This window comes from Streptomyces sp. NPDC088812 (genome assembly GCF_044750285.1).
GTDB lineage: Bacteria > Actinomycetota > Actinomycetes > Streptomycetales > Streptomycetaceae > Streptomyces.
In genome coordinates, this window is record NZ_JBIVJP010000003.1 from 1 (window position 1) to 57,671 (window position 57,671).

A 57,671-nucleotide genomic window follows, 5' to 3' on the forward strand; every position below is an offset into this window, starting at 1 on the left:
CACAGGCGTGGTGCGGCTGACAGTTTCATAGTGTTTCGGTGGTTATAGCGTGAGGGAAACGCCCGGTTACATTCCGAACCCGGAAGCTAAGCCTTACAGCGCCGATGGTACTGCAGGGGGGACCCTGTGGGAGAGTAGGACGCCGCCGAACAATTTTTGAGAAATCCCCCGTGCCGGATGGCACGGGGGATTTTTGCGTTCAGGGGCGACTAGATGGAACTACGGGCTCTCCTGCGAGAGCCCGTTTGTGCGTTATAGACGTCCGGTCGCTTTCAGGGCCAGATAAGCGTCCGCCAGGGCCGGCGCCAGTTCGTCAGGAGGGGCGTCGACGACCGTGACTCCATGGCGGCGGAGGTGTTCGGCGGAGCGGTGACGTTCTGTCTGAGCCTGGGCGGCCGCCGCCGCTTCGTAGACGGCATCGATGGTGCCGCGAGCCTGAGCCATACCGGCGATGCGAGGGTCGGCGACCGAAGCGAGGAGGACGGTGTGGCGTCGGGTGAGCTGCGGGAGGAGCGGTAGCAGACCCGCCTCGATGGGGGCGGCGTCCAGCGCCGTCAGGAGCACGATCAGCGACCGGCGGGGGGCCGTACGAAGGGCGGTGGCGATGAGGCCGCGGGCGTCCGTCTCGATCAGCTCCGGTTCCAGGGCGGCCGTCGCGGCAACCAGTGACGGGAGCAGGTCACGGGCCGTTCTGCCCTGGACGAGGGCGCGTACCCGGCGGTCGTAGGCAAGGAGGTCGACGTGGTCGCCGGCGCGGGAGGCCAGTGCGGCCAGAAGCAGGGCCGCGTCCAGGGAGGCGTCGAGGCGGGGGGCGTCTCCGACACGGCCCGCGGACGTGCGCCCGGTGTCCAGGACCAGGAGGAGACGGCGGTCGCGCTCGGGGCGCCACGTGCGGACGGCGACCGTGGACTGACGGGCGGTGGCACGCCAGTCGATGGAACGGGTGTCGTCGCCGGGGACGTATGCGCGGAGACTGTCGAATTCCGTGCCCTCGCCTCGGGTCAGGGCGCTGGTGCGGCCGTCGAGCTCGCGGAGGCGGGCCAGTTTCGAGGGGAGGTGTCTGCGGCTGGTGAACGGGGGGAGGACCCGTACGGTCCAGGGGACCTTGTGGGTGCCCTGGCGGGCGACGAGGCCGAGAGGACCGTAGGAGCGGATGGTGACGCGGTCGGCGTGGCGGTCGCCGCGGCGGGTGGGGCGCAGGCGGGTGGTGAGGCGGCGCCGTTCGCCGGCGGGGACCGTGAGCCGGTGGCGGGAGGCGGCGAACGCGGTGCCGGGCAGCCAGCTGCTGGGAGGCCAGGCGTCGCGGAGGCGGGCCCGCAGGAGGCGGCCGGACGGATTGGTGATCGTGAGGGTGACGTCGGCGGTGTCGCCGAGGCGTACGGAGGTGTCGCCGGAGCGGGTCAGGAGCAGGCGGCGTACGGGGGCGGCGAGGGCGTAGTCGCAGGCGCAGACCGCGGCCAGGGAGGCGTTGACGGCGAGGATGCCCGTCCAGCCGGGTTCCCAGATGCCGACGGGGAGGGAGCCGAGGGTCGCGAGAAGGGCGGCGCGTCCGGTGAGCGCCATCAGCGGGGCACGGGGACGTGGGCGAGGACGGCGTTGATGACCGAGTCGGCGGTGACGCCCTCCATCTCCGCTTCCGGGCGGAGCTGCACGCGGTGGCGGAGGGTCGGCAGGGCGAGGGCTTTGACGTCGTCGGGGATGACGTAGTCGCGGCCGGTCAGCCATGCCCAGGCGCGGGCGGTGGACAGCAGGGCGGTCGCGCCGCGGGGGGAGACACCGAGGGTGAGGGAGGGGGACTCGCGGGTGGCTCGGCAGATGTCGACGACGTAGGCGGTGATCTCCGGGGCGACGGTGGTACTGGCGACGGCTGTTCGGGCGGCTTCGAGATCGGCTGCGCCTGCCACCGGGCGTACGCCGGCGGTGTGCAGGTCGCGCGGGTCGAAGCCTTCGGCGTGGCGGGTGAGGACGTCGATCTCGTGCCGGCGGGAGGGGAGGGGGACGGTGAGTTTGAGGAGGAAACGGTCCAGCTGGGCTTCGGGCAGGGGATAGGTGCCCTCGTACTCGACCGGGTTCTGGGTCGCGGCGACCAGGAACGGGTCGGGGAGGGGGCGGGGGGTGCCGTCGACGGTGACCTGGCGTTCCTCCATGGCTTCGAGGAGGGAGGCCTGGGTCTTCGGCGGAGTGCGGTTGATCTCGTCGGCGAGGAGGAGGTGGGTGAAGACCGGGCCGGGCTGGAAGGAGAACTCGGCGGTGCGGGCGTCGTAGACGAGGGAGCCGGTGACGTCGCTGGGCATGAGGTCGGGGGTGAACTGGACGCGTTTGGTGTCGAGGTCGAGGGCCGCGGCCAGGGCGCGGACGAGCAGGGTCTTGGCGACGCCGGGGACCCCCTCGAGGAGGACGTGGCCGCGGCACAGGAGGGCGACGACTAGACCGGTCACGGCGGGGTCCTGGCCGACCACGGCCTTGGCGATCTCGGCACGCAGGGCTTCCAGGGACGCGCGGGCGTCGCCCGGATCCCCGGTCTTCCCGGCGTTGTCAGTGGTCGGGTCCATCATGGACGGCGTACCTCTCTTTCGAGGGCGTCGAGTCGGTCGGCGAGTGTGATCAGCGCTTGGTCGTCGCCGGGTGGCGGGCCGAAGAGGAGGGGGTACAGGGCCTGTCCGTCGCTGTTGAGGTGGGCGGACAGGGCGGGGAGGAGGGTCTCGGGCGTGTGGGCCTGGGCGACGGGGAGGCCGACGAGAGGGGCGAGGCGGGTGCGGGTCGTGGAGCGAAGAGCGGTGGCCGCGCGGTCGCGTGCGCGGGTCTTGCGGTAGAGGCGGGCGCGGCCTTCGGCCGTTTCGGAGGCGCGGATCGCGACGGGGAGTTCCTCGGGGACGAGGGGGCCGAGTCGGCGTGCCCTCCAGAGGGCGGCGAGGGCTGCCGCGACGAAGAGCTGCACGGTGCCCCAGAGCCAGCCTGCGGGGAGCAGTTCGACGAGGCTCTTCTCGTCGTCCGGGGCGGTGGTGGAGGAGTCGGAGAGCGAGGGGAGGTACCAGACCAGGTGAGGGCGGGAGCCGAGGAGCTGGAGGGCGAGCGAGGCGTTGCCCTGTTCGTCGAGGCGGTCGTTGAAGAGGATGTCGGGGGCGCCGAGCACGACGGTGTCGCCGTCGCCGGAGGGCGCCGGGAGGCGCAGGAGGGTGGCGAGGCGGTTGCTGGGGTAGCACTCGTCCGCGTCGCGGAGGGTGGTGGTGTAGCGGATGCCGCCGGTGTCGGCGGTGCCGGCGCGGCGGGCGGCGGGCAGGGCACAGCCTGGGGAGAGGGTGGACTCGCGGCTGGCGGCGGGGTCCGCGGCGACGCCGGGTGCGAGTGTCTTCACCGACCAGCCGCCCGGGGCGACGAGGACGGTGCGGCCGCCGGAGTCGGTGGTCGCCGCGTGCAGCCGGCGCTGCTGGTGTTTCGTCAGCAGATCGGGGTCGGCGACGAGGAGGGTGGTGTCCGGGCCGGTGGCGGCTCGGGCGTCCGCCACGGTGGTGACGACACGAGTGGCGACGCCGTGCTGGGAGAGCAGCTCGGCCACGGCGCGGCTGCCGTAGGGGTCGGCGGAGCGCGGGTCGAGGGCGCCGTGCCGGGCGTCGGAGCGGAGCGCGGCGAGGGTGACGGCCCCGGCCAGCAGGAGGACGAAGGCGAGGGTGATGCCTCGTGCACGGGTCCACAGGTGGCGGGCGGTGGGCGAGGCCGAGGTGGACGGGAGAGTGGCCTCGGTCGTCATGCGGGCGCTCCGGGGCGGGTGTGGTGGTCCGCGCCGGGGGTGCTGCTGTGGAGGGCCTGGGGTGTGGTGTCGTCCAGGTCGCGGTCGAGGCCGGCGATGCGGTGGTACGTCTGGCCGGTGGCCGTGCGGCCGCCGTACGTGACGTCGTCGAAGTCGCGGGCGGCGGCGTGCAGCCGCCCGGTGTGGGCAGGAAGGGAGCGGCCTGCCTCCGCGGCGGCCTCGTCGGCGGTGCGTCCGGGACGGACGTCGAGGAGCGCGCGTTCCTCCAGGGCGCGGACGATGGCGCGCATGCGTTCCTGGACGGCCTGGTTCCAGTGGCCCTGGGCGGCGTGTGCCTCGGCGGCCGCGCGGTGGTCGGCGGCGCTGCGGGGGCGGTCGTCGAACAGGGCGGCGGCGGAGGCGGGCCGGCGGCCCGGGGTGCCGAGGCGCCACCAGAGGGCGGCCACGGCGGCGACGACGGCCAGGACGATCACGACCAGGCCGACCGCTCCGCCCGGGGCGGCGGTGGAGGCGGCGGTGAGCAGGTCGCCGATCCAGTCCCACAGGCCGTTCAGGAACCGTTCGAACAGGCTGGGGTCGTTCTCGTGGTACAGCCGCTCGGACAGCTCGCGCCGGGCCGCTTCCCGCGCCGGATCGCGGGGGACGGTCACCGGCGGCTCGTCGCCCCGCAAGGACACGGGGAGGCCGTCACCCGCCCGCAGCAGTACGCGTACGGCCTGGTCGGCGGCGTGTGACAGGGACGGCGGGGCCGGGGCGGGCGTGCCGTGCGGCACCGTCGCGGGCACCGCGGCGCCCGGCGGTGCCGGCAGGGCTGTGAGGACTCCCCCCGGGCTCACCGCATCAGCTCCGCGGCGGGGTGACAGGGGAGGGTGTCCCGTAGCCCTGGATGCCGGCGGCTTCGGCCAGGTCGAGGTCGAGGGCCTCGCGGCGGATGCGCAGGTCGATGTAGAGGAGGGCGGTCACGCCCGCCGTGATCGGGAGCGTGATCATGGAGCCGATCACCGAGCCGATCCCGGTGACGACCAGGTACGACCAGCCGAGGTCGGTGTCGCCCTGGGTGAAGGCGGAGATTCCTCCCTCGCCGAGGGCGGCGCCGAGAAGGGCGAAGGGGACCACCACGATCGTCGCGATGAGGTTGGCGAGGATCATGGAGAGCAGCTGGATCCCGAAGACCCGCCACCAGGAGCCGCGCACCAGCTTCGCGGAGCGTGCGAGCGCTTTCTTGATGCTCTGCTTCTCCAGCATCAGCGCGGGCGAGGCGAGCGAGAAGCGGGTGAGCAGCCACGCCACGACGACGAGGGCCGCCAGGACGCCCAGTGCGGACAGCCCGTCACCGGCGTCACCGCCCACCAGGACGCCCGGCAGCGCGCCCACGACGACGATGGCGACCGCCGTCAGCATCAGGAAGAAGACCAGGCCGAACAGCCGCGGTACCTGGGGGCGGGCGTCGCGCCAGGCCTGGCCGGTCGTCACCGGTCTGCCGATGACCGCGCGGCTGGTGACGGTCGTCAGCAGCGCGGTGGCCGTGATGCTGCCGACGAGGGCGATCAGGAAGACGACACCCGCGTCGAGCACGACGTCGGCCATGACGCGCCACTTCTCGTCCATCGTGGCGTAGGGGTCGCTGAGGGCGGCCGTGCTCGCGCTGTCGTCGAGGAACAGGCCCTGGACGAGGACGACGACGACCTCTATGACGACGGCGACGGTCAGGGAGATGCCGAGGACGGTGCGCCAGTGGGCGCGCATGGTGGAGACGGCGCCGTCGAGGATCTCGCCCACGCCGAGGGGGCGCAGCGGGATCACACCGGGCTTGACGGCGGGCGGAGGGCCGCCCCAGCCGGCACCCCAGCCGTTGTAGCCGCCGTGTCCGCCGTGTCCGCCGTGTCCGCCGGGGGTGCCGTAACCGCCGGGAGGGCCGTAACCGCTGTGGCCTGCGTGTCCGCCGGGGCCTGCGGGACCCGGGCCGCCGGGCGGGCGGGTGCCCCAGCCGGGGCCGGGCGGGGGAGGCGGGGGAGACTGAGCCGGGTTCCGGGGGCCTGCGGGCGCGGACCACGGGGCCGGGGGCGGCTGTTCCTCGGACCACTTCGTGCCGGGGCCCTGCGGGTTCGCGGCCGGCTGGTCCGCAGGCTGCGTACCGCCGGGTCGGTCGGCGGAATCGGCAGGGTGGGACGCCCCGGGCTCCTGTCCGTCGGACGGGGCGGATCCGGGCGATGCCCAGCCCGGGGTGTCGTTCATCGTCGCTCCTTCACGGTGCCCGACCGCTGGCGCGGCGGCAGTTCGGGAGCCATCGTGCCATGGGCCGGTCATCGACGGACCGGCCGCGGTCCGGGCTGCACAGCATCAATTGTCCGCCGGATAACGGGCAGACTGACGGCATGGCTGATCAGTACGCGCAACCCGGCGAGCACAAGCGGCCCACCGACATACCGGCGATCCGCTGGGAGGAACCCCCCGAAGGCCCGGTACTTGTGCTCCTGGACCAGACGAGGCTGCCGACCGAGGAACAGGAACTGGTCTGTACGGACGCGTCCGCGCTGGTGGAGGCGATCCGCTCGCTCGCCGTGCGCGGGGCGCCGCTGCTCGGCATCGCGGGGGCGTACGGTGTCGCGCTCGCCGCCGCACGTGGCTTCGACGTGGACGAGGCCGCGGCCGCGCTCGAAGGAGCCCGGCCCACCGCGGTGAACCTCTCCGTCGGCGTGCGCCGGGCCCGCTCCGCCTACCGGGCGGAGCTCGCCCAGGGCGGCGGTCACGAACAGGGCGCCCGGGCCGCGCTGGCCGCCGCACGCCGGCTCCACCAGGAGGACGCCGAGGCCAGCGCCCGGATGGCGGGGCACGGACTCGCCCTCCTCGACGAACTGCTGCCCGGGGGCGGGCACCGGGTGCTCACCCACTGCAACACCGGCTCGCTGGTGTCGGGCGGCGAGGGGACGGCGTTCGCGGTGGCGCTCGCCGCGCACCGGGCCGGGCGGCTCCGGCGGCTGTGGGTGGACGAGACGCGCCCCCTGCTGCAGGGCGCCCGCCTGACCGCGTACGAGGCGGGCCGCAGCGGCATGGCGTACACGCTGCTCACGGACAACGCGGCGGGGTCGCTGTTCGCGGCCGGTGAGGTGGACGCCGTACTGATCGGGGCGGACCGCATCGCGGCCGACGGCTCCGTGGCGAACAAGGTGGGCAGCTATCCGCTCGCCGTGCTCGCCCGCTACCACCACGTGCCGTTCATCGTGGTGGCGCCGGTGACGACGGTGGACCCCGGCACCCCCGACGGGGCGTCGATCGACGTCGAGCAGCGGCCGGCGTTCGAGGTGACGGAGGTGACGGCGCCGCAGGTGCCGGTGGCGGGAGCAGGCGGCGGGATTCCGGTCGCGCCCCTGGGGACGCAGGCGTACAACCCGGCGTTCGACGTGACGCCGCCCGAGCTGGTGACGGCGATCGTCACGGAGGACGGCGTGGTGTCGCCGGTGACCGCCGAGGGCCTCGCCGAGCTGTGCGCCCGGCCTAGTGGGGTGGCGGCCGGCTGATCGTCGCGCCGTGGGGAGGGGGCGGATCCGGCCGGGGAGGTGCCGCCCTGCCCCGTGCGGGGGCGACGGTGACGGTCCGGGGCGACGGTGACGGTCTGGGGCGGGGACCGGCCTGTAGGGCTGTGCGGGGCGACGGGACGGCCTCGGCGGGGACCGGCCGGCACCGCCGCGTCGGGCGACGGTGACGGGGGACCGGGGACCGGGGACGGGGGACCGGGGACGGGGGCAGACAGTGACGGTCCGGTGCGGCTAAGGTCACTGGCCGGTGACGCTGCTCACCTGCGCCACCTTCACCGTTATGAGAATGGGATGATGTCGTTTATGAAGGGACGAGTCCTTGTCGTCGACGACGACACCGCACTGGCCGAGATGCTCGGCATCGTGCTGCGTGGTGAAGGTTTTGAACCGTCTTTCGTAGCCGACGGCGACAAGGCGCTGGCCGCTTTCCGTGAGGCAAAACCCGACCTGGTGCTGCTGGACCTGATGCTGCCCGGACGGGACGGTATCGAGGTGTGCCGCCTGATCCGGGCGGAGTCCGGGGTGCCGATCGTGATGCTCACGGCCAAGAGCGACACCGTCGACGTGGTCGTCGGGCTGGAGTCCGGCGCCGACGACTACATCGTGAAGCCGTTCAAGCCGAAGGAACTGGTCGCCCGGATCCGGGCGCGGCTGCGCAGGTCGGAGGAGCCCGCGCCGGAGCAGCTCGCCATCGGTGACCTCGTCATCGACGTGGCCGGGCACTCCGTGAAGCGGGACGGGCAGTCCATCGCGCTGACGCCGCTGGAGTTCGACCTGCTGGTCGCGCTCGCCCGCAAGCCGTGGCAGGTGTTCACGCGGGAAGTCCTGCTCGAGCAGGTGTGGGGCTACCGGCACGCGGCCGACACCCGCCTGGTCAACGTGCACGTGCAGCGGCTGCGGTCCAAGGTCGAGAAGGACCCGGAGCGGCCGGAGATCGTGGTGACCGTCCGTGGCGTCGGATACAAGGCAGGACCGAGCTGACATGTCCGGAGACAGCGCCGCTTCGGCTCCCGGCCGGTCCGGGGCCCGTCCGGGGCGGCCTGTCGGTCGGAAGGCGGCCGGATCACGCCTCGGGCATCTCTTCGACGGAGGGCTGCTGCACGGCGGGATCCGCAACAGCCCTGTCCTGAGGCTCCTGCTGCGCTGGGTGCGCCGGCCCCTGCTGCCCGTCATGCGGCTGTGGCGGCGCAACATCCAGCTCAAGGTCGTCGTCACCACCCTGCTGATGTCGCTCGGCGTCGTCCTGCTGCTCGGCTTCGTCGTCATCGGGCAGGTACGCAACGGACTCCTGGACGCCAAGGTCAAGGCCTCCCAGAGCCAGGCCACCGGAGGCTTCGCCGTCGCCAAGCAGAAGGCCGACGAGGCCGCCAGCGCCGCCGCCGACGACGACAGCGCCGTGGACGGCGGAACGTCCCAGAACGTCATCGAATGGATGAGCGAACTCGTGTCGTCGCTCTCCAGCGGCGGCCAAGGCGCCTTCGACGTCGTCACCCTGCCTCCCGGCGACGACAGCGGCGGCGGACGCGGACCACGCGCCTCCGGCTACGTCGACCCCAACAAGAGCGTCCCCGACGACCTGCGCACCCGCGTCAACACCAGCACCGGCGCCGCCCAGAGCTACACCCGCATCCTCTACAGCAACGACAAGGAGTCCCAGCCGGCCCTCGTCATCGGCAAACAGCTCAACGACCCCAACGGCGAGTCCTACGAGCTGTACTACCTCTTCCCGCTCACCCAGGAGGAGAAGTCCCTCAGCCTCGTCAAGGGCACCCTCGCCACCGCCGGCCTCTTCGTCGTCGTACTCCTCGGCGCCATCGCCTGGCTCGTCGTGCGGCAGGTCGTCACCCCCGTGCGGATGGCGGCCGGGATCGCCGAGCGACTGTCCGCCGGACGCCTCCAGGAACGGATGAAGGTCACCGGCGAGGACGACATCGCCCGGCTCGGCGAGGCCTTCAACAAGATGGCGCAGAACCTCCAGCTGAAGATCAACCAACTGGAGGACCTGTCCCGGATGCAGCGACGGTTCGTCTCCGACGTGTCGCACGAACTGCGCACCCCCCTGACGACCGTCCGCATGGCCGCCGACGTCATCCACGAGGCCCGCGAGGACTTCGACCCCGTCACCGCGCGGTCGGCGGAACTCCTCGCCGACCAGCTCGACCGCTTCGAGTCGCTCCTCGCCGACCTGCTCGAGATCAGCCGCTTCGACGCCGGCGCCGCCGCCCTGGAAGCCGAACCGATCGACCTGCGCGACGTCGTGCGCCGTGTCGTCAGCGGGGCCGCACCGCTCGCCGAGCGCAAGGGCACCACCGTACGGATCCGCGGCGACCAGCAGCCCGTCATCGCCGAGGCCGACGCACGCCGCGTCGAACGCGTCCTGCGCAACCTCGTCGTCAACGCCGTCGAACACGGCGAGGGCAAGGACGTCGTCGTCAGACTCGCCGCCGCCGGTGGCGCGGTCGCCGTCGCCGTACGCGACTACGGCGTCGGACTCAAGCCCGGCGAGGCCACACGCGTCTTCAGCCGCTTCTGGCGCGCCGACCCCGCACGCGCGCGCACCACCGGCGGCACCGGACTCGGCCTGTCGATCGCCCTGGAGGACGCCCGGCTGCACGGCGGCTGGCTCCAGGCCTGGGGCGAGCCGGGCGGCGGCTCACAGTTCCGGCTGACCCTGCCCAGGACCGCCGACGAGCCGCTGCGAGGCTCCCCCATACCGCTGGAACCCAAGGACTCGCGCCGCAACCGCGGACTCGACGACGCCGGCCTGCCCCGCGGCGCGGGCGAGAAGAGCGCCACCGTGCCCGTGCAGCCCGCGGCCGGTGAGCAGCGGCCCTCGCTCACCCCCCGGCCGGCCCCGCCCGCCCCCACCGCCGACCCCACCGCGCTGCCCGGCAACGGCGCACGCGTCGTGCCCCGGCCCACCACCGGCACCCGCCGACCGGACGAACCGCCCGCCAGCGGGACGGCACACGGGGAGACACCCGAGCGGACGGGCACGCGCCCCGCCGGCTCGGACCAGCAAGGGGAGGCATTTCGTGGGCGCTGACCGCGAGGGGAGACATGTGGTGGGCGCTGACCCGGAGCGGGGACGTGCGGTGCCGTCCGCGGTGCCTACCGGCCTTGAGGGAACGCGTACCGCGGGCGCGGACCGCCCTCGGCGGAGCCGCCGCCGTACACCGGCGCGCGCGATGGCGTACGCCGCCTGCGCTGCCCTACTGCTGGCCGGCTGCGCCTCCATGCCCGACAGCGGAGACCTCCAAGGCGTCGAGTCCACCCCGCGCCAGGACACCCAGGTGCGGGTGTTCGCCATGCCGCCCCGCGACGACGCCCCGCCCTCCGAAATCGTCCAAGGCTTCCTCGAAGCGCTGACCAGCGACGACCCCCGCTACTCCACGGCCCGCCAGTACCTCACCACCAAGGCCGCGCAACGCTGGCAACCCGACAGCTCCACGACGGTCCTCGCCGACGGCCCCGGCACCGAGGTCGTCCAGTCCGGCGACAGGGACGACGGCGACGACTTCGCCTTCAAACTGACCGGCACCGAAGTCGCCACCCTCGACGCACAGCAGTCCTACGCACCCGCCTCCGGCACCTACCGCCAGACCGTGTACCTCACGCGCGACAAGAAGACCCGGCAGTGGCGCATCGACGCCCTCCCCCAAGGCATCGTCATGGGCAAGTCGGACTTCCAGCGCAACTTCATGTCCGTCAACAAGTACTACTTCGCCTCCAACACCACCGCCACGGGCACCGGCCGGCCCATGGCCGTCGCCGACCCCGTCTACGTGCGCGAACGCGTCGACCCCATGACCCAGATGGTGCGCTCCCTGCTCAACGGGCCCACCAGCTGGCTGGAGCCCGTCGTCCGGTCCAGCTTCCCCACCGGCACGGCACTCACCCAGGACGTCACCGCACTCACCCTGGACGACCGCAACAAACTCACCGTGCCGCTCAACAACAAGGCGGCCCGCATCGGCCAGGGCAAGTGCGACGAGATGGCCGCCCAGCTGCTGTTCACCCTCCAGAGCCTCAGCCCCACCGTCGACGAGATCGAACTGCGCGCCGGCGGCAGACACCTGTGCACCCTCAGCGACGACCGCGCCACGGCCGTGGCCGACCGCGGCGCGGAGACCAGCCCCGACTACCTGTACTTCATCGACGGCGGCCACCGGCTCGTCCGCATGCCCAACAGCGGCAGCGGCAACGCCCGGGCCGAAACCGTACCCGGAGCCCTCGGCGACGGCAGCAAAGAGCTGCGCTCCGTGGCCGTGGCCCGCGACGAGGACACCGCCGCCGGCGTCTCCCTCGACGGCAAGGCCCTCTACGTCACCGCCACCACGGTCGGCACCGCCCTCGGCCAACCCCTCCTCCAGAGCAAGGGCAAGACCGAGGCCGACCGGCTCACCACACCCAGCTGGGACGCCCAGGGCGACCTGTGGGTCGCCGACCGCGACCCCACCGCCCCCCGGCTGCTCCTCCTGGAGAAGGGCGGCGGCCAGCCCCTCACCGTGCTCACCCCCGGCCTGGACGGACGGATCAACGCCGTACGGGTCGCCGCCGACGGAGCACGCATCGCGCTCGTCGTGGACAAGGACGGCAAGCAGTCCCTGCTCATCGGACGCATCGAACGCGACCGGACCGGAACGCAGACCACCGTCAGCGTCCAGGAACTGCGCTCCGCCACACCCGACCTCGAACAGGTCACCGCCATGTCCTGGGCCGGAGACAGCCGGCTCGTCGTCGTCGGGCGCGAGACCGGCGGTGTCGAACAGGTGCAGTACGTGCAGTGCGACGGCTCCATCCCCGAAACCGGCACCCTGCCCGGCCTCACCGAAGTGACCAGCATCGCCGCCTCCGAGGACAGCGACGCCCCGCTCTTCGCCACCTCCAAGGACGGACTGCTGTGGCTGCCCGGGGGAAGCGGATGGCGGACGCTGAAGGAGACCGCTTCGGTGGCGTTCTATCCGGGATGAGGGCGGTGTTCCGGCGGGGGCGGTTGTTCTCGGGGAAACGCCAGGGGACTTTGCCTCGCATGGGTGCGGCTGACCTGGACCGGTCGTGCGGCTCGTCCGTTTGTTCGTAACGCCGGTTTCTTTCCCCGCCGCCTTTCAGGATTTTTCCACAGGCGTTTTCCACAGGGGTGGTCGACTCACTCCCACCCCGGCACAGTAGTCCCCATGGAAGGCCTTCGGCGATGGTGGCAGGAACTGGCCGGACTGGTGCTGCCGGCCGACTGCGCGGGCTGCGGACAAGCCCGTACGGTCCTCTGCCCCGAATGCCGTACCGCACTCGGCGCAACCGCGCCGCGCCGCGTGCGGCCGGACCCCGAACCACCCGGGCTGCCCACCGTGCACGCGGCGGCCCGGTACGTCGACGAGGTACGCGCCGTGCTGCTGGCACACAAGGAACGCGGGGCGCTCGCCCTGGCACGGCCACTGGGGGCGGCGTTGGCGGGGGCGGTGGGGGTGGGGTTGGGGGAGGGGGAGGGGGAGGGGCCCCCACCCCGCGGAGAAGCCGGAGCAGACACAGCCGGAAACAGCCCCAGCCCCCACCCCGTCCCCGCCGCCGTTCTCCTCGTCCCTCTGCCCTCCTCCCCCCGAGCCGTCCGTGCCCGAGGGCACGACCCGGCGCGTCGTATCGCCCTCGCGGCCGCCGCCGAGTTGCGCAGGGCGGGGGCGTCGGTGCGGGTGGCCGCGGTGTTGCGGCAGCGGCGGGCGGTGGCCGACCAGTCGGTGCTGAACTCCCGGCAGCGGCTCGAGAACCTGGTGGGTGCGCTGGCCGTGGTGCCCGGTGGGGCGCGGGTGTTGTGCGGTGGTCCGGTGGTACTCGTCGACGACCTCGTCACGACGGGTGCCTCACTGGCCGAGGCGGCGCGCGCGGTGCGTGCGGCGGTGGCCCGGGAGCGGGGGCGGGAGACGGAGAACGCGGAGGCCGCACGGCTCGCCGGTGCGACCGGCTCGGCCGGGTCGAACGGCTCGGCCGGGCAGAACCGGCCGACCGGTGAGGTCGAGTGGCCGGCGCGGGTCGAAGGCGCGACGGCTGTGTACGGGCGCGTCACCCGGGAAGGCAGAGAGGTACGGCCGTCCGGAGCACGGGAGGGAGGTGCGGGACGGGTGCCGGCGGGGACAGCCGGCGTCGGCGGTGCAGGTCAGGTGGTCTGCGCGGCCGTGGTGGCAGCGCCGCCGGACGCTTTCGAAATAAACCGGAACCGGCGGTGGAGTTGAGTCGTTGCAGGTAATAGGAGCGTGAATTCACCTGAACGGAGGTACGTCGCAGTAGAGGGTGACGACATCCGTCCGGGCGAGATATGTTCGGTTGTGAGGGAAGCCGCAGGCCACACCCCTCCATTGCGAATGCCGTGCTGCGTGCTGCGGTTTTTGTTAATCACCCGCAGCACCTGGGTGGAGATCTCGCCCATGGGGGAGGAGGAGGTGGAAGTCACCGAGTCCGAGGTTCCGGTGCTCGCCGGAGTCTGGTGCAAAAGGGAGATGCTCCGCCGTGGATGCGGAGCGATCCGGGAACGGAGTTCTGCGTGGACATCGTCGTCAAGGGCCGCAAGACCGAGGTGCCCGAGCGGTTCCGCAAGCACGTGGCCGAGAAGCTGAACCTGGAGAAGATCCAGAAGCTCGACGGCAAGGTGATGAGCCTCGACGTCGAGGTGTCCAAGGAGCCCAACCCCCGACAGGCCGACCGGAGCGACCGGGTGGAGATCACGCTCCGCTCCCGTGGTCCGGTGATCCGGGCGGAGGCGGCGGCCAGCGACCCGTACGCGGCACTCGACCTGGCGGCGGAGAAGCTGGACGCCCAGCTGCGCAAGCAGCACGACAAGCGTTACACGCGGCGCGGCGCACGCCGGCTCTCGGCAGCGGAGGTCTCCGACCAGGTCCCGGGCGTCGCGACCCTCGACGGCAATGGCCGTCTCACCTCGGCCGAGGAGTCGAAGAGCGTCCCCACCAAGCGGATCGGCTCGCTCGAGGTGCAGGGCGACGGCCCCCTCGTGGTGCGCGAGAAGACCCACGTCGCCGCACCCATGACCCTTGACCAGGCCCTCTACGAGATGGAACTGGTCGGGCACGACTTCTACCTCTTCGTCGACTCCGAGACGAAGGAACCCAGCGTCGTCTACCGGCGCCACGCCTACGACTACGGCGTGATCCACCTCAGGACGGACACGATGGTCACGCAGACGCACGCGCCCGAGGCGGGCGGCGCGCTGGGCGGCTGACCCGGTCCCGTGACAGCTGAGCGGGTGCCCCTGGAGCGCTGGTATGCGCCCCCAGGGGCACCCGTGTGCGACCCCTTCGCGCACCGCTCTGTCACACCGTTGTCGTCCTGGCATGGAATCATGGCGGCAACGGCTCAACCGGTGGGCCGTTGCCTTGCGTTGGCGATGGCACTGGACCACGGCCACAGCCTTCAGGGGGAGGAACGATGGCGGACAGCTTCGGACCGATGCATGATGGGGATGCCGTCGACGGCGTCGTCGGCATGGGCCCGGACGCGGGCACTCCCCGCAAGGAGCCGATCAGAGTCCTTGTCGTGGACGACCACGCCCTGTTCCGTCGCGGACTGGAGATCGTGCTCGCGGCCGAGGAGGACATCCAGGTCGTGGGCGAGGCGGGCGACGGCGCCGAAGCCGTGGACAAGGCGGCCGACCTGCTGCCGGACATCGTGCTGATGGACGTGCGGATGCCCAAGCGCGGTGGCATCGAGGCGTGCACGTCCATCAAGGAGGTGGCCCCCAGCGCGAAGATCATCATGTTGACGATCAGCGACGAGGAGGCCGATCTCTACGACGCGATCAAGGCGGGCGCGACCGGATACCTCCTGAAGGAGATCTCCACGGACGAGGTCGCGACGGCGATCCGCGCCGTGGCCGACGGACAGTCGCAGATCAGCCCTTCCATGGCGTCGAAGCTGCTCACCGAGTTCAAGTCGATGATCCAGCGGACCGACGAGCGGCGGCTCGTTCCCGCACCCCGGCTGACGGACCGTGAGCTGGAGGTGCTCAAGCTCGTCGCCACGGGGATGAACAACCGGGACATCGCCAAGGAGCTGTTCATCTCCGAGAACACGGTGAAGAACCACGTGCGCAACATCCTGGAGAAGCTGCAGCTGCACTCCAGGATGGAGGCGGTGGTGTACGCGATGCGGGAGAAGATCCTCGAGATCCGCTAGAAGCGACCTGGAAACCAGGGACGTGGAGCGATCCGGTGGCGCCGCCGGTCAGGCGAGGGCGCGGGTGAGCTCGTGGGTGAGGGGCTCGCGCAGGTCCGGGGCGTCGACGCGTTCCACCCGTACGTCCGTGCAGTCGACCCAGGTCGCCGCCTCGACCAGGGCGCGGGCGACTGCCGGGACCGCCTTCGGGCCGTCCAGGGTGACCTGCCTGGCGACCAGGGTGCGGCCCTCGCGGGCCGGGTCCACGCGGCCGACGAGGCGGCCGCCGGCCAGGACCGGCATCGCGAAGTAGCCGTGGATCCGCTTCTGCCGGGGGACGTACGCCTCCAGGCGGTGGGTGAACCCGAAGAGACGTTCGGTCCTGGCCCGTTCCCAGACGAGGGAGTCGAAGGGGGACAGCAGGGTGGTGCGGTGGCGGCCGCGCGGGGGTGTCCGCAGGGCCTCCGGGTCGGCCCAGGCCGGTTTCGCCCAGCCCTCGACGGTGACGGGGACCAGTCCGGAGTCGGCGATCACCGCGTCGACCTGGTCGCCCTTGAGACGGTGGTAGTCGGCGATGTCGGCGCGGGTGCCGACGCCGAGGGACCGGCCGGCCAGCCGGACCAGGCGGCGCAGGCATGCGCCGTCGTCGAGTTCGTCGTGCAGGAGGTCGGCCGGGACGGCGCGCTCGGCCAGGTCGTAGACGCGTTTCCAGCCGCGGCGTTCGACGCAGACGACCTCGCCGTACATCAGGGCGCGTTCGACGGCGACCTTGGTGCCGGACCAGTCCCACCACTCGCTGGTCCGCTTCGCGCCGCCCAGTTCCGTCGCGGTGAGGGGGCCCTCGGTGCGGAGTTGCTTGACGACCTGGTCGTAGGTGCCCTCGGGGAGGTGGTGGTTCCAGTGGGGGCGGTTGCGGTAGGCGCGGCGGCGGAAGGCGAAGTGGGGCCACTCCTCGATGGGGAGGATGCAGGCGGCGTGGGACCAGTACTCGAAGGCGTGGGGGCGCGCCGCGGGCGTGCCGGGGGACGGCTTCCAGTAGGCGGCCTCGACCGTGCTGCGGCCTACGGCTCCCAGGCGGGCGTAGGGGATGAGTTCGTGGGAGCGGGCGAGGACGGAGATGGTGTCGAGCTGGACGGCGCCGAGGTGGCGCAGGACGCCGCGGACGCCGGCTCTGCGGTCGGGGGAGCCGAGGAAGCCCTGCGCCCGCAGGGCGATGCGGCGGGCTTCGTCTGCGGAGAGCTCTGCGGTCGCGCGCGGGGTCGTCATGGTGCGCACGATAGGGGGTGGGTCTGACAGCGGGACTGTCCCGGGGAGGGTCAGCGGTGCGGCCCGTTCGTGGGTGCCGGGAGGTACGGGGCGGTCGACGGCAGGCCCAGGTCCGACGGGAGCAGGGAGCCCACCCAGCAGTCGCGGCGCACGCCCTTGTTGTCGATGGCGGAGCGCAGGGTGCCCTCCAGGGTGAAGCCGGCGTGTTCGGCGACCGCGCGGGAGGCGGTGTTGCCGACTTCGGCGCGCCATTCGACGCGGTCGACGGCGAGGTCGGTGAAGGCCCAGTGGGACGCGGTGCGGGCGGCCTCGGTGGTGTAGCCGCGGCCGCGGTGTTCCTTGGTGGCCCAGTAGCCGATCTCGGCCGTGCCGAGGGAGCGCCTCATGAGGCTGTTGACGCCGACGAGGGTGCCGTCGGGGAGGAACACGCCGAAGGTGAACAGGGTGCCGTCGGCCCAGCCCGCCGGGGCGACCTCCTCGGTGAAGGTGCGGGCGTGTTCGGGGAGGTAGGGGGAGGGGATGGTGGTCCAGCGCTGGATGTCGGGGTCCTGGGCGGCGGTGTGGACGGCTTCGGTGTCCTGGGGGCCGACGGGGCGCAGGACCAGGCGGTGGGTGGTGAGCGTGACGGACTGCATCGGCCGATTCTGCGCGGGGTGCGGGAGGGACGCCATGGGTTTGCGGCGGGTGAGCGGGTGATCACAATTCGCGCAATTCGTCTGCGGGGGGCGGCACCATCCGCGGGGCCCGGCCGTTGTCCTTTTCGAAGCCGAGCGTGACGTCGTGCGCGGCGGCGTGCGGTCCTCGTCACGCCAGACCTCCCGGCGTGGTGGGGTCCTCGCATACGATGGCCGTTGCTCAGTAAGTCAAATGGAAACCGACCGTCCCAGGCCCGACCGGCAAGGAGACCAACCCCCGTGTCCGTCCTCTCGAAGATCATGCGTGCAGGCGAAGGCAAGATCCTGCGCAAGCTGCACCGCATCGCGGACCAGGTCAACTCCATCGAAGAGGACTTCGTCGACCTCTCCGACGCCGAGCTGCGGGCCCTCACCGATGAGTACAAGCAGCGGTACGCCGATGGCGAGAGCCTCGACGACCTGCTGCCGGAGGCGTTCGCCACGGTGCGTGAGGCGGCCAAGCGTGTGCTGGGTCAGCGTCACTACGACGTGCAGATGATGGGCGGTGCCGCCCTGCACATGGGGTACGTCGCCGAGATGAAGACCGGTGAGGGCAAGACCCTGGTGGGTACGCTGCCGGCCTATCTGAACGCGATCTCCGGGGACGGCGTCCACCTCATCACGGTCAACGACTACCTGGCCGAGCGCGACTCGGAGATGATGGGCCGCGTCCACCGGTTCCTGGGACTGAGCGTCGGCTGCATCCTCGCCAACATGACGCCCGCGCAGCGCCGCGAGCAGTACGCCTGCGACATCACGTACGGCACGAACAACGAGTTCGGTTTCGACTACCTGCGCGACAACATGGCGTGGTCGAAGGACGAGCTCGTCCAGCGCGGGCACAACTTCGCGATCGTCGACGAGGTCGACTCGATTCTGATCGACGAGGCCCGTACGCCGCTGATCATCTCCGGTCCGGCGGACCAGGCCACCAAGTGGTACGGCGACTTCGCGAAGCTGGTGACGCGCCTGAAGCGCGGTGAGGTGGGCAACCCGCTGAAGGGTCTCGAGGAGACCGGCGACTACGACGTCGACGAGAAGAAGCGCACGGTCGCCATCCACGAGGCGGGTGTCTCCAAGGTCGAGGACTGGCTGGGCATCGACAACCTCTACGAGTCGGTGAACACGCCGCTGGTGGGCTACCTGAACAACGCCATCAAGGCGAAGGAGCTCTTCAAGAAGGACAAGGACTACGTCGTCATCGACGGCGAGGTCATGATCGTCGACGAGCACACGGGCCGTATCCTCGCCGGCCGCCGTTACAACGAGGGCATGCACCAGGCGATCGAGGCGAAGGAAGGGGTGGACATCAAGGACGAGAACCAGACGCTCGCCACGATCACCCTGCAGAACTTCTTCCGCCTGTACAGCAAGCTGTCGGGCATGACCGGTACGGCGATGACCGAGGCCGCCGAGTTCCACCAGATCTACAAGCTCGGCGTGGTCCCGATCCCGACGAACAAGCCGATGGTCCGCAAGGACCAGTCGGACCTGATCTACCGCACCGAGGTGGCGAAGTTCGAGGCGGTCGTCGACGACATCGCCGAGAAGCACGAGAAGGGCCAGCCGATCCTGGTCGGCACCACGTCGGTCGAGAAGTCCGAGTACCTGTCGCAGCAGCTCAGCAAGCGGGGCGTCCAGCACGAGGTGCTGAACGCCAAGCACCACGAGCGTGAGGCGCAGATCGTCGCCCAGGCCGGTCGCAAGGGCGCCGTGACCGTCGCCACGAACATGGCCGGCCGTGGTACGGACATCAAGCTGGGCGGCAACCCCGAGGACCTCGCGGAGGCGGAGCTGCGGCAGGGCGGCCTCGACCCGGAGGAGCACATCGAGGAGTGGGCCGCGGCCCTGCCGGCCGCCCTGGAGAAGGCCGAGCAGGCCGTCAAGGCGGAGAAGGACGAGGTCGAGGACCTCGGCGGGCTGTACGTGCTGGGCACCGAGCGGCACGAGTCGCGTCGTATCGACAACCAGCTGCGGGGCCGTTCCGGCCGTCAGGGCGACCCGGGTGAGTCGCGTTTCTACCTGTCCCTGGGTGATGACCTGATGCGGCTGTTCAAGGCGCAGATGGTCGAGCGCGTGATGTCCATGGCGAATGTGCCGGACGACGTGCCGATCGAGAACAAGATGGTCACGCGCGCGATCGCGTCCGCCCAGTCGCAGGTCGAGCAGCAGAACTTCGAGACGCGGAAGAACGTCCTGAAGTACGACGAGGTCCTCAACCGGCAGCGTGAGGTCATCTACGGTGAGCGGCGCCGCGTCCTGGAGGGTGAGGACCTTCAGGAGCAGGTCCAGCACTTCATGGGCGACACGATCGACGCCTACGTCACCGCGGAGACCGCCGAGGGTTTCGCGGAGGACTGGGACCTGGACCGGCTGTGGGGTGCGTTCAAGCAGCTCTACCCGGTGAAGGTCACCATCGAGGAGCTGGAGGAGGCGGCCGGGGACCGGGCCGGTCTGACCGCCGAGTTCATCGCCGAGTCCATCAAGGACGACATCAGCGAGCAGTACGAGGCGCGTGAGGCGCAGCTCGGCTCCGAGATCATGCGGGAGCTGGAGCGCCGGGTCGTGCTGTCGGTGCTGGACCGCAAGTGGCGTGAGCACCTCTACGAGATGGACTACCTCCAGGAGGGCATCGGTCTGCGCGCGATGGCGCAGAAGGACCCGCTGGTGGAGTACCAGCGTGAGGGCTTCGACATGTTCACCGCGATGATGGAGGGCATCAAGGAGGAGTCCGTCGGCTACCTGTTCAACCTGGAGGTCCAGGTGGAGCAGCAGGTCGAGGAGGTTCCGGTCGAGGAGGCCGCGCCGGTCGACATGGAGAAGCAGGACGTGGTTCCGGCGCAGGCGAGCGGGCGGCCCGAGATCCGCGCCAAGGGCCTGGACGTGCCGCAGCGGCGGAACCTGCACTTCTCCGCGCCGACCGTGGACGGTGAGGGCGGCACCATCGAGGGCGACCTCGTCGACGAGGAGCCGGTGCGGTCCGAGGCCGACGGTCTCACGCGTGCGGAGCGCCGCAAGCAGGCCAAGGCGGGGCGGCGCCGCAAGAAGTAGGGCGCCGGGAGTCTGCTGAGGCTTCGTAGGGTGTGAGGGCCGGGTCACCTGGGGGTGGCCCGGCCCTTCTGTGTGTGCGTGCTTCGCCGGTGCGGGAGGGGGTGGGGTCAGTCGCCCGTCGGGCGGGGGCTGCGGGGGCCGCCCAGTTCGACGGCCGTGCAGCGCCAGCGGCGGTCGGTGCCCAGTTCCAGGCGGAAGGCCATCGCGCGCAGGCGGTCGCCGGCGCTGATGCGGGCGAAGGCCTCGATGGCGCCGGGGCGGGGCATGTCGTAGCCGATGTCGCGGACGACCGGCCGGATGCCGTGGGTGGTGCGCAGGGGGCCGCGTTCGGCGAGGTGGGCCAGGTCGTCGTAGGCGCGGCCGAGGGTGTGGCGGAGCATGGCGTGGACCGGGCGCTGGCCGCTGAGGACGGCGACGAGGAGGTCGGCGAAGAGGTCGGTGGGGCGGGGCCGGGGCCGAGGGGGTTGGGGGAGGTGCCTGTGGGGGGCCGGGACGGCGGGGGAGTCGGGGCGCGGGGGCGTGTGGGGGGTGCTGCCGTTCGGGGAGCGGGGTGGTGCGCCGGAGGGGCGGCGGGTGTCACGGCGGCCGGGCGGACGCGTGCCGGGCGGACGGGCGCCGGGCGGGCGGGCGCCGGGGGTGTGCTGGGCCCTCGTCATGACCTTGTTCATGGGTGTCCCCGTTCGGTGGCTGCCCGGCCAGTCGTCTACCGGGCGGTAACTTCCTGCTGTGGATCTTGTACGGGGTTGCGGTACGTCACGGCAAGACAGCGGAGGGTCCCGATGGTGAGGAGCGCGGATTCACCTATCAGGGTGGCCGGGGAGGGAAAGTCCCTGGAAGACGGGGCGGGCGGGGTGAATCGGCAGGCTCGGGGCTGACGTGCGCGGGGGCCTGGGCCGGGACTCGAAAGGGGACTCCCGCACGTATCCTGAAGGCGCTCCGGAGGCGCGGACCGCGCCCTCCCCGGGGCCTCGAACGGAGCCTCCGACCAGGAAAGAGCGGCCCACCATGCGTGTCTACGTCCCCCTGACCCTCCCCGGTCTCGCCGAGGCGCACGAGACGGGGCGGCTGGGGGCCGGGCCGCTCGTCGCGTACGCCGTCACGCCCGCGCTGCGCGAGTGGTACCTCTCCGACGACATGGAGGAGCTGGAGTACGCGGCCCTCGGCCGGGCCGCGCTCGCCTCGCTGCGGCTGCTGGCGGCGGACCCGGGCGCGCCGCGCCGGCGGGTCGTCGTCGCCGTGGACGTACCGGACGGCGCGGCCACGGCCGACCCCGACCGGGGGCTCGACCCGGCCGCGCCCGGCGAGGTGCGGGTGGCCGGCGCCCTGCCCCTGGCCAAGGCGGCCTCGGTCCATGTCGACGCGCCGGACGCGGAGACGGACGTGACCGCCGCGGCCCGGGCGCTGGCGGCGGCGGACGGCGGCGACGACGACGCGCAGTCCGTCGTGGACGGCGCCGAGGACCACGAGCTGCTGTGGTTCGCCACCCAGGAGATTCCCCACCTGGTCGGACCCGGGCACTGAGACCGTCCGGGCCCGGCCGGCCGACGGCCGCGGGCTCGGCGCTCTGCCCGGCGCCCTCTTGATTGTCGGTGGCGGCGGGTACGTTTGCGGACATGGGGAAGTCAGCGGCGCACATCGTCTGGGACTGGAACGGCACGCTGTTCCACGACAACGACGCGATCATCGGGGCGACGAACGCGGCGTTCGTCGAGTTGGGGCTGGAGCCGATCACGATAGAGCGGTACCGGGCGCTCTACTGCGTGCCGGTGCCGAAGTTCTACGAGCGGCTGATGGGCAGGCTGCCCACCGACGCCGAGTGGGAGCTCATGGACGACATCTTCCACCGGTACTACGCCGAGCACCGGGTGCGGTGCGGGCTCACCGAAGGGGCGGCCGACCTGCTCGCGCGGTGGCGGTCGGAGGGGCGCAGCCAGTCGCTGCTGAGCATGTACGTCCACGAGGAGCTCGTTCCGCTGGTGCGCGGTTTCGGCATCGAGCCGCACTTCCTGCGGGTCGACGGGCGGACCGGACCTTCCGGGGGCAGCAAGGCGGAGCACATGGTGCGCCACCTCATGGCGCTGGCGGACGTGGACCCCGAGCACACGGTGGTGATCGGGGACGCCGCCGACGACGCGGTGGCGGCGCTGCACGTGGGGGCGCGGGCCGTGCTGTACACCGGCGGCTCGCACGGCCGGGCCAGCCTCGAGGAGGTGGGGGTGCCGGTGGTGGACTCGCTGGAGGAGGCCGTGGAGGTGGCGGAGCGGATCGCCGCGTGAACCGGGCGCCGGCCGGTGGGGTGCGGCGCTCCCGGAGGCGCCGCACCCGTGCCTCCGGGGGAGCCGGTGGTGGCTGCGGGGTCGCGTGGTGTCCGCGGGCGGCTCAGACCGCCGGTGCCTTCGCGCGCAGCACGGTGAGGAACTCGCGCATCCAGGCCGGGTGGTCCGGCCAGGCGCGGGAGGAGACCAGGGTGCCGTCGACCACGGCCTCGGTGTCCTGGAAGGTGGCGCCGGCGGTCTGCATGTCCAGCTCCAGCGCCGGATAGGCGGTGACACGGCGGCCGCGGAGGCTGTCGGTGGCGGCGGTGAGGAGGGGGCCGTGGCAGATCTGGGCGACCGGCTTGTCCGCGTCGAAGAACGACTTGAGGATCTTGCGGAGTTCGGGGTCGTTGCGCAGGTACTCGGGGGCGCGGCCGCCGGGGACGACCACGGCGGCGTACTGGCCGGGGTCGACCTCGGAGAAGGCCAGGTCGGCGGGCCAGGTGTAGCCGGGCTTCTCGGTGTAGGTGTCGAAGCCGGGCTCGAAGTCGTGGACGACGAAGCGGAGCCGCTTGCGCGTGGGGGCGGCGATGTGGACCTCGTAGCCCTCCTCGCGCAGGCGCTGGTAGGGGTAGAGGACCTCCAGGGACTCCGCTGCGTCGCCGGTGACGATGAGGATCTTCGCGGTCATGACGGACGGCTCCTCTCGGGCGGGCGCTCTTGCAGCAACGTGCCTCTTGGTGGCGGCCCTGCCAAGAGGTGGGGTGCTTTCAGGTTGCCCCGGGGGCGGGCCGCGCGTCGACTTTTCCCCCTGCGGCCTGCGGGCGGGGGCCGGCCGGCGGCCGTCGGTCGGCCCCTCACACACGGCCCCCCGCCCCGCCGCTCTGTGCAGAACGTCAAACTTCCAGCCCCTGTTTTGTACACATACGGCTCATGACGGGCCCCCGGTGGAGAGCGATAGCCTTGGTAGCGTGATCAGCGCGATATCTCGCGGGGGCGCTGCTGCCCCTGCCCCGCGCCCGGTGACCGCGGACGACGGCCGCGACCGGGTGGCAGTCGCTGGTCCGCACGGGCGGGACGGGGCCGCGAGGGCCCCCAGGACGCCGTACACACCCCGGGCGCAGGTGGCGCGGAGATCAGCGTCACACCCCGGAGCGGCGTCGAGAATGGCTGATAACGCCCCGCTCATCTCCCCTTGCGGCATAGCGTCGGAGCAGACCGGAGACCCCGGTACGTGGCGTCGAGCCGCAGGGGAAGAGACCGTACTTCCTTCTACGTCACGCAACGGCGCGCGACAGGAGTCAGAGGACAATGCAGACCAAGCTGGACGAAGCCAAGGCCGAGTTGCTCGAAAGGGCGGCCCTGGTCGCTGAGAACAGCCCGGCCGGGGGGCACCTACCGACCGGGACGACGGACGAGGGCACTCCGGGGATCCCGGACCACGACGCCGTGCTGTCGTTCCTCCAGCGCTACTACCTGCACACCGCCCCGGAAGACCTCACCGGCCGCGACCCGGTCGACATCTTCGGAGCCGCCTTCTCCCACTACCGGCTGGCCGAGAACCGCCCGCAGGGCACCGCGAACGTCCGCGTGCACACCCCGACCGTCGAGGAGAACGGCTGGACCTGCTCCCACTCCGTCGTCGAGGTCGTCACCGACGACATGCCCTTCCTGGTCGACTCGGTGACGAACGAGCTGACCCGGCAGGGACGGGGCATCCACCTCGTCATCCACCCGCAGGTCGTCGTCCGCCGCGACCTCACCGGCAAGCTCGTCGAGGTGCTCACGGCACCGCCCGCCGAGGGCCTGCCGCACGACGCGCACGTCGAGTCCTGGATCCACGTCGAGACGGACCGCGAGACCGACCGCGCCGACCTCAAGCAGATCACCGCCGACCTGCTGCGCGTCCTGTCCGACGTCCGCGAGGCCGTCGAGGACTGGGAGAAGATGCGGGACGCGGCCCTGCGCGTCGCCGACCGGCTCGAGGACGAGCCGGTCCCCGGCGACCTGGCCGCGCCCGAGGTCGAGGAGGCCCGCGAGCTGCTGCGCTGGCTGGCCGCCGACCACTTCACCTTCCTCGGCTACCGGGAGTACCAGCTGCGGGAGGACGACTCCCTCGCCGCCGTCCCCGGCACCGGCCTCGGCATCCTGCGCTCCGACCCGCACCACGCCGAGGGCGACACCCACCCAGTGAGCCCCTCCTTCGAGCGGCTCCCGGCCGACGCCCGCGCCAAGGCGCGCGAGCACAAGCTGCTCGTGCTGACCAAGGCCAACAGCCGCGCCACCGTGCACCGGCCGTCCTACCTCGACTACGTCGGCGTCAAGAAGTTCGACGCGGACGGCAACGTCGTCGGGGAGCGGCGCTTCCTCGGCCTGTTCTCCTCCGCCGCCTACACCGAGTCGGTGCTGCGCGTGCCGGTCGTCCGGCGCAAGGTCGACGCCGTCCTGACGGGCGCCGGCTTCTCGCCCCACAGCCACGACGGCCGCGACCTGCTCCAGATCCTGGAGACGTACCCGCGCGACGAGCTGTTCCAGACGCCGGTGGGCGAACTCCGGTCCATCGTCACCTCCGTCCTCTACCTCCAGGAACGCCGGCGGCTCCGCCTCTACCTGCGGCAGGACGAGTACGGCCGCTACTACTCCGCCCTCGTCTACCTGCCCCGCGACCGCTACACCACCGGCGTCCGGCTGCGGATCATCGACATCCTCAAGGAGGAACTCGGCGGCATCAGCGTCGACTTCACCGCCTGGAACACCGAGTCGATCCTCTCCCGCCTGCACTTCGTCGTCCGCGTCCCGCAGGGCACCGAGCTGCCCGAGCTGTCCGACGGTGACAAGGAGCGCATCGAGGCCCGGCTGGTGGCGGCGGCCCGCTCCTGGGCCGACGCGTTCTCCGAGGCGCTCAACGCCGAACTGGGCGAGGAGCGGGCCGCGGAGCTGCTGCGCCGCTACGGCAACGCCTTCCCCGAGGGCTACAAGGCCGACCACATCCCGCGCTCCGCGGTCGCCGACCTCGTCCACCTCGAACGGCTCGACGAGCAGCGGAACTTCGCGCTCAGCCTGTACGAGCCGGTGGGCGCGGGACCGGACGAGCGCCGCTTCAAGATCTACCGCAAGGGGGACGCGATCTCCCTGTCGGCCGTGCTGCCGGTCCTCAACCGGCTCGGCGTCGAGGTCATCGACGAGCGGCCCTACGAACTGCGCCTGGCCGACCGCAGCGTCGCCTGGATCTACGACTTCGGTCTGCGCATCCCGCGCTCCCTGGGCGGCGGCAACGGCGACCACCTCGGGGACGACGGCCGCGAGCGGTTCCAGGAGGCGTTCGCCGCGACCTGGACCGGCAAGGCGGAGAACGACGGCTTCAACGCCCTGGTGCTGAGCGCCGGCCTGAACTGGCGGCAGGCGATGGTGCTGCGCGCGTACGCCAAGTACCTGCGGCAGGCCGGTTCCACCTTCAGCCAGGACTACATGGAGGACACCCTCCGCAACAACGTCCACACCACCCGGCTGCTGGTCTCCCTGTTCGAGGCGCGGATGTCGCCGGACCGGCAGCGCGCCGGGCACGAGATCGTCGACGCCCTCCAGGAGGAGCTCGAGGCCGCCCTCGACCAGGTGGCCTCCCTCGACGAGGACCGCATCCTGCGCTCCTTCCTCACCGTCATCAAGGCGACGCTGCGCACCAACTTCTTCCAGCGGACCGCCGACGGCACACCGCACGGCTACGTGTCGATGAAGTTCGACCCGCAGGCGATCCCGGACCTGCCGGCGCCCCGCCCCGCCTTCGAGATCTGGGTGTACTCGCCGCGTGTGGAGGGTGTGCACCTGAGGTTCGGGAAGGTCGCGCGCGGCGGTCTGCGCTGGTCCGACCGGCGGGAGGACTTCCGCACCGAGATCCTCGGCCTGGTCAAGGCGCAGATGGTGAAGAACACCGTCATCGTGCCGGTCGGCGCCAAGGGCGGCTTCGTCGCCAAGCAGCTGCCCGACCCGGCCGTGGACCGTGACGCCTGGATGGCCGAGGGCGTCGCCAGCTACCGGACCTTCATCTCCGCCCTGCTCGACATCACCGACAACATGGTCGCCGGCGAGGTCGTGCCCCCGGCGGACGTGGTCCGGCACGACGAGGACGACACCTACCTGGTCGTCGCCGCCGACAAGGGCACCGCCACCTTCTCCGACATCGCCAACGAGGTCGCCCAGACGTACGGCTTCTGGCTCGGCGACGCCTTCGCCTCCGGCGGCTCCGCCGGGTACGACCACAAGGCGATGGGCATCACCGCGCGCGGCGCCTGGGAGTCCGTGAAGCGGCACTTCCGCGAGCTGGGCGTGGACACGCAGGTCGAGGACTTCACGGTCGTCGGCATCGGCGACATGTCCGGTGACGTGTTCGGCAACGGCATGCTGCTGTCCGAGCACATCCGCCTGGTCGCCGCCTTCGACCACCGGCACATCTTCATCGACCCGAACCCGGACGCGGCGACGTCGTACGCCGAGCGCCGCCGTCTGTTCGCACTGCCCCGCTCCAGCTGGGCCGACTACGACACCGCCCTGCTGTCGGCCGGTGGCGGCGTCTTCCCCCGTACGGCGAAGGCGATCCCGGTCAACGCGCATGTCCGCGAGGCCCTCGGCATCGAGGCGGGCGTCACCAAGCTCACCCCGGCCGACCTGATGCGGGCGATCCTCGCCGCGCCGGTGGACCTGCTGTGGAACGGCGGCATCGGCACCTACGTCAAGGCGTCCACCGAGTCGAACGCCGACGTCGGCGACAAGGCGAACGACGCCATCCGCGTCGACGGCGCCGACCTGCGCGTCAAGGTCGTCGGCGAGGGCGGCAACCTGGGCCTGACCCAGCTCGGGAGGATCGAGTTCGCCCGGCGCGGCGGCCGGATCAACACGGACGCCATCGACAACAGCGCGGGCGTGGACACCTCCGACCACGAGGTGAACATCAAGATCCTGCTCAACGGCGTGGTCGCCGACGGGGACATGACCGTCAAGCAGCGCAACAAGCTGCTCGCCGAGATGACCGACGAGGTCGGCGGGCTCGTCCTGCGCAACAACTACGCGCAGAACACGGCGATCGCCAACGCCCTCGCCCAGTCCAAGGACATGCTCCACGCCCAGCAGCGGTTCATGCGCCACCTGGTGCGCGAGGGCCACCTCGACCGGGCGCTGGAGTTCCTGCCCGCCGACCGGCAGATCCGCGAGCGCCTCGCCGCCGGCCAGGGCCTGACCGGGCCGGAGACGGCCGTCCTCATGGCGTACACGAAGATCACGGTGTCGGACGAGCTGCTGCAGACCTCGCTGCCCGACGACCCCTACCTGCGGACCCTGCTGTACGCCTACTTCCCGAGCCCGCTGCGCGAGCGGTTCCCCGAGCACATCGACAGCCACCCGCTGCGCCGCGAGATCACCACGACCGTCCTGGTCAACGACACCGTCAACACCGGCGGTACGACCTACCTGCACCGGCTGCGGGAGGAGACCGGCGCCTCGCTGGAGGAGATCGTGCGGGCCCAGACCGCGGCCCGGGCGATCTTCCGTTCGGCTCCCGTGTGGGACGCGGTGGAGGACCTCGACAACAGGGGCGAGGCGGCCGTCCAGACCCGCATCCGCCTGCACTCGCGCCGCCTGGTGGAACGCGGCACGCGCTGGCTGCTCAACAACCGGCCGCAGCCGCTCCAGCTCGCCGAGACGGTGGAGTTCTTCGCCGACCGCGTCGAGCAGGTCTGGTCGCAGCTGACGAAGCTGCTGCGGGGCGCGGACCTGGAGTGGTGGCAGATGATCCACGACGAGCTCACCGGCGCCGGCGTGCCCGACGAGCTCGCCACCCGGGTGGCCGGGTTCTCGTCGGCGTTCCCGGCGCTCGACATCGTGTCGGTGGCCGACCGCACGGGCAAGGACCCGCTGGACGTCGCCGAGGTGTACTACGACCTCGCCGACCGGCTGCACATCACCCAGCTGATGGACCGCATCATCGAGCTGCCGCGCGCCGACCGCTGGCAGTCCATGGCCCGCGCCTCCATCCGCGAGGACCTGTACGCGGCCCACGCGGCGCTGACCGCGGACATCCTGTCCGTCGGCAACGGCACCTCGACGCCCGAGCAGCGGTTCACGGCCTGGGAGCAGAAGAACGCGGCGATCCTGGGGCGGGCGCGCGTCACCCTGGAGGAGATCCAGGGCTCGGAGACGTTCGACCTGGCCAACCTGTCGGTGGCGATGCGGACGATGCGGACCCTGCTGCGGACGCATGCGTAGGGCGTGACCGCACCGCGTGAGGGCGCCCCCCGAGACATCGGGGGGCGCCCTCACGCCTGACAGGACCTACGCCGGTTTCGGGCGCGGCTTCTTCTTCGGCTTGTCGCCGGTGAACGCCTCGTAGGCCTGCATGACCTCCTCCGTGGGGCCGTCCATGCGCAGTTCGCCGCGCTCCAGCCACAGCACCCGGTCGCAGGTGGTGCGTATCGCGTTGTTGCTGTGGCTGACCAGGAAGACGGTGCCGGCGTGCCCCCGCATCTCCTGGATGCGCTCCGCCGACCGCGCCTGGAAGCGCGCGTCGCCGGTGGACAGCGCCTCGTCGATGAGCAGGACGTCGTGGTCCTTGGCGGCGGCGATGGAGAAGCGCAGCCGGGAGCCCATGCCGGAGGAGTAGGTGCGCATGGGCAGGGAGATGAAGTCGCCCTTCTCGTTGATGCCGGAGAAGTCGACGATCTCCTGGTAGCGCTCCTTGATCTGCTCGCGGGACATGCCCATGGCCAGGCCGCCGAGGTAGACGTTGCGCTCGCCCGTCAGGTCGCCCATGAGGGCCGCGTTGACGCCGAGGAGGGAGGGCTGGCCGTCGGTGTAGATCTTGCCGCGCTCCACGGGGAGCAGGCCGGCGACCGCCTTGAGCAGGGTCGACTTGCCGGAGCCGTTGGTGCCGATCAGCCCGATCGCCTCGCCCTTGTGGGCGACGAAGGAGACGTTCTTGACGGCGTGCACGGTGCGGACGCCCGCCGCCTTCTCGGTCTGCTTGCGGCGCAGCATGCGGTTGAGGGCGGCGGTCGCGGAGCCGCGTCCGGCGCCGGTGCCGTTGACCCGGTAGACGATGTCGACGCCGTCCACGACGACGGTGGGGACGCGCGCGTCGGTCGGGACGCGCCCGTCGGCGGGGCCGCGCCCGCCGGTCGGTGCCGGCTCGGTGAGTCCTGCGGTGTCAGCCACGGCCGTACGTCTCCTCAGCCTTCCAGAAGTAGATGAAGCCGCCGACGCCGGCGAGCAGGGCCCAGCCGGCCGCCCAGGCCCACACGTGCGGGGGCAGCTGGCTCGCGGTGAACGTGTCGATCAGCGCGAAGCGCATCAGGTCGATGTAGATGGCGGCCGGGTTGGCGCGCAGCAGGTCGCCGATCCAGGCCGGCAGGTCGCTGTGCTGGCTGAGCAGGTTGTCGATGCTCCACATCACGCCCGAGGTGTACATCCAGGTGCGCAGCACGAACGGCATCAGCTGGGCGATGTCCGGCGTCTTGGCGCCGAGGCGGGCCAGGATCATCGAGACACCCGCGTTGAAGACGAAGTGGAGCACCAGGGCGGGCACCGCCAGCACCCAGGAGACGGCGGGCGGGACGCCGACGCACAGCAGGATGACCACCAGCGCGGCCATCGAGAACAGCAGCTGTTGCAGCTGCTGGAGGCAGAAGGAGATCGGCAGGGCGGCGCGCGGGAAGTGCAGGGCCCGCACCAGGCCGATGTTGCCGGAGATCGCCCGGGTGCCCGTCATGATCGAACTCTGCGTGAACGTCCACACGAACACGCCCGTGACCAGGAACGGGATGAAGTCCGGCACGCCCTCCTTGGTCTCCAGCAGGACGCCGAAGATGAAGTAGTAGACCGCCGCGTTCAGCAGCGGGGTCATGACCTGCCAGACCTGGCCGAGCTTCGCCTGGCTGTACTGCGCGGTGAGCTTGGCGGTGGCGAACGCGGCTATGAAGTGGCGGCGGTCCCACAGCTGGCGGACGTAGGCCGGCAGGGACGGACGGGCGCCGCTGACCGAGAGGCCGTGCCGGGCCGCGAGAGCGGCGAGGTCTTCGTGGACCTCGGGCCGCGTCGGGGGCGGTGTGTGGAGGACCTGGCTCACATCCGCTGCTTTCACTCGGGGGGTGGGGTGCGTGCGTCCGGCGTGCGCCCGTCGTCGCCCGGCGTTTCCTTACGCTTCTCTTCACGTTCTCTTACGTCGGGACGGGACCGTATCGTCGCAACGTGAGCGTAAGGCGAGCGGGCGTCGGAACGCAACCGTTTCGTCGTCACGGCGCGCCCTCCCACCGGGGCCGCGCGGGGGAGGGGGTGCGGAGGGTGCGTGGGGAGGGGCGTGGAGGGTGCGTGGGGAGGGGCGTGGGGACGGGCGTGGAGGGTGCGTGGGGAGGGGCGTGGGGACGGGCCCGTATCGTCGCAACGCCCTATGCTGTCCGCATGACGACGAACGCCGACGGTCCCCAGACGCGTCCGCGCCGCCGGGCCCCCGCCGGAGCGGCCGTGCTCCGCGAGGACGTGACGGAGGCCATCCGGGCGGCCGTGTTCGAGGAGCTCGCGACCGTCGGCTACGCGCGGATGTCCATCGAGGGCATCGCCCGGCGCGCCGGTGTCGGCAAGACCGCGGTGTACCGGCGCTGGCGCTCCAAGCTGCACCTTGTGCTGGACGTCGTCTCGGCGATCGCCGTGCAGGGACTGCCGGCCCCGGACACCGGGAGTCTGGAGGGGGACCTGCGGCTGCTGTACGAGGTGACGTCACGGGCGCTGCGGCATCCGGTCGCCTCGCAGATCATCCCCGACCTCCAGGCCGAGGCGGCCCGCAACCCGGAGATCGCCGAGGCGATGCAGAAGGCGCTCCGAGACGGGCAGGAGGGGGTCGCGCTGAAGATCGTGGCGGCGGCGGCCCGGCGCGGCGAGGTGCGCGAGGGACTCGACGGCGAACTGGCGCTCGACCTGATCTCGGGGCCGCTGTACTGGCGCTCGGTGGTGATCCGCGCCCCGAAGCTGCCCAAGGGATACCTGGACGCCCTGGCGCGCGCGACCGCCGAGGCGATCAAGGCCCTGTGAGCGGGGCCGGGACACCGCGTCCGCCGGACCGGGTGTCCCGCTGTCCCGCCGCCTTGGGTCCCGGTGTCCCGGTGTCCTGCCGCCTTGGATCCCGGTGAGCCGGTGTCCTGCCGCCTTGGGTCCCGGGGAGCCGGTGTCCCGCCCTTACCAGGCCCCGGTGAACCGGTGTCCCGCTGTTCCCCGCCTACACCCGAGCCGCCTCCGGATGCAGTCGCACCCATCCCTCCCAGGCGGAGACGATCATGTCCTGGACGTCGTGCTTCGCCCGCCAGCCCAGTTCGGTGGCGATGCGGTCGGCGGAGGCGACCACGCGCGCCGGGTCGCCGGGGCGCCGCGGGGTGACCGTCGGCGGGCGGCCGTAGCCGGTGACGGCGTTGACGAGGTCGATCATCTCGCGGACGGAGACGCCCTCCCCCCGGCCGATGTTCAGGGTGAGGGAGTGGCCGGGTGACGCCTGGAGCGCGCGGGCGGCGGCGACATGGGCCTCGGCCAGGTCGGCGACGTGGATGTAGTCCCGGACGCAGGTGCCGTCGGGCGTCGGGTAGTCGTCGCCGAAGATGCGCGGCGGGGCGTGCCGGGTGAGCCGTTCGAAGGCCATGGGGACGAGATTGAGGACGCCGGTGTCCGCGAGCTCGGGGCTCGCCGCGCCGGCCACGTTGAAGTAGCGCAGGGAGGCCGTCGACAGGCCCGTGGCCCGGCCGGTCGCGCGGACCAGCCACTCGCCGGCCAGCTTCGTCTCACCGTAGGGGGACATCGGGACGCAGGGCGTCTCCTCGGTGACCAGGTCCACGTCCGGCATGCCGTAGACGGCGGCGGAGGAGGAGAAGACGAACGACGGGACGCCCGCCTCGGTGACCGCCTCCAGGAGGACCCGCAGCCCCTCCACGTTCTCCCGGTAGTAGAGCAGGGGCCGCTCCACCGACTCCCCGACCTGCTTCCTCGCCGCCAGGTGGACGACGCCGGTGACGGCGTGCCCGGCGAGCGTGCGGGCCACCAGGGCCTTGTCCAGTGTCGAGCCCACCACCAGCGGCACCCCCTCGGGGACGCGCCCGGCGAAGCCCGACGACAGGTCGTCGTAGACCACCGCCCGCTCGCCCGCCTCGGTCATCGCCCGTACGACGTGCGCCCCGATGTAGCCGGCGCCGCCTGTGATCAACCAGGTCATCCGTGCCTCCCCCTCCTCGGCCGCGAGTCGTCTCACAGTCGAACAGGCGGCGGACCCTCCCGCACCGGCCGGTCGCGGCCCTCCTCGCCCCCGGTGTCCTCCGCCACCGCCGCCGCGTCCAGCGCCTCGGTGAGCCGGTCGAGGCGTTCGCGCAGCTCGCGGATCTCCTCCAGGTCGAAGCCCGTGGCGCCGGCGATCCGGCGCGGCACCCGCAGGGCCCGCTCGCGCAGCGCCGTGCCCTCCTCGGTCGGCCGGACCACGACCGAGCGTTCGTCGCGCGCGTTGCGCTCCCGCCGGACCAGGCCGGCCGACTCCAGCCGCTTCAGCAGCGGCGAGAGGGTGCCGGAGTCCAGCCGCAGGTGCTCGCCCAGCTTCTTGACGGGCAGCTCGCCCTCCTCCCAGAGCACCAGCATCACCAGGTACTGGGGGTAGGTCAGCCCGAGGTCCTTGAGGATGACGCGGTAGACGCCGTTGAAGGCGCGCGAGGCGGCGTGCAGGGAGAAGCAGATCTGGCGGTCCAGGCGGAGCCAGTTCTCCTCGGGGGCGGTGGGAACGCCGGTGTCGGGCGGCGGGGGCGGGGTCATGGGTCCAGGGTAGCTCTTGGAAGCCATTTAGTTGTGCACAATTTGATTGTGTGCTCTACTTCTCGGGTGGGACGGCCCGGACGCCCACCGCGCGAGGGCCGGCCACCCCCCGACACCGATCTCCGTAAGGGATGGTTCATCCATGGACGCGCTCTACACCGCAGTCGCCACCGCCACCCACGGCCGAGAGGGCCGCACGGTCTCCTCCGACGGCAGGATCGACCTTCAGCTGGCCATGCCGGTGGAGCTCGGCGGCAACGGCCAGGGCACCAACCCCGAGCAGCTCTTCGCCGCCGGGTACGCGGCCTGTTTCGGCAGCGCCCTCGCACTGGTCGGCCGCCAGGCGAAGGCCGACGTCAGCGACGCCGCGGTGACCGCCGAGGTGGGCATCGGCAAGCAGGGCGAGGGCTTCGGCCTCAAGGTCACCCTCCGCGTCGAGCTGCCGGACACCGTGGACGAGGAGACCGGCCGCAAGCTGGTCGAGCAGGCCCACCAGGTATGCCCCTACTCCAACGCCACCCGCGGCAACATCGAGGTCGACCTCGTCATCGAGTGACGGCCGGGAGCCCTCGGTGACGGCCGGGAGCCCTCGGTGATCGCCCCGGTGACGGCAGGGAGTCCCCGATGACCGCCGGGAGTCCCCGGCGCCCTCACCCGACCCGCGCCAGCACCTCCCCCGTCCGCCGGCTCCACGCCACCACCACCGCCTCCTCGGGCACCCGCTGCCGGCGGGTGAGCAGCAGCCAGCGGACGCGGTGGCGGCGGACGATCGCCGACCGCTCGGCGCGGGTCGACGCCGGGGAGAGGTAGGCGCGGACGTCCGCGAGCCGCCGCAGCCGCTCCCCCTCCCCGACCGCCGCGTCCGGCCAGGCGGGCGCGGCGAGGTTCGGCCCGTACCCGGCGATCGCGTGGACGGCGTAGTACCCGTCGGTGATCACGACCTCGCCGGGCCGGATGTACGGTGCGGCCCAGTCGTACGCGGGCCAGCGCGGCGGCTGCTCGAAGCCGACCGGATCCAGCGAGCGCGGTACGACCGCCCCGGCGTGCACGGTGAGGAAGCCCAGGCAGGCCGCGCCCGCCGCGGCCGCCCCCAGCACCCGCCGCCCCGCCCCCCACGGCCGGGGCGCCGCCAGCTCCACCGCCAGCGCGAACTGCGGCGCCACCAGCGTCAGCCCCAGGATCCGCCCATAGGTGTAGTGACCGCTGGCCCAGCCGTACGCCACCACGGCACAGTCCAGGGCGAACATCAGCACCAGCGGATCGCGCGCCGAGGCCCGCCCGCGCAGCCACAGCGCCGGCAGCCCCAGCAGCGCCAGCCCGAAGTGGTCCGCGAGACCCTCGTACAGCCGCCGGTGCATCGCGTCCACGCTGTCGTCCCCGGCCAGCGCGAACACGTCGAAGTACGGCCAGGACGCCGCGACCCCCAGCGCCGTCGCGCCCGCTGCCGCCCACCGCAGCACCACCGCCGGCCGCCACCGCCGCTGCCGGCCCAGGACGAGGGCCGCGCCCCCGGTCACCGCCGCCACCGACGTGATCGGATGCACCAGCAGGACCACCCCGTACAGCGCGCCCACCGCCGCGTAGCCGGTGAAGCCGCGCAGCCCGCCCGGCCCCACGAAACGCACCCGCCGCGCGTCCCGCGCGCGTGCCCCCGTCAGCGCCCACGCCCAGAAGGCGAGCCCGATGGCGAAGGTCGAGGGGTAGCCGAGGTTGCCGGTCATCGACATCAGGCCCAGGTAGCCGCTCCACCAGGCCCGTTCTGTGCCCCACAGCAGGGTCATCGCGCCCAGCGCGAACACCGGCGCCCACGGCCGGGGCGTCAGCACCCGCGTGAAGCGGCCGATGCCGGTCAGCAGCACCAGCAGGTTCACCGGCCCCGCCACCCGCAGCACCTCCCAGCCCCGCAGACCGGTCAGCTGGGCGACGGCGCCCTCGGCCACCGCGTACGGCGAGTAGTAGGGGCTGCCCGCCCCCGGCAGGTCCGCCGTCGGATGGCGCGGACGGAGGAGGTCGGCCCTCAGCCGCTCGACGACCGCCGCGTGCTGGCCCGCGTCGCAGCACAGCGGCACCCGCCAGAACGCCAGCGACACCACCAGCCAGAACAGGAACCCGCACACCTGGTACGGCGTCGGACGCCACAGGCGCCCGCCGCGCAGCGCCGTCGCCCCGCGCACCGGACGCCGGATCAGTACGCCGACGCTCATCGGACCGGGAGGAGCGGGAACAGGGGAGGGGACATGGGAGACATCGGCCGTATGTGTTCCCGCCCGCGTCAACAGCCTTGCCGACTGTCACCTCATCGAGTGAGCCCGTACGGTTCCGGTCCGCTCCCGGGCCGGTGGCGCGGCCCGCTCCCGGACCGCGGACTGAAGCAGCAGCGGCAGGCCCAGCACCGGCAGCAGCCAGGCCAGCACGATCAGCCGGCCGCCCCAGATGGTGATGTCCGGGTGCCCGGCCTGGGTGAGGACCCCGGTGCAGGCGGCCGCCACCAGGAACACGCCGAACGTCCGCCGCCGGCCGCCCAGCGCCCCCCACGCCCCCGCCGCCAGCGCCGCCGGGAACAGCGGCTCCCCCAGCTGCCGCCGCAGCCACTCCCCCCAGAAGTTCCCCTGGAGCTGCCAGAACTCCGGCCAGGGACGGACGCGGTCGGGCCGGGTGAAGTGGTGGGTCAGCAGGTCCTGGAGGCTCTCCGACGCCGACGGGTAGTGCAGGAGCGACGCCAGCAGCACCGTCCCCAGCACCCCGCACCCGCCCACCGCACCCAGCACCGCCACCCCGCGCCCCACCGGCGCCCCGCGCCGTCGGCGCCGCACGGCGACCAGCGCGCCCGCACCCGCCAGACACAGTCCGAGGAACAGCGCCTGCGAGTGCTTGACCGAGAACAGGGCGGCCAGCGCGCCGCCCACCAGCCCCGCCCCCCACCGCACCCGCCCGTCCAGGGCCAGTGCGCAGCCCCACACCGCCGTCAGCGTCAGCGCCAGCAGCAGCCCCTCGGTCATCGGGCGCATGGCGGTCGCGCCGCACGGCAGGACGTAGTACAGCGCCTGCCCGGTCAGACAGACCCGGGTCGGCGCGCGCAGCGTCCGCAGGATCAGGAACGCCAGCACCCCGCCCGCCACGGTCACCGCGACGCCCGCCGCCCACATCCCCCACACCACCCCGAACACGGTGACGAACGGGACGAGGAACACCGGATAGCCCGGCCGCACCTCGAAGATCCGCATGAAGCGTTCCGACATGAACGGCACGGTGTGCCCGCCGGTCTGCCCCGCCGCCAGCCGGGCCCCGGCGTTGCGCCACTCCCGCGCCCGGCAGTCGCCGCCGACCCGGGCGCCGGGGTCGGGACGGTGGAAGCGGATCACGTCCACGCGCTGCCGCCGGACGGCGATCGAGGCCTGCCCCGCGCACGCCCAGTCGATCGTGGCGGCCGCCGCCTCCCGCTTGCCCTCCCCCCGCAGGTCCAGCGCGTACGACAGGTAGTTCTTGCTGTCCGGGGTGTCCCGGCCGGTGACGCTCGTGAGCTGGAGCAGCGCGAACACGGCGGCCAGGACCAGCACCCAGGCACGGGGCCGCCGGCGAAACCAGGCCCGGACGCCGGCCGGCCGCGGACGCGTCCCCACCCGTGCGTCGGCGGGCCGCGGGCGGAACCACACCCGCGCGTCGGCGGGCCGCGGGCGGAACCACCCCCGGACGTCGGCCGGCCGTGAGCGAAACCAGGCCCGGACGCCGGTGGGCCACGGACGCGTCCCCACCCGTGCGTCGGCGGGCCGAGGGCGGAACCACCCCCGCGCGTCGGCGGGCCGCGGGCGGAACCACACCCGGCTACCGGCCTGCCGCGGGCGGAGCCAGGCCCGGACGTCGGCCGGCCGTCGGCGCGGGCCCACCCGGTCACCGGCGGATCGTGGGCGCACGCTCACGTGGACGCCAGCAGGTCGCGGGCCGTCGCCGGGCCCGGGACGCGCACCCGCGCCCGCTGCGGCATCGGCTCGCCCAGCAGCAGCGTCCGCACGACCCGCTCGGCCGCCCGCCCGTCGTCGAACGCGCAGAACCGCTCCCGGAAGGCCGCCCGCAGCCGCGCCGACTCCGCGTCGCGCCAGCTGCCCGAGGCGAACAGGCGGGCCAGCTCCCGGTAGTCGCGCGAGACATGGCCGGGCGGCTCGGCGGTGACGTCGAAGTAGACGCCCCGGCTCGCCGCGTACGTGGTCCAGTCGTCGGCGTGGACGACGACCGGCCGGTCCAGGTTGGCGTAGTCGAACATCAGGGCCGAGTAGTCGGTGACCAGGACGTCGGCGGCGAGCAGCACGTCCTCGACGTGCGGTTCGTCCGTCGCGTCGACGAGGATCCCGCGCCGGTGCAGCTCGGCCAGGCCCGTCCCGCGCGCCGGACCGGCCGCCAGGGAGGGGTGCAGCCGCACCACGAGGGTGTGGTCCTCGCCGAGGTCGGCGGCGAACCGGGCCAGGTCGATCCGGTCGGCGTGCCCGCCGCGCACGTACTCGCGGCGCGTCGGCGCGTACAGCACGACCGTGCGGCCGTCCGGGACGCCCAGCCGCGCCCGCACCGCCGCGCCCGCGCCCTCGCCCGCGTTCACCAGCACGTCGTTGCGCGGGCTGCCGGTCCGCGCCGACGCGAAGTGGCACGGGTACGCCCGCTCCCACACCAGCTCGGAGTGCGGATTGGCGACCAGGCTGTGGTCCCAGCGGTCGGCGCGGCGCAGCATCTGCGGCACGTCCACACCGTACCGGGCGCCGGGCCGCTCCAGCAGGTCGGCCGCCATGTACTTCAGCGGGGTGCCCTGGTGGGTGTGGATGTGGACGCTGCCGGGGCGCTTGACGAGCGAGCCGGGCCAGTTGACGTTGTTGACGAAGAAACCGGCCCGCGCGGTCACCCGCCGGTAGGCGGGGGAGTCCAGGAGCACGTGCTCGACGTCGTCCGGGAGCCGCGCGGCCGTCTCCTCGTCCCGCACCACCCACACCCCCCGCAGCTGCGGGGCGATCTCGCGGGCCGTGCGGTAGACGGCCCCCGGATCACCGAGCACACCCCGGTGCGAGAACGCCGAGTACACGACGAGCTGCGGATCGAGCGGGCGCCGGGCCCGGACGGCGCCCGCGGCCCGGTGCGCCCGCGCCCCCGCCGCCGCGCGCGCCTGCCCCCCGCGCCGGGCCAGCTCGCGCCCGGCCCGCCCGGCCAGCCGCCGGGCCCGCCAGGCCTGGTAGCCGCCCTCCAGCACGCGCAGCTCGTCGGGGACCGGCTCGGCCGTCCGGTGGGCGCGGAACAGCTCGGCCGTGCGGCGGAAGAACTCGCCCTTGTCCGACGGCGGCAGCCGGTCCGGCTTGGCGAGGATGTCCAGACAGTGCTCGCCCATCTTGCGGTGCAGGTAGGGGCGCCAGCCCGCCAGCTCCGGACGGGAGCCGACGAACGCGAACACCCGCTCGTACTGGTCGTGGACGTCGAAGTGCTTGCGGCTGGTGGTGGACAGGATGTTGCCCTGGCGGCGCTGGCGGTAGTACAGGCAGATCCGGTCCAGCGTGGCGATCCGCTCCGCGCTCAGCATCACCGGGAACGTCCAGGGGGTGTCCTCGTAGTAGCCGGGCGGGAAGCGGAAGCCGTTCGACTCGACGAAGTCCCGCCGGTACACCTTGTTCCACACGACCATCAGCAGGTCGAGGATCTCGGGGCGCTCGGCGGCCGTGAACGTGTCCTGGCCGCAGTCGGCGAGGACGTGCGCGAGGGCGTTGCGGCGGGTGCCGCCCCACCAGTAGGTGCGGGCGTAGTCGAAGACCAGGACGTCCGGGTCGCCGGTCTCGTCGAGGCGGTCGGCCGCCGCGCGCAGCGCGCCCGGGGCGAGGGTGTCGTCGCTGTCGAGGAAGAAGAGGTAGTCGCCGGCGGCGTGCGGCAGACCGGCGTTGCGGGCGCGGCCGAGGCCGACGTTCTCCGGCAGGTGCAGGGCCCGTACCCGGTCGTCGCGGGCCGCGTACTCGTCGAGGATCGCGCCGCAGCCGTCGGGGGAGCGGTCGTCGACGGCGATCACCTCGAGGTCCCGGTACGACTGATCCAGGACGGAGTCGAGGCACTCGCGCAGGAAGCCCTGCACCTTGAAGCAGGGGACGATGATGCTGAAGCGGGGCACTGCTGCGGTCAGCTCCTTACGAGGGGGGAGGCGGCGGGGGCCGGGACGCGTTCGGCGAGCGGCCGCACGGGCGGGAGCGCCTCCGCGGGCTCGCCGAGCAGCACCCGGCGCACCACGCGCTCGGCGGCCCGGCCGTCGTCGAACCCGCAGAAACGGGACCGGAAGGCGGCCCTGAGCTCCGCGGACCCGGCGGAGGCGTACGAGCCGTCGCGGAAGACGCGCGCCAGCTCCTCGGGCGTCCGGGCGACCGGTCCGGGCGGGGCCGCCATCAGGTCGAAGTACACGCCCCGCGTCTCGGTGTAGACGTCCCAGTCGTCGGCGTACACCACGATCGGGCGGTCCAGGTTGGCGTAGTCGAACATGATCGACGAGTAGTCGGTGACCAGCGCGTCCGCGGCGAGGCAGACCTCCTCGGAGGAGGGGTGGCCGGTGACGTCGATGATCCGGCCGGTGCCCGCGCGCGCCCCCCGGTCGTAGAAGTAGTGGGCGCGCAGCAGCACCACGACGTCCTCACCGGCCGCCTCGCAGAACGCCTCCAGGTCCAGGCCCGTGTCGAACCCGGTCCGCCAGTCGCGGTGGGTGGGGGCGTACAGGACGGCCGTCGTCCCGTCGGGCACGCCCAGCTCCCGCCGGATCCGGGCCACGTCCTCGGCACTCGCCGTGCAGAGGACGTCGTTGCGCGGATAGCCGTACTCCAGGTGCTCGTAGGAGCCGGGGAAGGCGCGCTCCCACATCTGGGTGGAGTGGGTGTTGGCGGAGAGGTTGAAGTCCCAGCGGTCCACCCGGCCCAGCAGCTTGGTGAAGCTGCCGCTCGCGGCGGCCACCACCGGGTACGTCGACTGGTCGACGCCCATCTTCTTCAGCGGGGTGCCGTGCTGGGTCTGCACGTGCACGCTGCCGGCGCGCTTGACGACGCCCTCCGCGAAGTTGGCGTTGTTCACCAGGTACCTGGCGCGCGCCAGGACCCGCCAGTACCGGCGGGAGCCGATGACGGCGTGGTCGACGCCCTCGGGGAGGGTGTGCGCCCGGTCGGCCTCGACGAGGAACACCGACCGGATGTGCGGGGCGAGTTCGGCGGCCTTGGCGTGGATCGCGGCCGGGTTGCAGACGTATCCGCGCCCCCAGTAGGCGCAGTACACCGCCAGGTTCGGGTCGATGCGGCGGCGCAGTTGCAGCCGGTAGTACAGGCGCGTGCGCAGCCCCCGGGGGCGCGGGACGCGGCGGACGGCCGCCGACGCCGTCCGGTTGGCGTCCCGCAGCGCGCGGAACGCCGTGTACGCCCCCGCCGCCAGCAGCCGGTGCTGCACCCCCATGCTCCCGCCCGGCCTGCGGAAACCCGCCGGGCGGTGGAGCCGGTACAGCCGGGCCGCCCGGCGGAAGAAGGCGCGGCGCAGCGGGCCGGGCAGCCGCGCCGGATGCGCGGCGGTCTTCAGGACGGCGGCGAAGAGCTGCTCGAAGAGCGGCCCCGACCGCTCGGCCGGCACGGACAGCTCGGCCGCCGCCGTCAGCACCGCCTCCGCCCGGTCCAGCAACTCGCTGTGGTGCTCGCCCGGCAGGTTGAGCCGGCCGCCCTGCCGGCGCAGCCGGTGCCGTACGACGACCCGGCGCAGCACCGCCGTCCGCTCGGCGCGCAGGGTGACCAGGCCGCCGAAGCCGATGTCGGTGAAGTGGCCATCGGGGAAGGCGAGCCGGTGCCCGGTGAGGAAGGACCGCCGGTAGGCCGCGCTCCACGCCGGCAGCTCCACGCCGGTCACCCGGGGCGCCTCGGCGGGGGCGAAGGCGCCCCGCGGCGCGCCCGCCAGCAGCGGGGCCGCCGGGTTGGTCGGCTCGCCCTCCCACCACGGGCAGCGCTCGTGCTCGGCGTACAGGACGTCGACCTCGCCGGTCTCGGCCAGGCGTGCGTCCACGGCGATCAGCGCGCCCGGGGCGAGGGTGTCGTCGCCGTCGAGGAACAGCAGGTACGCGCCGGTCGCCGCCCGCAGCCCGGCGTTGCGCGCGCCGGCCAGGCCCGCCGACGGGGGCGAGTGCACGGGCGTCACCCGGGGGTCCCGTGCGGCGTACCCGGCGGCGACGTCCGCGGCCGGGGTGCCGGGCGCGTCGCAGACCGGGAGCAGCTCGAAGTCGCCGAAGGACTGGGCGAGGACGGAGTCCAGCGCCAGGGACAGCCGGCCCGCGACACCGTGGGACGGGACGATGATGCTGAAGCGGGGCATACTGCTCTTTCTCTGTCGGGGGTCCGGAGGGGTCGGGAGAGGCCGGAGCGTCCGGCGGCCGGGCCCGGCCGGGTCGCGGGGCGGGCGGCCCGGAGGTCGGGCCCGGCCGGGTCGCGGGGGCGGGCGGTCCTCAGAGCCGGTCGGTGACGGTGCGGCGGTCGGACGGCTGCGGACCGGACGGTTGCGGCACGGTGGTGAGCGGGGTGCGGGTGAGCGCCGAGGCCGCCGACGGCACGGGCCGGCGCGCGGCGAGCGGCACCGGTGGTGGCGGCGTCTCGCCCAGCACGACGTGCCGTACGACACGTTCGGCGGCCCGTCCGTCGTCGTGCGGGCAGAACCGCTCGCGGAACGCGGCGCGCAGCTGGGCGGAGCGGGAGCCGCGCCAGTGGCCGGTGGCGAAGATGTCGATCAGTTCGTCCTCGCTGCGGGCGACCGCGCCCGGCGGACAGGCCCGCAGGTCGAAGTAGGTGCCGCGGGCCGCCTCGTAGGCCGCCCAGTCGTCGTCGGGGGCGTGGACGACGATCGGGCGGTCGAGGTTGGCGTAGTCGAACATGATCGACGAGTAGTCGGTGACCAGGACGTCCGAGGCCAGGCAGAGGGACTCCACACCGGGGTGGCCGCTGACGTCGAGGACGCGGCCGTCACGCGCCGGCGGGGCGGGCTGCCAGTAGTGGGACCGGGCCAGGATCATGAAGCGCGGGCCCAGGCGGCGCAGGATCCGTTCCAGGTCGAGGAGGGTGCGCTGGGTGCGGCGGTGGTCGCGGTGGGTCGGCGCGTAGAGGATGGCGACCGTGTCGCGGGGGATGCCGAGCGCGTCGCGCAGCCGGGTCACGTCCGCGGCCGTCGCCCGCTGGAAGACGTCGTTGCGGGGGTAGCCGTACTCCAGCGTGGTGTACCCGCCGGGGTAGACGCGCTCCCAGGTCAGGGTGGTGTGGCGGTTGGCGGACAGGACGTAGTCCCACTTGTCGACGCCCCGCAGCAGCTCGGCGAAGTCCATGTCCCGCGCGGCCGCCGGGTACTCCTGGAGGTCCAGGCCCATGCGCTTGAGGGGGGTGCCGTGCTGGGTCTGGACGAAGACCTGGCCGGGGCGCTTGACCAGCCGGCGGTCGAAGTTGACGTTGTTCACGAGGTACTTGGAGCGGGCCAGCGCCGTCCAGTAGGCGGCGGTGCCGGGGCGCAGCGGGCGCGGGCCCGGCGGGATGTCCCGCCGGTGCTCGGGGTGGGCGATCCACGCCGTGCGCACCCGCGGGGCGAAGGCGCGGAACGCGGCCTCCAGCGCACCCGGGTTGCAGCCGTGGCCGCGCCCCCAGTAGGCGGCGAAGACGGCCCGGTCGGCACGGAGCGGCAGCCGCAGCTGGACGCGGTAGTGGACCTGGAGCAGGCCCGCCCGCAGGGCGCGGCCCAGCGTCCCGGCGAGCCCGCGGACGCGGCGGGCCGCGGTCTCGGTGGCCTGGAGGGCCCGGTAGGTGCGGTGCAGGCCGAGGCGGACGAGGGCGTGGCGCAGCCGGGAGCGCGGCGGGACGGGCGCGCCGGGGGCCCGGTAGCGGCGGTAGTGGGAGCGGGCCCGGCGCAGGAACTCGGCGCGCGCCCCGCGGGGCAGCCGGCCGGGCCGGGTGAACACGGTCGTGAAGTGGTCGACCATCCGGCGGAACAGCACCGGCCGCCACCGGGCGAGCGCGGGCCGCTCGTCGAGGAACGCGAAGACCCGGTCGTACTGGTCGAAGACGTCGAAGTGCCGGCGGCTGGTGGTGGACAGGATGCTGCCCCGGCGGCGCTGCCGGTAGTGCACGCAGACCCGGTCCAGCGTCGCGATCGACTCGGCGGTCAGCAGCGCCGGGTACGTCCAGGGGGTGTCCTCGTAGAGGCCGGGCGGGAAGGCCAGCCCTGCGCGGGTGAGGAAGTCCCGCCGGTAGGCCTTGTTCCAGGCCACCATCAGCACCTTGAGCAGGCCCGGCCGGTCCTCCAGCCGGAAGGGCGCCGGGCCGTCCTCGGTGAGCTGCGCGGCGAACCTGTGGCGCCGCGCCTCGCCCGTCCAGTCGGTGGTGGCGTAGTCGTAGACCAGGACGTCCGGCTCGCCCGTCTCCTTCAGCCGGTCGGCGATGGCCTCCAGCGTGTCCGGGGTGAGCGTGTCGTCGGAGTCCAAGAAGAGCACGTAGTCGCCGGTCGCGCGGGCCAGACCGGCGTTGCGGGCCGGGCCCAGACCGGCGTTCTGAGGCAGGTGCAGGGGGTGCACGCGCGGATCGCGTGCCGCGAACTCGTCGATGATCTCGCCGCAGGCGTCCGGCGAGCGGTCGTCGACGGCGATCACCTCGAGGTCGGGGTACGACTGGGACAGCACCGATTCGAGGCACTCGTGCAGATACGCCTGAACCTTGTACGCGGGGACGATGACACTGAACCTGGGCAAGGGACATCCATGGGTCGGCGCGGGACGACAGGGCCTGGCCCGGCAACGGCCGATGGAGTGACTTGGTTACGTTCGCCTACGGCATCCGGGGGACACCGGGTGAACGGCGAGGGGCGGACCGGTGACGGTCCACCCCCCTTGTGCGGACGTCTACTTGACCGCGCCGGCCATCACACCGGACACGAACTGCCGCTGGAACGCGAAGAACACGGCCAGCGGGATCACCATCGAGATGAACGCGCCGGGCGCCAGCACGTCGACGTTGTTGCCGAACTGCCGTACCTGGGTCTGGAGGGCGACCGTGATCGGCTGGCTGCCGGCGTCGGTGAACACCAGCGCCACCAGCATGTCGTTCCACACCCACAGGAACTGGAAGATGCCCAGGCTGGCGATGGCCGGTCCGCCCAGGGGCATCACGACCCGCACGAACAGGCGCAGTTCGCCGGCGCCGTCGAGACGGGCCGCCTCCAGCAGCTCGCGGGGGATCTCCGCGAAGAAGTTCCGCAGCAGGAACACCGCGAACGGCAGACCGAAGCCCACGTGGAACAGGATCACCCCCAGCACCGACCCGAACAAGCCGACGGCGCCGAACAGTTCGGCGATGGGGATCAGCGCCACCTGCACGGGCACCACCAGCAGGCCCACCACGCCCAGGAACCACCAGTCCCGGCCCGGGAACTCCATCCACGCGAACGCGTAGCCGGCGAGCGAGCCGACGACCACGACCAGCACCGTCGCCGGCACCGTGATCAGCACGGTGTTGACGATCGAGTCCGTGATGTCGCCGTTCTCCAGCAGCTTCCGGTAGCTGTCCACGGTGAGCTGGGAGGGCTCCGTGAACACCGTCCACCAGCCGCTCGCGCCGAGGTCCTCCGGCGAGCGCAGCGAGGAGATCAGCAGGCCGATGGTCGGCACCAGCCAGAACAGACCGACCAGCAGCAGGAACACCCGGACCAGACCGCCGCCCAGCCTCTCCACGATCCTCGTGGCCAGGGACCGTTCGGCCCGCACCGGTCCGTCCAAGGCCTTCATCGCCGCACCTCCCGTCGGAGCCTACGGATGTTGAACCACATCACCGGGATCACCAGCAGCAGCAGGAACACCGCGATGGCGCTGGCGACACCGGGCTGATCCTCGGAGAAGCCCTTGCGGTACAGCTCCAGGGCGAGGACGTTCGCGTCGTCCTGGGAGGAGCCGGGGGCGATGATGAAGACCAGGTCGAACACCTTCAGCACATTGATCATCAAGGTGACGGCGACGACCGCGAGGACCGGTGCGAGCAGCGGCACGGTGACCCTGCGGAACACCTGCCACTCGTTCGCGCCGTCGACCCGCGCCGCCTCCAGCAGCTCCCGTGGCACGCTCGCCAGCCCGGCCGCGATCAGCACCATCGCGAAGCCCGCCCACATCCAGACGTACGAGCCGATGATCGCCGGTGTGACCAGGGACGGGCCGAGCCAGTCCAGGCCGTTGTAGGGCTCCTGGAAGTTGCTCGCGGGCAGCCGCAGCCGGGCGCCGTCCGCCGCCGCAGGGAGGGTGAAGGTGCCGTCGGCCGCGGCCTCGGCGGACGCGACGACCCGGCCGTCCTTGACCGCCTCGATCCGCATGCCCGCGTAGCCCAGCTCGGACGGGTCCGGGGCGCCGAGCGTGCCGACGCCCTTGCCGCGGGTGAAGTCCTGCCAGGTGGTGCCCGTGACCTTGCCGGGCTCGGGCTCCGCCCGGACGGCTGTCCGCGCGCCGTCGGGCATCTGGTCGGGGGCGACGCCGACCAGGGGCAGGGCGACCGGGTCGCCCGCGCGGACGGGCTCCGCGGTGATGAACGCCCCGCCCTTCTCCGCCCGGAACGGCGACTCACGGCCCGGGTGGGCCTTGGGGAACGCCGACGACTGCGCGAACGTGTCGTGCACCCCGACCCACACCGCGTTCGCCACGCCCTTGTCCGGGTCCTGGTCGTAGACCAGCCGGAAGATGATGCCGGCGGCGAGCATCGAGATCGCCATCGGCATGAAGACGACCAGCTTGAACGCGGTGCCCCAGCGGATCCGTTCGGTCAGCACCGCGAACACCAGACCGAGCGCGGTCGCGACCGTCGGCGCGAACACCACCCAGATCACGTTGTTTCTCAGCGCCGTGCGGATGCCGTCGTCGGTGAAGAGGGCCCGGTAGTTGTCGAGGCCGGCGAAACCGTCGCCGGACTGGTCGTAGAGACTGCGCACGACCGAGTACCCGATCGGGTAGACCACGAGCGCGCCCAGCAGCACCAGGGCGGGCAGCAGGAACAGCGCCGCCACGGTCCCACGGGTGCCGGTCACGCTCTTGCGCGGGCGAGGAGGGGCGGGGGCTCCGGGAGCCCCCGCCGCCACGGCCGACTTCATGGCCGGCTCAGTTCCCGTACGCCGCTGCCGCGTCCGACTCCAGTTTCTTCTGGATGCCGGCCACGTCCGTCGGGTTCTTCAGGAAGTCCTGGAGGTCCTTCCACTCGCCCTTGCCGGGCGTGCCGCCGAACGCCTGCGGGGCCTGGTCGGACATGTCGAAGCGGAAGTCGTCGCCCGCCTCGATCAGCGCCTCGGCGATCGTGCGCTGCACGTCGTTCGGGTACGCGGAGAGATCGACGTTCTTGTTGGGCGACAGATAGCCGCCCAGCTTCGCCTGGATCTCCGCCGCGTCCGGCGAGGCCAGGAAGGTCGCCAGCGCCTGGGCGCCCTCGGAGTCCTTCAGGATCACCGCCGCGTCACCGCCGGAGACCACGGGCGCGGTGTCGCCGACCTTCGGGAACGGGAACACCTTCGCGTCCGTCCCCACCTCGGCTTTCGTCTGCCCGATGTTGACCTGCACGAAGTCGCCCTCGTAGACCATGGCGGCCTTGGGCTGGTCACCGCCGGTGAAGGTCTGGGTGACCGCTTCGGTGAACTCCGTCTGGAGGGCTCCGCCGGCGCCGCCCGCCACGTAGTCCTTCTTGCCCCAGATCTGCGCCAGCGTGGTCAGGGCCTGCGTCACGGAGGGGTCCGTCCACTTGATCTCGTGCTTCGCGAGCTGGTCGTACTTCTCCGGGCCGGCCTGGGAGAGGTAGACGTTCTCGAACCAGTCGGTCAGCGGCCAGCCGTCCGCGCCCGGGATGGAGAACGGGGTGACGCCGGAGTCGTAGACCGTCTGAGCGGTCGTCAGCAGCTCGTCCCACGTCTTTGGTTCACTCGCGCCCGCGTTCTCGAAGACCTGGGCGTTGTACCAGATCAGCGACTTGTTGGCGGCCTTGTAGTAGACGCCGTACTGGGTGCCGTCGACGGCGCCGATGTCCTGCCAGCCCTGCGAGTAGTTCTTCGCGAGCTCCGCCTTCGCCTCGGCGCCCAGCGGCTTGGCCCACTTCTTCTCCACGGCCTGCTGGATCGCGCCCGGCTGCGGGAGCATCGCGACGTCCGGCGGCTGACCGCCCGCGATCTTCGAGCCGAGGAAGTTGACGATCGGGTCCTGGGCGGGCACGAAGGTGACCTTCGCGCCGGTGCGTTTCTCGAACTCGGCCAGGACCTTCTTGAAGTTGGCCTGCTCGGCGCCCGTCCACACGGCGGCCACCTCGAGCGTCGTGCCGTTCAGCTTCGGGAGGGTGAGGGAACTGCCCGGCTCCTCGGCCGGGCTGCTCCCGCCTCCGCTGCTCTTGTCGTCGTCACTGCTGCACGCGGTGAGCGAGAGCGCGAGCGCTCCCGCGAGGAGTGCGGCGGCGGCCCTTGCGGTCCTGCGGGTCCGGCTGGTGTTGCTCGTGCTGCGCATCACTGCCCCGTTCTTCGTCCTCGTCGAAGGTCCGAGCGCTGTCCCGTGGGCACTGGTCTACGCCGGGTGCGAAAGGTCGGCAAGTACGCATGCGGTGTCAAGTGGGCGATCGTGACCGCGTCGTGACTGCGGGGTGCACTTTCGGCCGTACGCAGCCCGGCCGTACGCCGCCGTTGACGCCGCCCGGTCGTACGCTGCCGCTGTACGCCGTCGCCGCTGCTGTATGCCGTCCGGCCGGGCGGGGCTGCACCGTCCGGCCGGACGGTGCTACAGCAGCGACGGCACCTCGACCGCCGACACCTCGCGCGCCGCCCGTTCGAGCGCGCTGGCCAGCAGGGCCAGGTCGGTCGGGCCGTTGCCCAGCTCCCGCACCGGTCTGCGGGCCGGGGGGTCGCCCATGCGCTGCCACTCCAGGGGGACCACCGTGGGGCGCAGGGTCGCCGTGCGCGGGATGCGGCCGGTGACGCGGCCGCCCTGGAAGGGCGTGAGGCTGTCGTCCGCGCCCCGCAGCCGTCCGCGCCCCGGTGACGGTTCGTCGGCGCCGGAGCCGGGGGCGTCGAGGGTGATCCGCAGCGTGGCCTGCCGGGCGGGCTCCGAGTCGGCCGTACGGCCGCCGGGGCCGGCCGCCGCGACCAGATGGACGCCGAGCCGCTCGCCGTCGCGGGCCACCGCCTCCAGGGCGCGCATGACGGAGCCCGCCGCGGGCCGGCCGGGGGAGCCGAGGGCCGGTGAGACCAGGGCGTCCAGGTCGTCGACGACGACCACGAGCCGGGGCAGCGGCGGTGCCGCCTCCGCCCGCTGCCGGGCCGCCGCCCTGGGGCGCAGACGCAGCGTCGAGCTGGGCGGGGTGTCGAGATCGGCGGCGCCGGCTCCCGGGACACCCGGCTGCCACTGCGGGGCGACCGGTTGCCGGGGCGGCACACCGGGCTGCCGCTGCGGGCCGCCGGGCTGCCGTTGCGTCCCGCCCGGCTGCCGTTGCGGGCCACCGGGCTGCCGTTGCGGCACGATACGGCCCGAGACCGCGCGGTGCGTGTGCCACTCGGTGAAGTCGGACCGGCCGAGCAGTTCCGCCCGCCGCTTCAGCTCGGCGCTCAGCGACTGCGCGAACTCCCGCATCCGCACCGGATCGTTGGCGGTGAGATGCGTGGTGACGTGCGGTACGTCCGTACAGACGCGCAGGCCGTCGCCGTGGCCGTGGCCGTGGCCGTCGGCGCCCTTGCCCACGGTGTCCCGGCCGTCGAGCAGGACGATGCTCAGCCGGTCGGGGCGCTCGGCGGCGGCCAGCGACGCGACGGCCGCCCGCAGCAGCTCGGTGCGCCCGCTGCCGGGCGGGCCCTCGACCAGCAGGTGGGGGCCTCCGGCGACGAGGTCCGCGGTGACCGGGCCGCGGGGCCCGGCGCCGAGCACGGCCCAGGCCCGGCCGCCGAGGGCCTCGGCGTCGTCGGCCGCGTCCGCCCAGCGGGCCATCAGGGATGCGGGCGTCGCCCTCGCCAGACCCAGTTCGTCGAGGAGGCGGGCCGACTGGGGGAGGGGCGCGGAGACCCGCGGGGCGCGCTCGCTGCCGCCCGCGCCGTCCGGGCGCAGCGGGGCGAGTGCCCGCGCGAAGCGCTCCGCCCAGGCCGGGGAGACCGCGTCCACGGCCCCGGTCGTGCCGTGGCCCACCGGGCCGGGCCGCTGCGGGTCCGCGCCGCCCGGTGCGACCCTCAGCAGCCGCAGTGCGGTCGCCACGTCCCCGCTGAGCAGGGCGACCGCCCCGCACGCGCGGAACGTGGGCGCCGCCGCGCAGGCCGCCTCGTACGTCTCCGCCACCGGCGACGCGGGGGAGGCGGCGGCCGTCTCGGCCAGCGACACGACATGTATGCCGACGCGGGGACCCGCCGCCGCCAGCCGGGCCAGCGCCTCGCGCAGCTCCGCGCCGCCGGGGTCGCCGTCCACGACGACGACCGTGTACGGGCCCGGGGAGCCGTCCCGGCCGTCGTCGGCCAGCGCCCAGGAGGGGCGTCGGCCGGTGCCCCGGGGCGGCGGCGGAACGGACGCCGCGGACCCGCGTCCGCCGGCCCCTGCCCCTGCCCCTGTGTCTGTCTCCGTTCCCGTGGCCGTGTGCGGGTTCGTCGCCGGCCGTCCGGTGCCGGTGAGGGGGTCCTCCAGACGGCGCAGCAGTTCCTCGGCGCGGGCCGCGGCCTGGTCGTGGTCGTAGGCGAGGAGGAGACGGCAGTCCTGCCCGTGCGCGGGGCGCAGATGCGGGAGCCAGCCCAGCCAGGACCACTCGGCGACCCGCTCCTCCTCCGGACGCGCGCGGTCCGTGCTGATCAGCACGATCTCCAGGAGGTCCGGCGAGTGCAGCGCGGCGAGCTGGGCCAGCACGGCCCGCGCCAGACCGGCCAGGCGCGGGCGCGGCCCGGCCAGGCCGAGCGCCCCGGCCTCGCGCAGGCCCACGGTCACCGGTACGGCGGGCAGCAGGCCCGAGCCGTCGGGCGTCGCCCGGTCGGCGGTGCCGAGCCGGACCGCGAGCGCCTCCGGATGGCCCGGCCCGCGCTCCCACAGACGCGGGCCCGGGCCCAGCGCGGCCAGCAGCAGCGCGGCCGGGTCCGGCCAGGTGTCCGGTACCGGCGGCACGCCGGCGGCCGCCTCGGGGCCGGTCGGTTCCTCGGGGCGCGCCTCGGGTGCGGCCGTGTCCTGGTCGCCGCCGCGGCCGCCGGTCAGGCGCCGCGCCCACGCCGAGAGACCGCCGCGTCTGCGCAGGCCCTGCGGCACGTCGGTGCCGCGCAGCGGGGTGCCCTTGCGGCGGTTGGCGGCACCCTCGTCGTCGTACGGCGGGGCGGCGGGCCGGGGGGCGGGGGCGTGCGGGCCGCGGGTCCCGGAGGGCGTCCCGTCCGACGCGAAGGAGCCGAGGCCGGCGCGTCCGCCGTGCGTTGCTCCGGAGCCGGAGCCGGAGCCGGAGCCGGAGCCGGAGCCGGAGCCGGAGCCGTCGCCCCCGGCCGCGGGCCGGGCGCCCGTACGGCTCTCGACGCGCGGGGAACCCCCCTGGACGGGCACCACGAAGGCGCTCCCGGGCACGTGGTCCCGGTCGCCCCGGGCCGGGCGGGACGCCGCGGAACCGCTCCAGTCGACCGCGCCGTGGGTGTGGCCGGTGGGGTCGGTGGGGCCGGAGGGATGGGCGGGGTGGGCGGGGCCGGAGGGGTGCGAGGCGCTGCCGGAGGGAGAAGAGGAGTTCCCCGGGCGAGAGGGGGCGCCGGAGGGAGAAGAGGAGTCCCCGGGGTGCGAGGGGGCGCCGGAGGGGTGACGGGGGCCGGAGGTCTCGGGAGGGGCCGGGGGACGCCAGGGACCCGAGGTGTGGGGGAGGCCGGTGGTGCCGCCCGCGCGGGCGGACGGGATGCCGGCGGTGCCGGCGCCCGCCTCGCGCGGGTGCCCCGCTGCCGCCGGGCCCGCCCCACGCGCGTGAGTCGCGTCCGCCGCCGGTACGCCGTCGGCCGGCGCGCCTTTGCACGCCACCCGGACGTGCCCCTCACCGTCCGGTGTCGTCGCCACCCGGGCGCCCGGCCCCCCGGGCGGAGCCAGCCGCAGGGCGGACTCACCCACCCGGAGCAGGGCGCCGGGGGCGAAGCGCAGGGGGCGGCTCTGGACGCGGACGCCGTCCAGGGTGGTGCCGTTGGTGGACCCGAGGTCGGCGACCGTGACGCGGCCGTCGGCCTCCAGGGTGACCGCGCAGTGCAGCCGGGAGACGTCCGGGTCGTCGACCGGGACGTCGGCGTCGGCGGAGCGGCCCACGCGGACCTGGCCGCCGTGCAGCAGATGGACCCCGCCGGCGTCCGGGCCCGCCACCACGTCCAGCCGGGCCGGGGCGTCGTCGACCTCGGGATGCGGCTCGGGGTCGGCCGGGGCGGCCACGGCCAGCACGGCGCCGTCGACCAGCGGCGGCTCGCCCAGCGTGCAGCGCCCGGTGTCCAGCCGCTCCGCGCCCGTGTACAGCACGGGCTGCGCTCCCCCGGACGGAGCGGCGCCGCCCTCCCCGGTGACCGCCGCGGCCAGGGCGGACGCCACCGCGGCCAGGGCCGTGCCGGCGGGCGCGGTGACCAGCACGTCGCAGCTCGCGGCACGGCCGCGCGCCCCGGCGGGCGGGGCCTGCGGGTCTACGACGGTCAGCCGGATCTGCATCGCCGTCAACGGTCCCTTCTGCCCGGGCGCGGACTTCCCCCACCCCGCCGAGCACTCGGCCAGTTACTGCACGCATCCTCGCACCTGCCGCCGACAATCCGCCCGCCACCCGAAGAGAAGTGATCTTGATTGGTCGGCTCTGCCCGCAAAAGTGCCTGACGCGTGTCCCACCCGTGATCAGTTGAGATCGGTCACGTCCCGGCCCGGCAACCGTCCGGACCGGCGGGTGCGTCTCTTCTTCCAAGCCTTGCCACGAAGGCCCCGGCACTACAGTGGGTCGGAACATCGCAACACAGGCAAGCAAGCAGCAGGGAGCGCGTGACGTGCGGCCAGTCGGCAGCAAGTACCTGCTCGAGGAGCCGCTCGGACGCGGCGCCACGGGCACCGTCTGGCGAGCCCGCCAGCGGGAGACCGCGGGCGCCGAGGCGGCCGTGCCCGGCCAGCCCGGGGAGACCGTCGCGATCAAGGTCCTCAAGGAGGAGCTCGCGAGCGACCCCGACGTCGTGATGCGCTTCCTGCGGGAGCGCTCCGTCCTGCTGCGCCTGACCCACCCGAACATCGTCCGGGTACGCGACCTGGTCGTCGAGGGCGATCTGCTGGCGCTGGTCATGGACCTCGTCGAGGGCCCCGACCTGCACCGCTACCTGCGCGAGAACGGCCCCTTCACGCCCGTCGCCGCGGCACTGCTGACCGCGCAGATCGCCGACGCGCTCGCCGCCAGCCACGCCGACGGCGTCGTCCACCGCGACCTGAAGCCGGCCAACGTCCTGCTGATGCAGAACGGCGGGCAGATGCACCCGCTGCTCACCGACTTCGGCATCGCCCGCCTCGCCGACTCCCCGGGCCTGACCCGCACCAGCGAGTTCGTCGGCACGCCCGCGTACGTCGCGCCGGAGTCCGCCGAGGGCCGCCCGCAGACCTCCGCCGTCGACGTCTACGGCGCCGGCATCCTGCTGTACGAGCTGGTCACCGGCCGTCCGCCGTTCTCCGGCGGGTCGGCCCTGGAGGTACTCCACCAGCACCTGAGCGCCGAACCGCGCCGCCCCTCCACCGTCCCCGACCCGCTGTGGACGGTCATCGAGCGCTGTCTGCGCAAGAACCCCGCGGAACGCCCCAGCGCCGAGAACCTCGCGCGCGGGCTGCGGATCGTCGCCGAGGGCATCGGGGTGCACGCGAACTCGATGCAGATCGCCGCCGCCGACGGCGTGGGCCACCTCCTCGCGCCCGACCCGGCGCCCGCGCCCGTGCCGGGCGACCCGGCCGGCGCCTACGACCCCAACGCCGCGACCAGCGTCCTGCCGCACACCTCCGGTCCCGGCACCCCGCCCGGCGCGGCCGACCCCACCGCCGTCCTGCCCCACACCGGGGGCCCGGCGGGCGCGGCCGACCCCACGGCCGTCCTGCCGCCGGTGCCTCCGCACCAGCCCGGCGGACAGGGCGGGCAGCCCGAGGATCCCCACCCCTGGCAGAACCAGTTGCGCGCCGCCCGCGACCGCAACGAACAGACCCAGGTGCAGTACCTCGACCCGAACGAGGACCCGCTGCGCCGCCGCCCCCAGCGGCAGGTCGCCCGCCCCCAGCAGCAGCCGCACCCGCAACAGCAGCAGCGCCCGCAGCAGCGGCCCCAGCAGCAGGGCTACGGCCATCCGCAGCAGCAGCCGCAGTACGCCCCGCAGCCCCAGCGGCAGCCTCAGAGGTACGCGCCGCAGCCGCAGCAGCCCCCGCAGCGGCCCGCGCCGGAGCCTCGCCAGGCCCGTCCGCCGCGCGAGCCGCGGCAGCGCAGCGCCAACCCGATGAAGATCCCCGGCCTGGGCTGCCTCAAGGGCTGCCTGTTCACGATCGTCATCCTCTTCGTGGCCGGGTGGCTCATCTGGGAGCTCAGCCCGCTCCAGGACTGGATCGGCTCCGGCAAGGGCTACTGGGACCAGCTGACCACATGGGTCGGCGACATCGCCGGGTGGATCGAGGACCTGGGAAGCAGCGGATCGAGCAGCGACACGACCGGCGGCGCCTGAGCGACGACGATGCCCGCCACGGCGAGCCCTGCCGCGGCGATGCCCGTCGACGCGATCCCTGCCGAGGTGATCCCTGCCGCGGTGATGCCCCGCTGCGGCGGTCTCTGCCGCGGCGAGCCCTGCCGCGGCGATGCCCGTCGACGCGATCCCTGCCGAGGTGATCCCTGCCGCGGTGATGCCCCGCTGCGGCGGTCTCTGCCGCGGCGAGCCCTGCCGCGGCGATGCCCGTCGACGCGATCCCTGCTGGGGTGATCTCTGCTGCGGTGATGCCCGCTGCGGCGATCTCTGCCACGGCGAGCCCTGCCGCGGCGATGCCCGTCGACGCGATCCCTGCTGGGGTGATCTCTGCTGCGGTGATGCCCCGCTGCGGCGCCCCGCCGTGGTGACTCCTGCTGCTGCGCAGGCCGGATCCGACCGCGACTTCGGGGATTTGTCGACTCCTGACGGGTGATTTCCGTCTCCGCGGTGAAGCTTGGCTCGTCGGACGCGTACTTTTGTCGGCAACACGCGTCTGTAGGAGCAGTCTTGGCACGGAAGATCGGCAGCCGGTACACCGCCCACCAGATCCTGGGCCGGGGCAGCGCCGGCACGGTGTGGCTGGGCGAGGGGCCGGACGGACCCGTCGCCGTCAAGCTGCTGCGCGAGGACCTCGCGTCGGACGAGGAGCTGGTCGGCCGCTTCGTGCAGGAGCGCACCGCCCTGCTCGGCCTGGAGCACCCGAACGTGGTCTCCGTACGGGACCTGGTGGTCGACGGCAACGACCTCGCCCTGGTCATGGACCTCGTCCGCGGCACGGACCTGCGCACCCGCCTGGAGCGCGACCGGCGCCTCGCGCCCGAGGCCGCCGCCGCGATCGTCGCCGACGTCGCCGAGGGGCTCGCCGCCGCGCATGCGGCCGGGGTCGTGCACCGGGACGTCAAGCCGGAGAACGTGCTGCTGGACATGCAGGGCCCGCTGGGCCCCGGCGGCTCGCACCGGGCGCTGCTGACCGACTTCGGGATCGCCAAGCTGATCGACACCCCCAAGCGGACCCGCGCCACGAAGATCATCGGCACCCCGGACTACCTCGCCCCCGAGATCGTCGAGGGCCTCCCCCCGCGCGCCTCCGTCGACATCTACGCCCTCGCCACGGTCCTGTACGAGCTGCTCGCGGGCTTCACCCCGTTCGGCGGCGGGCACCCGGGCGCGGTGCTGCGCCGCCATGTCACGGAGACGGTCGCCCCGCTCCCCGGCATCCCCGACGAGCTGTGGCAGCTGCTCGTCCAGTGCCTGGCCAAGGCCCCGGCCTCCCGTCTGCGGGCCTCCGAGCTGGCGGCGCGGCTGCGGGAGCAACTGCCGACGCTGGCGGGGATGCCGCCGCTGGACGTCGACGAGCCCGACGCGGAGACGGCGCCGGAGGGCCGCCGGGAGGAGACGGCACCCGCCGCCGAGCCCCCCGCCCCCGCCGGCCGGGCCCGCCGGGGCTCGGTCCCCCTGGTGCCCGGCGCCAAGCCGGACTCCAGCCGGGACACGCACACCTCGATGCGGGTGCCGGCGCCCGACGAGCTGGCCGGGGGCGCGCACGGGACGGCACGGGTGCCGAGGGCGGCAGGGGCGCCGCGCCCCGGCTCCGCGCGCAACCGCGCGGCGACCCGGCGCCGCCGGATCACGCTGGGCGTGGCCGCGGTGGTGCTGCTCGCCGCGGTGGGTGTCGGCACCTGGGCGGCGACCTCGGACGACGACCCCGGCACCGGCCCCGGGGACACGAAGAACTCGGCACCGGCCTCGCCGTGACCCGTCCCGTCACCGGGGGCCGCCGTCCCCGGTGACGGCCGCGTCCGCGCCGGGGAGCGTCCGAGGCCCGGTCTCCTGCCGTCCACGCCTGGCGGAGCCGTTACGCTGGAGGCGTGGCAGTCGTCGATGTATCCGAAGAGCTCAAGTCCCTCTCCTCGACCATGGAGTCGATCGAGGCCGTTCTGGACCTCGACAGGCTGAGGGCAGACATCGCCGTGCTCGAGGAGCAGGCGGCCGCGCCGTCCCTGTGGGACAACCCGGACGAGGCGCAGAAGATCACCAGCAAGCTGTCCCACCTCCAGGCCGAGGTCAGGAAGGCCGACGCGCTGCGCGGCCGGATCGACGATCTCGCCGTGCTGTTCGAGATGGCCGAGGAGGAGGACGACCCGGACACCCGCGCCGAGGCCGAGTCCGAGCTCGCCGCCGTCCGGAAGGCGCTGGACGAGATGGAGGTCCGGACGCTCCTCAGCGGTGAGTACGACTCCCGTGAGGCGCTCGTCAACATCCGCGCCGAGGCCGGTGGCGTCGACGCCGCCGACTTCGCCGAGAAGCTCCAGCGGATGTACCTGCGGTGGGCGGAGCAGAAGGGCTACAAGACCGAGGTCTACGAGACGTCGTACGCCGAGGAGGCCGGCATCAAGTCGACCACCTTCGCCGTGCAGGTCCCCTACGCCTACGGCACCCTCTCCGTCGAGCAGGGCACGCACCGCCTGGTGCGCATCTCGCCCTTCGACAACCAGGGCCGCCGCCAGACCTCCTTCGCGGGCGTCGAGATCCTCCCCGTCGTCGAGCAGACCGACCACGTGGAGATCGACGAGTCCGAGCTGCGGGTGGACGTCTACCGCTCGTCCGGGCCCGGCGGCCAGGGAGTGAACACCACCGACTCCGCGGTGCGCCTCACCCACATCCCCACCGGCATCGTCGTCTCCTGCCAGAACGAGCGGTCGCAGATCCAGAACAAGGCGACCGCGATGAACGTCCTCCAGGCCAAGCTGCTGGAGCGGCGCCGGCAGGAGGAGCAGGCCAAGATGGACGCCCTCAAGGGCGACGGCGGCAACTCGTGGGGCAACCAGATGCGGTCGTACGTCCTGCACCCGTACCAGATGGTCAAGGACCTGCGCACCGAGTTCGAGGTCGGCAACCCCGAGGCCGTGTTCAACGGGGAGATCGACGGCTTCCTGGAGGCCGGGATTCGCTGGCGCAAGCAGCAGGAGAAGTAGTCTCGTAGGTTTGTCGACAAGGCAACTGCCCCCGGAGAGGGGGTGGTTGCCTTTTGTCTTGCCCGCGCTTTCCCGGATGTCTGGGTTTTACATCACACTCACAGCTTCAACTTCCGGCAAAGCGTGTCGTCCTGGACATCACGTGCGCAACGACCTTGACGTTGCTTAAAAAAATAGGAATCGTGCAGTGTGGCATGCGTATCTCTGGGGCGCATGTGAACCGGGGGCCTGTGCTACATCCCAGCTGCCTCCGTCGATCACCGCCCGGAACGCGGCCTCTTTGACGAATCGGCTACTGGGGGTAGCAACCATATGACCAGGAAGACGCGCGTCCGTATCGCGCGCATCGCCGCGGGCGCAGTGATCGCCGCGGGCGCCTCGCTGACGGTGGCGGGCGTGGCTTCGGCCGACGAGATCGGCCTCGACGCTCTCGTGACCACGTACGAGGGTGACGACGACGGGGCGGACCCGTGCGAGGTCGTCCCCACCAACCC

39 protein-coding genes and 1 rRNA gene (1 of these 40 running past the window's edge) are annotated in these 57,671 nt (G+C 73.0%); 18 read left to right on the forward strand and 22 right to left on the reverse strand.

Annotated features, from left to right (window positions below; all coding sequences use genetic code 11):
- Nucleotides 1–34 precede the first annotated feature (34 nt).
- Nucleotides 35–151 (forward strand): 5S ribosomal RNA (rrf, locus tag ACIP67_RS06210).
- Nucleotides 152–252: 101 nt separating this feature from the next.
- On the opposite strand, the gene ACIP67_RS06215 is transcribed toward rrf, so the two are convergent.
- The 5 genes from ACIP67_RS06215 to ACIP67_RS06235 form a co-directional block, all read right to left on the reverse strand.
- Nucleotides 253–1,563, reverse strand: coding sequence for a DUF58 domain-containing protein (locus ACIP67_RS06215; RefSeq protein ID WP_401688159.1), 1,311 nt, complete (start codon nucleotides 1,561–1,563; stop codon nucleotides 253–255).
- Nucleotides 1,563–2,552, reverse strand: coding sequence for an AAA family ATPase (locus ACIP67_RS06220; RefSeq protein ID WP_401689226.1), 990 nt, complete (start codon nucleotides 2,550–2,552; stop codon nucleotides 1,563–1,565). Before ACIP67_RS06220 ends, ACIP67_RS06215 begins: the two co-directional genes overlap by 1 nt.
- On the reverse strand, nucleotides 2,552–3,748 hold the full coding sequence (locus tag ACIP67_RS06225; protein WP_401688162.1) for a DUF4350 domain-containing protein: 1,197 nt from the start codon (nucleotides 3,746–3,748) through the stop codon (nucleotides 2,552–2,554). The genes ACIP67_RS06220 and ACIP67_RS06225 overlap by 1 nt, the downstream gene beginning before the upstream one ends.
- Nucleotides 3,745–4,521, reverse strand: coding sequence for a DUF4129 domain-containing protein (locus ACIP67_RS06230; RefSeq protein WP_401689229.1), 777 nt, complete (start codon nucleotides 4,519–4,521; stop codon nucleotides 3,745–3,747). Before ACIP67_RS06230 ends, ACIP67_RS06225 begins: the two co-directional genes overlap by 4 nt.
- Before the next feature lie 67 nt (nucleotides 4,522–4,588).
- Nucleotides 4,589–5,983: a glycerophosphoryl diester phosphodiesterase membrane domain-containing protein gene (locus ACIP67_RS06235; RefSeq protein ID WP_401688165.1), complete on the reverse strand. Its 1,395-nt coding sequence runs from the start codon at nucleotides 5,981–5,983 to the stop codon at nucleotides 4,589–4,591.
- Nucleotides 5,984–6,123: 140 nt separating this feature from the next.
- Between ACIP67_RS06235 and mtnA the strand changes: the two genes are divergently transcribed.
- The 7 genes from mtnA (at nucleotide 6,124) to ACIP67_RS06270 (ending at nucleotide 15,462) form a co-directional block, all read left to right on the forward strand.
- Complete coding sequence (mtnA, locus tag ACIP67_RS06240) at nucleotides 6,124–7,266, forward strand: S-methyl-5-thioribose-1-phosphate isomerase (RefSeq protein WP_401688168.1); 1,143 nt, start codon at nucleotides 6,124–6,126, stop codon at nucleotides 7,264–7,266.
- 309 nt (nucleotides 7,267–7,575) lie between these two features.
- A complete protein-coding gene (gene mtrA / locus ACIP67_RS06245) occupies nucleotides 7,576–8,265 on the forward strand; it encodes a two-component system response regulator MtrA (protein ID WP_187283109.1) in 690 nt (229 codons plus the stop codon).
- Nucleotide 8,266: 1 nt separating this feature from the next.
- A complete protein-coding gene (mtrB, locus tag ACIP67_RS06250; protein ID WP_401688171.1) occupies nucleotides 8,267–10,330 on the forward strand; it encodes an MtrAB system histidine kinase MtrB in 2,064 nt (687 codons plus the stop codon).
- Nucleotides 10,331–10,472: 142 nt separating this feature from the next.
- Nucleotides 10,473–12,257, forward strand: coding sequence for an LpqB family beta-propeller domain-containing protein (locus tag ACIP67_RS06255; protein WP_401688174.1), 1,785 nt, complete (start codon nucleotides 10,473–10,475; stop codon nucleotides 12,255–12,257).
- 204 nt (nucleotides 12,258–12,461) lie between these two features.
- The gene (locus tag ACIP67_RS06260) at nucleotides 12,462–13,508 is read left to right on the forward strand and encodes a ComF family protein (RefSeq protein ID WP_401688177.1); all 1,047 of its coding nucleotides are present in this window, start codon (nucleotides 12,462–12,464) and stop codon (nucleotides 13,506–13,508) included.
- Nucleotides 13,509–13,816: 308 nt separating this feature from the next.
- A complete protein-coding gene (hpf, locus tag ACIP67_RS06265) occupies nucleotides 13,817–14,509 on the forward strand; it encodes a ribosome hibernation-promoting factor, HPF/YfiA family (protein ID WP_401689232.1) in 693 nt (230 codons plus the stop codon).
- Between the two features lie 206 nt (nucleotides 14,510–14,715).
- A complete protein-coding gene (locus tag ACIP67_RS06270; protein WP_389523773.1) occupies nucleotides 14,716–15,462 on the forward strand; it encodes a response regulator in 747 nt (248 codons plus the stop codon).
- Nucleotides 15,463–15,510: 48 nt separating this feature from the next.
- Here ACIP67_RS06270 and ACIP67_RS06275 read toward each other — a convergent pair whose 3' ends face one another.
- Nucleotides 15,511–16,707: a winged helix-turn-helix domain-containing protein gene (locus ACIP67_RS06275; protein ID WP_401688181.1), complete on the reverse strand. Its 1,197-nt coding sequence runs from the start codon at nucleotides 16,705–16,707 to the stop codon at nucleotides 15,511–15,513.
- 50 nt (nucleotides 16,708–16,757) lie between these two features.
- Nucleotides 16,758–17,342 (reverse strand): GNAT family N-acetyltransferase, encoded by a 585-nt coding sequence (locus tag ACIP67_RS06280; protein ID WP_401688184.1) that lies wholly within the window; start codon nucleotides 17,340–17,342, stop codon nucleotides 16,758–16,760.
- A 279-nt stretch (nucleotides 17,343–17,621) separates the two neighbouring features.
- On the opposite strand from ACIP67_RS06280, the gene secA reads away from it, so the two are divergent.
- A complete protein-coding gene (secA, locus tag ACIP67_RS06285; RefSeq protein ID WP_401688187.1) occupies nucleotides 17,622–20,432 on the forward strand; it encodes a preprotein translocase subunit SecA in 2,811 nt (936 codons plus the stop codon).
- A 107-nt stretch (nucleotides 20,433–20,539) separates the two neighbouring features.
- Here the strand turns inward: secA and ACIP67_RS06290 are convergent, their stop codons facing one another.
- On the reverse strand, nucleotides 20,540–21,100 hold the full coding sequence (locus ACIP67_RS06290; protein WP_401688190.1) for an Rv3235 family protein: 561 nt from the start codon (nucleotides 21,098–21,100) through the stop codon (nucleotides 20,540–20,542).
- Between the two features lie 337 nt (nucleotides 21,101–21,437).
- Here ACIP67_RS06290 and ACIP67_RS06295 point away from each other — a divergent pair, with 337 nt between their 5' ends.
- A complete protein-coding gene (locus ACIP67_RS06295; RefSeq protein ID WP_401688193.1) occupies nucleotides 21,438–21,953 on the forward strand; it encodes a DUF6912 family protein in 516 nt (171 codons plus the stop codon).
- A 92-nt stretch (nucleotides 21,954–22,045) separates the two neighbouring features.
- The gene (locus ACIP67_RS06300) at nucleotides 22,046–22,708 is read left to right on the forward strand and encodes an HAD family hydrolase (RefSeq protein ID WP_401688196.1); all 663 of its coding nucleotides are present in this window, start codon (nucleotides 22,046–22,048) and stop codon (nucleotides 22,706–22,708) included.
- Between the two features lie 103 nt (nucleotides 22,709–22,811).
- Here the strand turns inward: ACIP67_RS06300 and ACIP67_RS06305 are convergent, their stop codons facing one another.
- Nucleotides 22,812–23,378 (reverse strand): DJ-1/PfpI family protein, encoded by a 567-nt coding sequence (locus tag ACIP67_RS06305; RefSeq protein ID WP_401688199.1) that lies wholly within the window; start codon nucleotides 23,376–23,378, stop codon nucleotides 22,812–22,814.
- A gap of 620 nt (nucleotides 23,379–23,998) precedes the next feature.
- On the opposite strand from ACIP67_RS06305, the gene ACIP67_RS06310 reads away from it, so the two are divergent.
- The gene (locus ACIP67_RS06310; protein WP_401688202.1) at nucleotides 23,999–28,942 is read left to right on the forward strand and encodes an NAD-glutamate dehydrogenase; all 4,944 of its coding nucleotides are present in this window, start codon (nucleotides 23,999–24,001) and stop codon (nucleotides 28,940–28,942) included.
- Nucleotides 28,943–29,008: 66 nt separating this feature from the next.
- Here the strand turns inward: ACIP67_RS06310 and ACIP67_RS06315 are convergent, their stop codons facing one another.
- Nucleotides 29,009–29,788, reverse strand: a complete 780-nt coding sequence (locus ACIP67_RS06315; RefSeq protein WP_401689235.1) for an ABC transporter ATP-binding protein — start codon at nucleotides 29,786–29,788, stop codon at nucleotides 29,009–29,011.
- Between the two features lie 91 nt (nucleotides 29,789–29,879).
- On the reverse strand, nucleotides 29,880–30,797 hold the full coding sequence (locus ACIP67_RS06320; RefSeq protein WP_401688205.1) for an ABC transporter permease: 918 nt from the start codon (nucleotides 30,795–30,797) through the stop codon (nucleotides 29,880–29,882).
- Between the two features lie 332 nt (nucleotides 30,798–31,129).
- On the opposite strand from ACIP67_RS06320, the gene ACIP67_RS06325 reads away from it, so the two are divergent.
- Nucleotides 31,130–31,756: a TetR/AcrR family transcriptional regulator gene (locus ACIP67_RS06325; RefSeq protein ID WP_401688208.1), complete on the forward strand. Its 627-nt coding sequence runs from the start codon at nucleotides 31,130–31,132 to the stop codon at nucleotides 31,754–31,756.
- 184 nt (nucleotides 31,757–31,940) lie between these two features.
- On the opposite strand, the gene galE is transcribed toward ACIP67_RS06325, so the two are convergent.
- Both galE and ACIP67_RS06335 read right to left on the reverse strand, forming a co-directional pair.
- Nucleotides 31,941–32,921: a UDP-glucose 4-epimerase GalE gene (gene galE, locus ACIP67_RS06330; protein WP_401688211.1), complete on the reverse strand. Its 981-nt coding sequence runs from the start codon at nucleotides 32,919–32,921 to the stop codon at nucleotides 31,941–31,943.
- A gap of 32 nt (nucleotides 32,922–32,953) precedes the next feature.
- Nucleotides 32,954–33,505: a MarR family winged helix-turn-helix transcriptional regulator gene (locus ACIP67_RS06335; protein WP_401688214.1), complete on the reverse strand. Its 552-nt coding sequence runs from the start codon at nucleotides 33,503–33,505 to the stop codon at nucleotides 32,954–32,956.
- Nucleotides 33,506–33,647: 142 nt separating this feature from the next.
- On the opposite strand from ACIP67_RS06335, the gene ACIP67_RS06340 reads away from it, so the two are divergent.
- The gene (locus ACIP67_RS06340; RefSeq protein WP_389523808.1) at nucleotides 33,648–34,061 is read left to right on the forward strand and encodes an organic hydroperoxide resistance protein; all 414 of its coding nucleotides are present in this window, start codon (nucleotides 33,648–33,650) and stop codon (nucleotides 34,059–34,061) included.
- Nucleotides 34,062–34,155: 94 nt separating this feature from the next.
- On the opposite strand, the gene ACIP67_RS06345 is transcribed toward ACIP67_RS06340, so the two are convergent.
- The 9 genes from ACIP67_RS06345 to ACIP67_RS06385 all read right to left on the reverse strand — a co-directional run bounded on the left by ACIP67_RS06345 (nucleotide 34,156) and on the right by ACIP67_RS06385 (nucleotide 52,169).
- Nucleotides 34,156–35,709 (reverse strand): hypothetical protein, encoded by a 1,554-nt coding sequence (locus ACIP67_RS06345; RefSeq protein ID WP_401688218.1) that lies wholly within the window; start codon nucleotides 35,707–35,709, stop codon nucleotides 34,156–34,158.
- Between the two features lie 87 nt (nucleotides 35,710–35,796).
- On the reverse strand, nucleotides 35,797–37,062 hold the full coding sequence (locus tag ACIP67_RS06350) for a hypothetical protein (protein WP_401688221.1): 1,266 nt from the start codon (nucleotides 37,060–37,062) through the stop codon (nucleotides 35,797–35,799).
- Nucleotides 37,063–37,418: 356 nt separating this feature from the next.
- Complete coding sequence (locus ACIP67_RS06355; RefSeq protein ID WP_401688224.1) at nucleotides 37,419–39,632, reverse strand: CDP-glycerol glycerophosphotransferase family protein; 2,214 nt, start codon at nucleotides 39,630–39,632, stop codon at nucleotides 37,419–37,421.
- A gap of 8 nt (nucleotides 39,633–39,640) precedes the next feature.
- Nucleotides 39,641–41,845, reverse strand: coding sequence for a CDP-glycerol glycerophosphotransferase family protein (locus ACIP67_RS06360; RefSeq protein WP_401688227.1), 2,205 nt, complete (start codon nucleotides 41,843–41,845; stop codon nucleotides 39,641–39,643).
- A gap of 130 nt (nucleotides 41,846–41,975) precedes the next feature.
- Nucleotides 41,976–44,252, reverse strand: a complete 2,277-nt coding sequence (locus ACIP67_RS06365) for a CDP-glycerol glycerophosphotransferase family protein (protein ID WP_401688230.1) — start codon at nucleotides 44,250–44,252, stop codon at nucleotides 41,976–41,978.
- Nucleotides 44,253–44,402: 150 nt separating this feature from the next.
- Nucleotides 44,403–45,284, reverse strand: coding sequence for a carbohydrate ABC transporter permease (locus ACIP67_RS06370; RefSeq protein ID WP_401688233.1), 882 nt, complete (start codon nucleotides 45,282–45,284; stop codon nucleotides 44,403–44,405).
- On the reverse strand, nucleotides 45,281–46,564 hold the full coding sequence (locus tag ACIP67_RS06375) for a carbohydrate ABC transporter permease (protein ID WP_401688235.1): 1,284 nt from the start codon (nucleotides 46,562–46,564) through the stop codon (nucleotides 45,281–45,283). The genes ACIP67_RS06370 and ACIP67_RS06375 overlap by 4 nt, the downstream gene beginning before the upstream one ends.
- Nucleotides 46,565–46,634: 70 nt before the next feature.
- Nucleotides 46,635–48,014, reverse strand: a complete 1,380-nt coding sequence (locus tag ACIP67_RS06380) for an ABC transporter substrate-binding protein (protein ID WP_401688238.1) — start codon at nucleotides 48,012–48,014, stop codon at nucleotides 46,635–46,637.
- 267 nt (nucleotides 48,015–48,281) lie between these two features.
- Nucleotides 48,282–52,169 carry an FHA domain-containing protein gene (locus tag ACIP67_RS06385; protein WP_401689238.1) on the reverse strand — a complete coding sequence of 1,296 codons (3,888 nt, stop codon included), beginning with the start codon at nucleotides 52,167–52,169 and terminating at the stop codon, nucleotides 48,282–48,284.
- Nucleotides 52,170–52,492: 323 nt separating this feature from the next.
- Between ACIP67_RS06385 and ACIP67_RS06390 the strand changes: the two genes are divergently transcribed.
- From ACIP67_RS06390 to ACIP67_RS06405, 4 genes are all read left to right on the forward strand, one after another.
- Complete coding sequence (locus tag ACIP67_RS06390; protein ID WP_401688241.1) at nucleotides 52,493–54,184, forward strand: serine/threonine-protein kinase; 1,692 nt, start codon at nucleotides 52,493–52,495, stop codon at nucleotides 54,182–54,184.
- Between the two features lie 525 nt (nucleotides 54,185–54,709).
- Complete coding sequence (locus ACIP67_RS06395) at nucleotides 54,710–55,957, forward strand: serine/threonine-protein kinase (protein ID WP_401688244.1); 1,248 nt, start codon at nucleotides 54,710–54,712, stop codon at nucleotides 55,955–55,957.
- A gap of 113 nt (nucleotides 55,958–56,070) precedes the next feature.
- Nucleotides 56,071–57,177: a peptide chain release factor 2 gene (gene prfB / locus ACIP67_RS06400; RefSeq protein WP_401688247.1), complete on the forward strand. Its 1,107-nt coding sequence runs from the start codon at nucleotides 56,071–56,073 to the stop codon at nucleotides 57,175–57,177.
- 312 nt (nucleotides 57,178–57,489) lie between these two features.
- Nucleotides 57,490–57,671 carry the start of a hypothetical protein gene (locus tag ACIP67_RS06405; RefSeq protein ID WP_401688250.1) on the forward strand. Its footprint extends 625 nt past the window's final position, so 182 of the gene's 807 nt are visible here — the first part of the coding sequence; it begins with the start codon at nucleotides 57,490–57,492; the stop codon falls past the right edge of the window.

Coding starts and splice junctions, on each gene's coding strand:
- ACIP67_RS06215 (WP_401688159.1), bottom strand. CDS start 1,563: ATGGCGCTCACCGGACGCGCCGCCCTTCTCGCGACCCTCGGCTCCCTC.
- ACIP67_RS06220 (WP_401689226.1), bottom strand. CDS start 2,552: ATGGACCCGACCACTGACAACGCCGGGAAGACCGGGGATCCGGGCGAC.
- ACIP67_RS06225 (WP_401688162.1), bottom strand. CDS start 3,748: ATGACGACCGAGGCCACTCTCCCGTCCACCTCGGCCTCGCCCACCGCC.
- ACIP67_RS06235 (WP_401688165.1), bottom strand. CDS start 5,983: ATGAACGACACCCCGGGCTGGGCATCGCCCGGATCCGCCCCGTCCGAC.
- mtnA (WP_401688168.1), top strand. CDS start 6,124: ATGGCTGATCAGTACGCGCAACCCGGCGAGCACAAGCGGCCCACCGAC.
- mtrA (WP_187283109.1), top strand. CDS start 7,576: ATGATGTCGTTTATGAAGGGACGAGTCCTTGTCGTCGACGACGACACC.
- mtrB (WP_401688171.1), top strand. CDS start 8,267: ATGTCCGGAGACAGCGCCGCTTCGGCTCCCGGCCGGTCCGGGGCCCGT.
- ACIP67_RS06255 (WP_401688174.1), top strand. CDS start 10,473: ATGGCGTACGCCGCCTGCGCTGCCCTACTGCTGGCCGGCTGCGCCTCC.
- ACIP67_RS06260 (WP_401688177.1), top strand. CDS start 12,462: ATGGAAGGCCTTCGGCGATGGTGGCAGGAACTGGCCGGACTGGTGCTG.
- ACIP67_RS06270 (WP_389523773.1), top strand. CDS start 14,716: ATGGCGGACAGCTTCGGACCGATGCATGATGGGGATGCCGTCGACGGC.
- ACIP67_RS06275 (WP_401688181.1), bottom strand. CDS start 16,707: ATGACGACCCCGCGCGCGACCGCAGAGCTCTCCGCAGACGAAGCCCGC.
- ACIP67_RS06280 (WP_401688184.1), bottom strand. CDS start 17,342: ATGCAGTCCGTCACGCTCACCACCCACCGCCTGGTCCTGCGCCCCGTC.
- ACIP67_RS06290 (WP_401688190.1), bottom strand. CDS start 21,100: ATGAACAAGGTCATGACGAGGGCCCAGCACACCCCCGGCGCCCGCCCG.
- ACIP67_RS06295 (WP_401688193.1), top strand. CDS start 21,438: ATGCGTGTCTACGTCCCCCTGACCCTCCCCGGTCTCGCCGAGGCGCAC.
- ACIP67_RS06300 (WP_401688196.1), top strand. CDS start 22,046: ATGGGGAAGTCAGCGGCGCACATCGTCTGGGACTGGAACGGCACGCTG.
- ACIP67_RS06305 (WP_401688199.1), bottom strand. CDS start 23,378: ATGACCGCGAAGATCCTCATCGTCACCGGCGACGCAGCGGAGTCCCTG.
- ACIP67_RS06310 (WP_401688202.1), top strand. CDS start 23,999: ATGCAGACCAAGCTGGACGAAGCCAAGGCCGAGTTGCTCGAAAGGGCG.
- ACIP67_RS06325 (WP_401688208.1), top strand. CDS start 31,130: ATGACGACGAACGCCGACGGTCCCCAGACGCGTCCGCGCCGCCGGGCC.
- galE (WP_401688211.1), bottom strand. CDS start 32,921: ATGACCTGGTTGATCACAGGCGGCGCCGGCTACATCGGGGCGCACGTC.
- ACIP67_RS06335 (WP_401688214.1), bottom strand. CDS start 33,505: ATGACCCCGCCCCCGCCGCCCGACACCGGCGTTCCCACCGCCCCCGAG.
- ACIP67_RS06340 (WP_389523808.1), top strand. CDS start 33,648: ATGGACGCGCTCTACACCGCAGTCGCCACCGCCACCCACGGCCGAGAG.
- ACIP67_RS06345 (WP_401688218.1), bottom strand. CDS start 35,709: ATGAGCGTCGGCGTACTGATCCGGCGTCCGGTGCGCGGGGCGACGGCG.
- ACIP67_RS06360 (WP_401688227.1), bottom strand. CDS start 41,845: ATGCCCCGCTTCAGCATCATCGTCCCGTCCCACGGTGTCGCGGGCCGG.
- ACIP67_RS06370 (WP_401688233.1), bottom strand. CDS start 45,284: ATGAAGGCCTTGGACGGACCGGTGCGGGCCGAACGGTCCCTGGCCACG.
- ACIP67_RS06380 (WP_401688238.1), bottom strand. CDS start 48,014: ATGCGCAGCACGAGCAACACCAGCCGGACCCGCAGGACCGCAAGGGCC.
- ACIP67_RS06385 (WP_401689238.1), bottom strand. CDS start 52,169: ATGCAGATCCGGCTGACCGTCGTAGACCCGCAGGCCCCGCCCGCCGGG.